Source organism: Celeribacter sp. (genome assembly GCF_048261515.1).
Classification (GTDB): Bacteria; Pseudomonadota; Alphaproteobacteria; order Rhodobacterales; family Rhodobacteraceae; genus Celeribacter.
Window position 1 is genome coordinate 286706 of sequence record NZ_JBLXFZ010000002.1, and the last position, 57187, is coordinate 343892.

At 59.6% G+C, this 57187-nt stretch carries 53 protein-coding genes and 1 tRNA gene (2 of these 54 cut by a window edge); 25 read left to right on the forward strand and 29 right to left on the reverse strand.

Going from position 1 to position 57187, the window contains the following annotated elements; genetic code table 11:
- The 3 genes in view from ACN0SC_RS06245 to ACN0SC_RS06255 are tightly spaced (at most 2 nt apart) and all read left to right on the forward strand, a layout consistent with a single transcriptional unit that may run on beyond the window.
- Window positions 1-458 carry the 3' portion of an alpha-glucosidase/alpha-galactosidase gene (locus ACN0SC_RS06245; protein ID WP_417248799.1) on the forward strand. 910 nt of this gene lie to the left of the window's left edge, so the window shows 458 of its 1368 coding nt (coding positions 911-1368); the start codon falls outside the window, past its left edge; the stop codon is at window positions 456-458.
- A gap of 2 nt (window positions 459-460) precedes the next feature.
- Complete coding sequence (locus ACN0SC_RS06250; protein WP_417248800.1) at window positions 461-1960, forward strand: tryptophan halogenase family protein; 1500 nt, start codon at window positions 461-463, stop codon at window positions 1958-1960.
- Window positions 1957-3450, forward strand: a complete 1494-nt coding sequence (locus tag ACN0SC_RS06255) for an alpha-glucosidase/alpha-galactosidase (protein WP_417248801.1) — start codon at window positions 1957-1959, stop codon at window positions 3448-3450. Before ACN0SC_RS06250 ends, ACN0SC_RS06255 begins: the two co-directional genes overlap by 4 nt.
- Before the next feature lie 58 nt (window positions 3451-3508).
- On the opposite strand, the gene phoB is transcribed toward ACN0SC_RS06255, so the two are convergent.
- The 9 genes from phoB to gmk form a co-directional block, all read right to left on the reverse strand.
- Window positions 3509-4198, reverse strand: coding sequence for a phosphate regulon transcriptional regulator PhoB (gene phoB / locus ACN0SC_RS06260; RefSeq protein WP_417248802.1), 690 nt, complete (start codon window positions 4196-4198; stop codon window positions 3509-3511).
- The gene (phoU, locus tag ACN0SC_RS06265) at window positions 4195-4920 is read right to left on the reverse strand and encodes a phosphate signaling complex protein PhoU (RefSeq protein ID WP_417248956.1); all 726 of its coding nucleotides are present in this window, start codon (window positions 4918-4920) and stop codon (window positions 4195-4197) included. Before phoU ends, phoB begins: the two co-directional genes overlap by 4 nt.
- Before the next feature lie 17 nt (window positions 4921-4937).
- On the reverse strand, window positions 4938-5735 hold the full coding sequence (gene pstB, locus ACN0SC_RS06270; protein WP_417248803.1) for a phosphate ABC transporter ATP-binding protein PstB: 798 nt from the start codon (window positions 5733-5735) through the stop codon (window positions 4938-4940).
- Window positions 5736-5746: 11 nt separating this feature from the next.
- Window positions 5747-7099: a phosphate ABC transporter permease PstA gene (gene pstA / locus ACN0SC_RS06275; protein WP_417248804.1), complete on the reverse strand. Its 1353-nt coding sequence runs from the start codon at window positions 7097-7099 to the stop codon at window positions 5747-5749.
- Window positions 7099-8568: a phosphate ABC transporter permease subunit PstC gene (pstC, locus tag ACN0SC_RS06280; RefSeq protein WP_417248805.1), complete on the reverse strand. Its 1470-nt coding sequence runs from the start codon at window positions 8566-8568 to the stop codon at window positions 7099-7101. Before pstC ends, pstA begins: the two co-directional genes overlap by 1 nt.
- A gap of 138 nt (window positions 8569-8706) precedes the next feature.
- Window positions 8707-9738 carry a substrate-binding domain-containing protein gene (locus ACN0SC_RS06285; RefSeq protein ID WP_417248806.1) on the reverse strand — a complete coding sequence of 344 codons (1032 nt, stop codon included), beginning with the start codon at window positions 9736-9738 and terminating at the stop codon, window positions 8707-8709.
- Window positions 9739-9974: 236 nt separating this feature from the next.
- The gene (locus ACN0SC_RS06290) at window positions 9975-11042 is read right to left on the reverse strand and encodes an ATP-binding protein (protein ID WP_417248957.1); all 1068 of its coding nucleotides are present in this window, start codon (window positions 11040-11042) and stop codon (window positions 9975-9977) included.
- A gap of 74 nt (window positions 11043-11116) precedes the next feature.
- A complete protein-coding gene (locus ACN0SC_RS06295; protein WP_417248807.1) occupies window positions 11117-11650 on the reverse strand; it encodes a gamma carbonic anhydrase family protein in 534 nt (177 codons plus the stop codon).
- The gene (gene gmk / locus ACN0SC_RS06300; protein WP_417248808.1) at window positions 11647-12330 is read right to left on the reverse strand and encodes a guanylate kinase; all 684 of its coding nucleotides are present in this window, start codon (window positions 12328-12330) and stop codon (window positions 11647-11649) included. Before gmk ends, ACN0SC_RS06295 begins: the two co-directional genes overlap by 4 nt.
- Before the next feature lie 577 nt (window positions 12331-12907).
- Between gmk and ACN0SC_RS06305 the strand changes: the two genes are divergently transcribed.
- Window positions 12908-13618: a PAS domain-containing protein gene (locus tag ACN0SC_RS06305; protein ID WP_417248809.1), complete on the forward strand. Its 711-nt coding sequence runs from the start codon at window positions 12908-12910 to the stop codon at window positions 13616-13618.
- An 88-nt stretch (window positions 13619-13706) separates the two neighbouring features.
- On the opposite strand, the gene ACN0SC_RS06310 is transcribed toward ACN0SC_RS06305, so the two are convergent.
- Window positions 13707-15077: a class II 3-deoxy-7-phosphoheptulonate synthase gene (locus ACN0SC_RS06310; RefSeq protein ID WP_417248810.1), complete on the reverse strand. Its 1371-nt coding sequence runs from the start codon at window positions 15075-15077 to the stop codon at window positions 13707-13709.
- A gap of 463 nt (window positions 15078-15540) precedes the next feature.
- Here ACN0SC_RS06310 and ACN0SC_RS06315 point away from each other — a divergent pair, with 463 nt between their 5' ends.
- The 6 genes from ACN0SC_RS06315 (at window position 15541) to ACN0SC_RS06340 (ending at window position 21249) form a co-directional block, all read left to right on the forward strand.
- A complete protein-coding gene (locus ACN0SC_RS06315) occupies window positions 15541-16725 on the forward strand; it encodes an ABC transporter substrate-binding protein (protein WP_417248811.1) in 1185 nt (394 codons plus the stop codon).
- Window positions 16726-16852: 127 nt separating this feature from the next.
- Window positions 16853-17641 (forward strand): ABC transporter ATP-binding protein, encoded by a 789-nt coding sequence (locus tag ACN0SC_RS06320; RefSeq protein ID WP_417248812.1) that lies wholly within the window; start codon window positions 16853-16855, stop codon window positions 17639-17641.
- The gene (locus tag ACN0SC_RS06325; RefSeq protein ID WP_417248813.1) at window positions 17638-18342 is read left to right on the forward strand and encodes an ABC transporter ATP-binding protein; all 705 of its coding nucleotides are present in this window, start codon (window positions 17638-17640) and stop codon (window positions 18340-18342) included. Before ACN0SC_RS06320 ends, ACN0SC_RS06325 begins: the two co-directional genes overlap by 4 nt.
- A 13-nt stretch (window positions 18343-18355) precedes the next feature.
- Complete coding sequence (locus ACN0SC_RS06330; RefSeq protein WP_417248958.1) at window positions 18356-19366, forward strand: branched-chain amino acid ABC transporter permease; 1011 nt, start codon at window positions 18356-18358, stop codon at window positions 19364-19366.
- Window positions 19363-20664, forward strand: coding sequence for a branched-chain amino acid ABC transporter permease (locus ACN0SC_RS06335; protein WP_417248814.1), 1302 nt, complete (start codon window positions 19363-19365; stop codon window positions 20662-20664). The genes ACN0SC_RS06330 and ACN0SC_RS06335 overlap by 4 nt, the downstream gene beginning before the upstream one ends.
- Window positions 20665-20667: 3 nt before the next feature.
- Window positions 20668-21249, forward strand: a complete 582-nt coding sequence (locus ACN0SC_RS06340; protein WP_417248815.1) for a nucleotidyltransferase family protein — start codon at window positions 20668-20670, stop codon at window positions 21247-21249.
- Between the two features lie 125 nt (window positions 21250-21374).
- On the opposite strand, the gene ACN0SC_RS06345 is transcribed toward ACN0SC_RS06340, so the two are convergent.
- Together ACN0SC_RS06345 and ACN0SC_RS06350 are read right to left on the reverse strand one after the other, a co-directional pair.
- Entirely contained in the window at window positions 21375-24074 is a 2700-nt protein-coding gene (locus ACN0SC_RS06345; RefSeq protein WP_417248816.1) for a Hint domain-containing protein, read from the reverse strand.
- 894 nt (window positions 24075-24968) lie between these two features.
- A tRNA-Leu gene (locus ACN0SC_RS06350) sits at window positions 24969-25055 on the reverse strand.
- A gap of 255 nt (window positions 25056-25310) precedes the next feature.
- Between ACN0SC_RS06350 and ACN0SC_RS06355 the strand changes: the two genes are divergently transcribed.
- The 10 genes from ACN0SC_RS06355 to gluQRS all read left to right on the forward strand — a co-directional run bounded on the left by ACN0SC_RS06355 (window position 25311) and on the right by gluQRS (window position 36140).
- The gene (locus ACN0SC_RS06355) at window positions 25311-25889 is read left to right on the forward strand and encodes a YqaA family protein (protein WP_417248817.1); all 579 of its coding nucleotides are present in this window, start codon (window positions 25311-25313) and stop codon (window positions 25887-25889) included.
- Window positions 25886-26374 carry a disulfide bond formation protein B gene (locus ACN0SC_RS06360; protein WP_417248818.1) on the forward strand — a complete coding sequence of 163 codons (489 nt, stop codon included), beginning with the start codon at window positions 25886-25888 and terminating at the stop codon, window positions 26372-26374. The genes ACN0SC_RS06355 and ACN0SC_RS06360 overlap by 4 nt, the downstream gene beginning before the upstream one ends.
- A gap of 122 nt (window positions 26375-26496) precedes the next feature.
- Window positions 26497-29259, forward strand: a complete 2763-nt coding sequence (gene gyrA, locus ACN0SC_RS06365; protein ID WP_417248819.1) for a DNA gyrase subunit A — start codon at window positions 26497-26499, stop codon at window positions 29257-29259.
- Between the two features lie 210 nt (window positions 29260-29469).
- Window positions 29470-30348, forward strand: coding sequence for a hypothetical protein (locus ACN0SC_RS06370; RefSeq protein ID WP_417248820.1), 879 nt, complete (start codon window positions 29470-29472; stop codon window positions 30346-30348).
- A gap of 299 nt (window positions 30349-30647) precedes the next feature.
- Complete coding sequence (locus ACN0SC_RS06375) at window positions 30648-31553, forward strand: hypothetical protein (RefSeq protein ID WP_417248821.1); 906 nt, start codon at window positions 30648-30650, stop codon at window positions 31551-31553.
- Window positions 31554-31817: 264 nt separating this feature from the next.
- Window positions 31818-32618, forward strand: coding sequence for a hypothetical protein (locus ACN0SC_RS06380; RefSeq protein WP_417248822.1), 801 nt, complete (start codon window positions 31818-31820; stop codon window positions 32616-32618).
- Between the two features lie 136 nt (window positions 32619-32754).
- The gene (locus tag ACN0SC_RS06385) at window positions 32755-33636 is read left to right on the forward strand and encodes a hypothetical protein (protein ID WP_417248823.1); all 882 of its coding nucleotides are present in this window, start codon (window positions 32755-32757) and stop codon (window positions 33634-33636) included.
- 91 nt (window positions 33637-33727) lie between these two features.
- Window positions 33728-35077, forward strand: coding sequence for a methylenetetrahydrofolate--tRNA-(uracil(54)-C(5))-methyltransferase (FADH(2)-oxidizing) TrmFO (gene trmFO, locus ACN0SC_RS06390; RefSeq protein WP_417248824.1), 1350 nt, complete (start codon window positions 33728-33730; stop codon window positions 35075-35077).
- Between the two features lie 12 nt (window positions 35078-35089).
- A complete protein-coding gene (locus ACN0SC_RS06395; RefSeq protein ID WP_417248825.1) occupies window positions 35090-35293 on the forward strand; it encodes a hypothetical protein in 204 nt (67 codons plus the stop codon).
- A 1-nt stretch (window position 35294) separates the two neighbouring features.
- Window positions 35295-36140 carry a tRNA glutamyl-Q(34) synthetase GluQRS gene (gene gluQRS / locus ACN0SC_RS06400; protein WP_417248826.1) on the forward strand — a complete coding sequence of 282 codons (846 nt, stop codon included), beginning with the start codon at window positions 35295-35297 and terminating at the stop codon, window positions 36138-36140.
- Between the two features lie 41 nt (window positions 36141-36181).
- On the opposite strand, the gene hisI is transcribed toward gluQRS, so the two are convergent.
- Window positions 36182-36568, reverse strand: coding sequence for a phosphoribosyl-AMP cyclohydrolase (gene hisI, locus ACN0SC_RS06405; RefSeq protein WP_417248827.1), 387 nt, complete (start codon window positions 36566-36568; stop codon window positions 36182-36184).
- Between the two features lie 64 nt (window positions 36569-36632).
- Here hisI and ACN0SC_RS06410 point away from each other — a divergent pair, with 64 nt between their 5' ends.
- Entirely contained in the window at window positions 36633-37091 is a 459-nt protein-coding gene (locus ACN0SC_RS06410) for an iron-sulfur cluster assembly scaffold protein (protein ID WP_417248828.1), read from the forward strand.
- 42 nt (window positions 37092-37133) lie between these two features.
- Entirely contained in the window at window positions 37134-38540 is a 1407-nt protein-coding gene (locus ACN0SC_RS06415; protein ID WP_417248829.1) for a methyl-accepting chemotaxis protein, read from the forward strand.
- Window positions 38541-38772: 232 nt separating this feature from the next.
- Here ACN0SC_RS06415 and ACN0SC_RS06420 read toward each other — a convergent pair whose 3' ends face one another.
- From ACN0SC_RS06420 to ACN0SC_RS06440, 5 genes are all read right to left on the reverse strand, one after another.
- Window positions 38773-38895 carry a hypothetical protein gene (locus tag ACN0SC_RS06420; protein ID WP_417248830.1) on the reverse strand — a complete coding sequence of 41 codons (123 nt, stop codon included), beginning with the start codon at window positions 38893-38895 and terminating at the stop codon, window positions 38773-38775.
- Between the two features lie 118 nt (window positions 38896-39013).
- On the reverse strand, window positions 39014-41107 hold the full coding sequence (gene recG, locus ACN0SC_RS06425) for an ATP-dependent DNA helicase RecG (RefSeq protein WP_417248831.1): 2094 nt from the start codon (window positions 41105-41107) through the stop codon (window positions 39014-39016).
- A complete protein-coding gene (ligA, locus tag ACN0SC_RS06430; RefSeq protein ID WP_417248832.1) occupies window positions 41104-43254 on the reverse strand; it encodes an NAD-dependent DNA ligase LigA in 2151 nt (716 codons plus the stop codon). Before ligA ends, recG begins: the two co-directional genes overlap by 4 nt.
- A 209-nt stretch (window positions 43255-43463) precedes the next feature.
- Window positions 43464-44177, reverse strand: a complete 714-nt coding sequence (gene ctrA / locus ACN0SC_RS06435; protein WP_417248833.1) for a response regulator transcription factor CtrA — start codon at window positions 44175-44177, stop codon at window positions 43464-43466.
- Window positions 44178-44291: 114 nt separating this feature from the next.
- On the reverse strand, window positions 44292-44570 hold the full coding sequence (locus tag ACN0SC_RS06440) for a DUF1153 domain-containing protein (protein WP_417248834.1): 279 nt from the start codon (window positions 44568-44570) through the stop codon (window positions 44292-44294).
- 159 nt (window positions 44571-44729) lie between these two features.
- Between ACN0SC_RS06440 and mnmA the strand changes: the two genes are divergently transcribed.
- The 3 genes from mnmA (at window position 44730) to ACN0SC_RS06455 (ending at window position 46888) form a co-directional block, all read left to right on the forward strand.
- The gene (gene mnmA, locus ACN0SC_RS06445; RefSeq protein ID WP_417248835.1) at window positions 44730-45914 is read left to right on the forward strand and encodes a tRNA 2-thiouridine(34) synthase MnmA; all 1185 of its coding nucleotides are present in this window, start codon (window positions 44730-44732) and stop codon (window positions 45912-45914) included.
- Between the two features lie 137 nt (window positions 45915-46051).
- The gene (locus tag ACN0SC_RS06450) at window positions 46052-46318 is read left to right on the forward strand and encodes a zinc ribbon domain-containing protein (protein ID WP_417248836.1); all 267 of its coding nucleotides are present in this window, start codon (window positions 46052-46054) and stop codon (window positions 46316-46318) included.
- A 75-nt stretch (window positions 46319-46393) separates the two neighbouring features.
- Complete coding sequence (locus ACN0SC_RS06455) at window positions 46394-46888, forward strand: DUF2059 domain-containing protein (RefSeq protein WP_417248837.1); 495 nt, start codon at window positions 46394-46396, stop codon at window positions 46886-46888.
- Window positions 46889-46912: 24 nt separating this feature from the next.
- Here the strand turns inward: ACN0SC_RS06455 and lpxB are convergent, their stop codons facing one another.
- Window positions 46913-48073, reverse strand: coding sequence for a lipid-A-disaccharide synthase (gene lpxB, locus ACN0SC_RS06460; protein ID WP_417248838.1), 1161 nt, complete (start codon window positions 48071-48073; stop codon window positions 46913-46915).
- Window positions 48070-48864 carry an LpxI family protein gene (locus ACN0SC_RS06465; RefSeq protein WP_417248839.1) on the reverse strand — a complete coding sequence of 265 codons (795 nt, stop codon included), beginning with the start codon at window positions 48862-48864 and terminating at the stop codon, window positions 48070-48072. Before ACN0SC_RS06465 ends, lpxB begins: the two co-directional genes overlap by 4 nt.
- A gap of 10 nt (window positions 48865-48874) precedes the next feature.
- Window positions 48875-49672: an acyl-ACP--UDP-N-acetylglucosamine O-acyltransferase gene (gene lpxA / locus ACN0SC_RS06470; protein ID WP_417248840.1), complete on the reverse strand. Its 798-nt coding sequence runs from the start codon at window positions 49670-49672 to the stop codon at window positions 48875-48877.
- 7 nt (window positions 49673-49679) lie between these two features.
- The gene (fabZ, locus tag ACN0SC_RS06475) at window positions 49680-50138 is read right to left on the reverse strand and encodes a 3-hydroxyacyl-ACP dehydratase FabZ (protein WP_417248841.1); all 459 of its coding nucleotides are present in this window, start codon (window positions 50136-50138) and stop codon (window positions 49680-49682) included.
- A 178-nt stretch (window positions 50139-50316) separates the two neighbouring features.
- Window positions 50317-51048: an OmpH family outer membrane protein gene (locus ACN0SC_RS06480; RefSeq protein WP_417248842.1), complete on the reverse strand. Its 732-nt coding sequence runs from the start codon at window positions 51046-51048 to the stop codon at window positions 50317-50319.
- Between the two features lie 38 nt (window positions 51049-51086).
- Complete coding sequence (gene bamA, locus ACN0SC_RS06485) at window positions 51087-53354, reverse strand: outer membrane protein assembly factor BamA (RefSeq protein ID WP_417248843.1); 2268 nt, start codon at window positions 53352-53354, stop codon at window positions 51087-51089.
- A gap of 319 nt (window positions 53355-53673) precedes the next feature.
- Window positions 53674-53805, reverse strand: a complete 132-nt coding sequence (locus ACN0SC_RS06490; protein WP_417248844.1) for a hypothetical protein — start codon at window positions 53803-53805, stop codon at window positions 53674-53676.
- A 138-nt stretch (window positions 53806-53943) separates the two neighbouring features.
- A complete protein-coding gene (gene rseP / locus ACN0SC_RS06495; protein ID WP_417248845.1) occupies window positions 53944-55278 on the reverse strand; it encodes an RIP metalloprotease RseP in 1335 nt (444 codons plus the stop codon).
- Window positions 55279-55329: 51 nt separating this feature from the next.
- On the reverse strand, window positions 55330-56505 hold the full coding sequence (dxr, locus tag ACN0SC_RS06500) for a 1-deoxy-D-xylulose-5-phosphate reductoisomerase (RefSeq protein ID WP_417248846.1): 1176 nt from the start codon (window positions 56503-56505) through the stop codon (window positions 55330-55332).
- Window positions 56506-56518: 13 nt separating this feature from the next.
- Window positions 56519-57187, reverse strand: a complete 669-nt coding sequence (locus tag ACN0SC_RS06505) for a phosphatidate cytidylyltransferase (protein WP_417248847.1) — start codon at window positions 57185-57187, stop codon at window positions 56519-56521.
- Window positions 57184-57187: the final stretch of a polyprenyl diphosphate synthase gene (gene uppS, locus ACN0SC_RS06510; RefSeq protein WP_417248848.1), read on the reverse strand. Its footprint extends 713 nt past the window's final position; 4 of the gene's 717 nt are visible here — the last part of the coding sequence; its start codon lies off the right edge, out of view; the stop codon is at window positions 57184-57186. The genes ACN0SC_RS06505 and uppS overlap by 4 nt, the downstream gene beginning before the upstream one ends.

The following is a 57187-nucleotide window of genomic DNA, read 5'->3' on the forward strand; positions in this document are numbered from 1 at the left end:
GGGAAAAGGAGGCAGAGAAGCTCAAGACCGAAGACGCGCCGAAACTCAAGGACAGCCACGAATACGCTTCGCAGATCATCAACTCCATCGTCACGGGCGAGCCGAGCGTGATCTACGGCAATATCGGCAACAAGGGATATATCCCCCAACTGCCCGAAGGTTGCGCCGTGGAAGTGCCTGTTCTGGTCGATCACAACGGTTTGCAGCCCACGGTGGTCACGGACATCCCGCCGCAACTGGTCGCGTTGATGCGCACCAATATCAACGTGCAGGATCTCACGGTTCAGGCGCTTCTGACCGAGGATGTGCGCCACATCTACCACGCCGCCATGCTCGACCCGCACACAGCGGCCGAGCTGGATCTCGACCAGATTTGGGAGCTTGTCTCCGATCTGCTTGAGGCACATGGCAAATGGAACCCCGAATGGGCCCGTTCGGGTCTGAAAAAGGCGTCGTAACAATGGCTTGGCCCGCACATATCTGCATCGTCGGCGGCGGCACGGCGGGATGGCTCGCCGCGCTGATGCTGCGCGATGCGGCAGAGCGGGCCAAAGCCCCCATCCGATTCACCGTCGTGGAAAGCTCCAAAATCGGCACCATCGGAGTGGGCGAAGGCACCACGGCGGTCTTTCGCATGATGCTGCGGCATCTCGGGATCGACGAGATGGACTTCCTGCGCGAGACGGGCGCGACGATCAAATTCGGCATCCGCCACCGCGACTGGCGAAGGCTCGGCCACAGCTATGACGGTCCGATCGATGACCCGACGCAGGTCACGGGACGCACGGGCAACTGGCTGGACGCCTATCAGGTGGGCGCAGGCAAGCCCGTGGCCGATCCCCACCTCTTCGCCCATCTCATGGCAAAGGGAAAGTCGCCCTACGGGCGGAGGGGTGACAAGCTCCTGCCGCTTGGCCCCTTCCACCACGCCTTCCACTTCGATCAAGCGCTGGCGGGTAAGTTTCTCAAGAAACAGGCGCAGGGCATTGATATTATTGACGATCAGGTTATCGGCATCGAGACCGGAACGGCGGGGATCGAACGGCTTCGCTTCGAGAGTGGTGCGGAATTGTCAGCCGATTTCTTTATCGATTGCACAGGGTTCAAGCGGGCGCTCATTGGTCCGCTTGGCGCGAAATGGCAAAGCTACGGCGATGTGCTGCCCGTCAATCGTGCCATGCCCTTTTGGCTCGATATTCCTGACGGAGAAGAAATCGACCCCGTTACACTGGCATGGGCGCAAAAGAGCGGCTGGATGTGGCGTATCCCGACGCAGGAACGCTATGGCTGCGGCTATGTCTATTCGGACGCACATACCACACCCGAAGAGGCACAGCGCGAGATCGAGGCCGCGCTCGGCCATCCCATTACCCCGCGCGCGGATATCGAAATTGACGCGGGCCGCCTTGACCGACAATGGATCGGCAATACCGTTGCCCTCGGTCTGTCCTCCTCCTTCCTTGAGCCACTGGAGGCCACCTCAATCCACGGCACCATCGTGCAACTGATGATGCTGGCCGCGCTCATGGGCACCAGTGAGGCGGAGACGCGTTTCAATGCCGCCTGCGCGCGTCAGGTGGACGATTTCCGCGACTTCATCCGCCTGCACTATGCCTCCGAACGGCGAGACAGCGCCTTCTGGTGTGACGTGGCGGAGAGCCACCCGCAATCGGTTCGTGATCTCGCGGCCCGTGCAGCGCAAAAGATTCCAGGACCAGAGGACTTCACGCCCTTGCCCATGTCCCTGCCCCATGTGGGGCACCAATTGGTTAACCCTGTTCTCGACGGTCTTGGACTGCTGTCCAAAGCGGCAGGCAAGGCCACCCTGCCCGCCACCGAGCGCCCCAAGGCGCGCAAGACGGCGCAGGAGTTGATTTCCGAATACAAACGCGCGGCTTCCAAGGCCATCGGCCACCGCGCGTTTCTCACCCATCTTCGTCAAAAGGATCCTGTGACATGACTTTCAAGATATGTATCATCGGTGCTGGTTCTGTAGGTTTCACCAAGAAACTCGTCTCCGACATTCTCTGTGTCGCTGAGTTCGAGGAGGTGGAATTTGCCCTCCATGACATCAACGCCAAGAATCTCGACATGGTGCGCCAGATCGTCGAGAAGATCGTCGCGGTCAACGGTCTGAAGACCCGCATCACCGCCACCACCGACCGCCGTGAGGCACTCAAGGATGCGCGCTATATCATGAACTTCGTGCGCATCGGTGGTCTGGAAGCCTTCGCCGACGACATCCGCATTCCGCTCAAATACGGCGTGGATCAATGCGTGGGAGATACCATCTGTGCTGGCGGCATCCTCTATGGCCAGCGCGGCATCGCTTTCATGCTGGAGCTGTGCGCCGATATCAAGGAGTTGGCGGAGAAGGACGCGCTCCTGCTCAACTATTCCAACCCGATGGTCATGATGACTTGGGCCGCGATCGAATACGGCGGCGTCAATGCCGTAGGCCTTTGCCACGGCGTCCAGAACGGCCACCGCCAGATCGCCCGCGCGCTGAAAGTGCCGTTTGAAGAAGTCGACATCATCTGCTCGGGGATCAATCACCAAACATGGTATCTCGATATCCGCCACAACGGGCGTCAGATCGGCTCGCAGGAATTGATCGACGCGCTTGAGGCGCATCCTGCCTATTCGCAACAGGAAAAGGTGCGCATCGATGTGCTCAAGCGGTTTGGCTATTACTCCACCGAGAGCAACGGACATCTCAGCGAATACCTGCCGTGGTATCGCAAGCGGCCAGAGGCAATTAACGACTGGATCTCGCTCGATGGCTGGATACACGGGGAAACGGGCGGCTACCTGCGTTATAGCACCGAGAACCGCAATTGGTTTGAAACGGATTTCCCCAAATTCCTCGAAGAAGCGGGAACCGATCTTTCGACCTATGAACGCACCGACGAACACGCCTCGTGGATTCTGGAAGCGCTGGAGACGGGACGCACCTATCGCGGGCATTTCAACGTCAAAAACGGCGGCACAATCACCAACCTGCCCGAAGACTGCATCATCGAAAGCACGGGCTTTATCGACCGTTTCGGGATCAACATGGTGGAGGGGATTACCCTGCCCGATGCCTGTCAGGCCACCTGCAACGTCTCCGTCAATGTCCAGCGCATGAGCGTGAAAGCGGCGGTGACGGGCGATCTGATGCTTTTGAAACAGGCGGTCCTGCACGATCCGCTTGTCGGCGCGATTTGCACCCCTGACGAGGTGTGGCAGATGGTTGACGAAATGGTGGTGGCGCAGGCCGAATGGCTCCCGCAATACGCGGGCGAGATCGAGGGTGCGAAGAAGCGTTTGGAAAATCCGACCGTTGCGACCCGCGACTGGGAAGGCGCCGCACGTAAACACGTACGCACGGTCGAGGAGTTGCGCGATGAGCAAGCGAAGGCCACCGCTTCCGAAGGCCACGACCTCGGCACGAAAGTGATGGGATAGCGACACAGCAAACAGGGCGTCAGAGGCGCCCTGTTTTCGTCATTTACGGGGTGTTTACCTAGCCCAGAGCGTAGCCCGCGCCGCGCACCGTGCGCACGGGATCGCCTCCACCGTGCTGGCACAGGGCCTTGCGCAATCGCCCGATGTGAACGTCGACGGTGCGAGTGTCCACGTAGATATCGCGGCCCCAGACACGATCAAGCAATTGCTCACGTGACCACACACGACCCGGTTTCTCCATGAAGGTCGACAGCAGGCGGAATTCCGTCGGCCCGAGCTTTAGGGAGTGTTCGCCGCGGGTGACGCGGTGCGTTTCAGCGTCCAGTTTGATGTCGTCAAATTCGAGCACCTGACCGCTTGCGGCGGGTCTTACGCGGCGCAACTGGGTGCGCACACGGGCCATGAGTTCAAGGACCGAATAGGGTTTGACGATATAATCATCCGCCCCAGTCTCCAGCCCGCGCACACGGTCGACCTCTTCGGATCGGGCCGACAGCATGATGATCGGAATGTTGCGGGTCTCTGCTCGCATTTTCAGGCGGCGGCAAATCTCGATCCCCGACACGCCAGGCAGCATCCAATCCAGCACGATGATGTCAGGCTGGTCCTCATCCACGCACAGCAATGCCTCGTCACCATCCTCGGCACGCGAAACGGCAAAGCCTTCGGCTTCGAGGTTGTAGGAGAGAACCTCGCGTTGTGCGGGTTCGTCCTCGACGACCAGAACCCGTGGAGCGGCCACGTTCATTGCTCAAGCTCCGGTCCAAGATCCTGACGCGATGTCAGGTCGCCTTTCGGGCGCGGTTCTTCGGGCAGTTCACCCGTGACGAGGTAGATCACCTGCTCGGCAATGGAGGTGGCGTGGTCGCCCATGCGCTCGATGTTCTTGGCGATAAAATGCAGGTGCATACAGGCGGTGATGTGGCGCGGGTCTTCCATCATGAAGGTGAGAAATTCGCGGAACAGCCCGTTATACATCTGGTCAACGTCAAGATCGCGATGACGCACGGTCTCGGCCAATTCGGCATCGCGGCGCAGGTAGGCATCAAGGGCCAGACGCAGCATTTCCTCGACCTCGCGGGCCATGCGGCGCAGGGACGCCCCTGCCCCTTCGATCGGGTTCATCTCGGCCAGAACGCCCGTCCGCTTGGCGAGGTTCTTGGCATAATCGCCGCAGCGCTCCAGATTGGTCGCGATTTTCATCACCGTCAGCACGGTGCGCAGATCTCCCGCCGTGGGCGAACGCAACGCGATGAGGCGCGCGGCCTCCTCGTTGACCTCTTCTTCGAGCTTGTCGATCACCTTATCGGCGGCCCGGACTTTTTCGGCCAGTTCGGTGTCGCGGTCCTCAAGGGCACGTGCGGCATTGGTGAGGTTCTCCTCAACCAGCCCACCCATCTTCATGATGAGCGCCTGAATGGCTTCGAGGTCGCGATCGAAGGCGGAGGCGATATGCTTTTCTTCATTCATCATCTGTCTCGTCTCCCTTAGCCGATACGGCCAGTGATATAGGATTCGGTGCGGCTGTCTTGCGGGTTGGTGAAGATCGCCGTTGTGTCGTCGTATTCCACAAGATTGCCGAGGTGGAAGAAGGCGGTTTTCTGGCTCACGCGGGCGGCCTGTTGCATCGAGTGGGTCACGATGACCACCGAGTAGTTCTCGCGCAATTCGTCGATCAGCTCCTCGACCTGCGCGGTAGCAATCGGGTCAAGCGCGGAACACGGCTCATCCATGAGCAGCACTTCGGGTTCGGTCGCAATAGCACGCGCGATACACAGGCGTTGCTGCTGGCCACCCGACAGTCCCGTTCCAGGTGCGTGAAGGCGGTCCTTCACCTCGTCCCAGATCGCCCCGCGACGCAGGGATTTCTCGACGATCTCGTCTAGATCGGCCTTGTTGCGCGCCAGTCCGTGAATGCGCGGGCCATAGGCGATGTTGTCGTAGATCGACTTGGGAAACGGGTTGGGCTTTTGAAAGACCATCCCCACCTTGGCGCGCAGTTGCACGGGATCAACGCGCTTGTCGTAGATGTCCTCGTTATCGAGCAGGATCTCCCCATCGACGCGGCAGATGTCGATGGTGTCGTTCATACGGTTGAGACAGCGCAGGAAGGTGGACTTGCCACAGCCCGACGGGCCGATAAAGGCCGTGACCGTCTTGTCCTTGATCTCGACGTTGACATCCTTGATCGCATGGGTGTCGCCGTAGTGGACCTGAACGCCCTTAGCGGAGATTTTCGTGTCGTTCATGTCAACGTCTCTCTTGATGTGTCGCATATCGTTCATGGGGAACCTCGTTACCAGCGCCGTTCAAAGCGTCGGCGCAGGATGACGGCGATGATGTTCATCGTCATCAGGAAGACCAGCAGGATGATGATCCCGCCCCACGCGCGTTCATAGTACGCGGGATCGGCGCGTTTTGCCCATTCGTAGATTTGGGCGGGCATGGCGGAGTTGGGATCAATGAAACCCGAGGCGATACCGTCGGGCATGTTGGAGGCGATGTAGCCGACCATACCGATCAGGAGGAGCGGTGCGGTTTCACCCAATGCCTGCGCCAGACCAATGATAGTCCCTGTCAGGATACCTGGCATGGCGAGCGGCAGGACGTGATGGAAGACCGACTGCATCTTCGACGCACCGATACCGAGAGCCGCATCACGGATCGAGGGCGGCACGGCTTTGAGCGAGGCGCGGGTCGAAATAATGATCGTAGGCAGCGTCATGAGTGTCAGCACCAGACCACCCACCAGCGGCGCTGATTGCGGCAGGTGTGCGTATTGGATGAACACCGCAAGCCCAAGAATACCGAAGACGATGGAGGGCACGGCGGCGAGGTTGGAGATATTCACCTCGATCAGATCGGTCCAGCGGTTCTGCGGCGCAAATTCCTCAAGGTAGATCGAGGCGGCCACACCGATGGGCAGCGCAAGGCCCAACACCACCAGCATCATGAAGAAGGAGCCAACCATCGACACACCGATCCCCGCCTGTTCGGGACGGCTTTCCGAGGCGTCCGCACCGAGGATGAAATCGGCGTTAAACGTGGTTTCCATCAGCCCCGCCTCGACCAGTTGATCGGCAATGACAAGGTGCTCGGCATCGAGGTTCTTGTCGCGGGCGAGGTCTTCGGGAAATACGCGCCCCTTGAAGTAGCCATCGACGCGCGAGGAGGCGAGCAGGCGGAAGGTGACGGTTTGCCCGACCAGATCGGGATTGTCCAACACGGCATCGCGCAGTTGGGCGGGGGCGGAGGCGGACATGATCTTTGCGAGGTCTTTTGCCTTGGCATAGGGATTGCCGATCCCATGCGTTTCAAGTGCAGCCACCAGAGCGTCCTGAACCAGAGGCTTGTACCCGAAGGTCGAGACCTTGGACATAACCTCAAGATCTCGCGTCCCCGACTTGTCGAGCTTGTCTTCGGGCAATTCCACGGGAAGCGTCACGAAGGTCTGTTTGAAGGCAGGAAGACCGTTGTTGACGATGGAAGTCAGCAGGACCGCGAGAAAGACAAGGCCGATGGCGATTGCGGCAATCCCGTAGGCTTTGAACCGCGCTTCGGAAGCGTTGCGGCGCTTGGTCCGCTTGCTCTTGTCAAACAGTGAAGAGGCCGCGGGCGCGCCGTCGTTATATGCAGTTGCGTCGGACATTAGTCATACTGCTCCCGATATTTGCGCACGATGGCGAGCGCGAGGACGTTGAGACCCAAGGTGATGACAAAGAGCGTCATGCCAAGGGCAAAGGCGACGAGGGCTTCGGGCGAGGAGAAATCCGCGTCCCCCGTAAGCTGCGAGACAATTCGCGTGGTCACGGTGGTCATCGCTTCGAAAGGATTAAGGTCAAGCTGGGCTGCGGCCCCTGCCCCCAGAACCACGATCATGGTCTCGCCAATGGCACGCGATGCGGCCAGAAGGACCGCCCCCACGATCCCTGGAAGAGCGGCAGGAAGGACGACCTGTTTGATGGTCTCGGAGGGCGTGGCACCAAGGCCGAGGGAGCCATCGCGCATTGCTTGGGGCACCGAATTGATGATGTCGTCGGAAAGCGAGGAGACGAAAGGAATGAGCATAACCCCCATTACAAGACCCGCCGTGATCACCGCACGCCCACCCGACATCCAATCCACACCGAGCGCACCGCCGTTGCCGAAGATACCAACCAGCATCGGGCCGACGGTCAGAAGAGCAAAGAGACCGTAGACGATGGTAGGGATACCCGCGAGCACTTCGAGTAGTGGCTTGGCGATGGCGCGGGTTTTCGGCCCTGCGTATTCGGAGAGGTAGATGGCGGCGAAGAGCCCGATGGGCACAGCGACCAACAGCGCGATGAGCGAAATGTAGAAGGTGCCCCAGAAGAGCGGCAGAACACCCAGTTCCGAGCCGCCGCCAAAGGACGGTGCCCATGTGGTGCCGAAGAAGAAATCAGCCGCAGGGTAGAGCTTGAAGAACTCGATGGTGTTGAAGATCAGCGAGAAGACGATACCGAGCGTGGTCAGGACCGCGACGAGCGCCGCCGAGAAAAGCAACGCGCGGAAGACCTTCTCGACGCTGTTACGCGCGCGGGCCTCCTTGTGCGTGTTGCGCAGGGCAACAGCAAAGCCGCTTGCGGCGGCGATCAGCGTGAGCGCGGTGACAAGCCAGTCGCCCGTGTGCGACATGGCGCGGAAACTCTGGGCCGCAGCGAGGACATAGGGCTGAACATCGGCGCCAATGGCCACACCAACGGTGCCAAGCAGCCCGCGAATATCGTCATCGGCGCTCAGTGCGCTTGCAGCCTCCTGCGTCAATGCTCCCTGCGCGACAGCCGTATCGAGACCATCGGCCACGCGGCGGACATCGGACATGATCAGGTTGAGCGCACCTGCGTCATCGAATTGCGCAACGGGGATCTGGTCGGTGATCTGCATCTGGATCACGAAGGGCTGCAAAATAAGCCCTGCGGCGAGAACAAAGAGCCCCGGGATCAGCGTCGAAAGCGCAACGTTGGCGCCGTAATAATTGGGGAGCGAATGCAGAAGGCGCGCATCGCCATCTGCGTCCCGCATCGCGCGGGCACGACCAAGGACATAGCCCGCAGTGGCCAGCGCAAGGACGAGGATCAATAGCCAGAAGGCAGACATGGGCGCTCCATTTATCCTGTGCGGGGGAGAGGTCGGCCCTTGGGACACCGTCCCCGCGTATGGTGTCTTTTGGGGAGATAAGCGGCGCGATCCATGACCGCGCCGCCCTTGTTCATGGTCAGGCCATCTGGCCCGATCTTAGTTCATCGTCACTTCGTCGGCCACGGTAGCTTGCGTGTCGGCAAGTTCGGGGTCGGAGACGAGGCCGTATTCAGCGAGCGGGCCATCGGGGCCTGCGATCTCGTCCGAAACGAAGAACTCAGCGAATTCTTTCACACCAGGGATGACGCCGATGTGCGCCTTCTTGATGTAGAAGAAGAGCGGACGAGACACGGGGTATTCACCCGATGCGATGGTCTCGGTGGTGGCTTCAACGCCCGACACGGTCGCGGTTTTCAGCTTGTCGGTGTTGTTCTCGTAAAACGACAGGCCGAAGACGCCGATGGCGTTTGTGTTGGCTTCGATGGAGGCCAGCGTTTCGGTGTAGTCGCCATCGATGTCGATGGACTTGCCGTCGGTGCGCACAGCGATACATGCGTCCTCGGCGTCATCCTCGGACATGCCGCCAGCGATCATGGCGTCCATTGCGCCCGTGGCTTCACAGCCAGCAGCGATCACTTTTTCCTCGAACACTTCGCGGGTGCCGTGCTTCGTGCCGGGGATGAAGGCAAGGATGTCTTCAGCGGGAAGGTCGGCGTTGAAGTCGGACCATTGCTGGAACGGGTTGTCGACAAGAGCGCCGTCAACCACAACCTTCGGCGCAAGCGCGTTGAAGATGTCGGAGGGCGTGAAGGCATTGTAGGCAGGGCCGTCGAGTTGCGAGGCAAAGACGATGCCATCATAGCCGATGCGCACTTCGATGATATCGTTCACGCCAGCTTCGGCACAGGCCACGATTTCTCTTTCACGGATAGCGCGCGAGGCGTTGGCGATGTCGATGGTGTTTTCGCCCACACCTTCGCAGAAGCGTTTGAGACCAGCCGAGGAGCCGCCCGATTCAACGACGGGTGTCGGGAAGTCGAAGTTCTCGCCGAAGGCTTCAGCCACGATGGAGGCATAGGGAAGAACGGTGGAAGAACCAGCGATCTGCACCTGATCGCGTGCGGAAGCAGCGGATGCGGATACGGCGGCGATTGCGATCGCGGAAGCGGTCAGTTTCACAAAAGACATCAATGAGCTCCTAATTGTCTCGGTTCGGGGAGCAGGTCTGCGCCCCCTCGCCGTGACACCTAAGGGTGTTGAGCAATGCTTTTGTGTAAGTTCTGTAACAGTTTCATGACGCGGGCGCTCTGAGGCGAAGAAATATGACAAAAGCCGCACCGCGGGTGTGACGGCTTTTCTCGTCTGCGCGAATAGGTTTGTGGGAGCGATGACGCTGGAAACCCCAATAAAACGGGCATAAGCCCTTAATCGTAGGGCAAAATCACCGAAAAACAGCTTCCCTGTCCAAGATGGCTTTCCACTCTCAGACGTCCACGGTGCCGATTGATAATGTGTTTTACAATCGCCAGCCCGAGCCCCGTGCCACCCATTTCGCGGCTTCTGTGGGAATCAACGCGGTAAAACCGTTCGGTGAGTCGCGGGATATGTTCGGGAGGTATTCCGTCCCCCTGATCGGCCACGTCGATCCGCAGCGCCGCACCGCGCAGGGTCGGCTCCTGTGCGTGAGCTGTAACGCAAACGGAAACCTCGTGATCCGCACCGCCATATTTGATCGCGTTCTCTATGAGGTTGGTGAATACCTGTGTGAGTTGATCGCGGTCGCCGCGCAATTCGGCCGCCTCTTCAACCCCGTCGAGCGTGATGGTAACACCGCGCGCCTTGGCCACGGGTTTGAGCGCCACCGCCACGGAGCGGACAAGGGCACAGACGTCGATGGTCTCCTTGGGTCGCACGCGGCGTTCGGCCTCAACGCGGCTCAGGGACAACAGATCGCCCACGATGCGGTTCATCCGTTTCGCCTCACGATCCATGATGCCAAGGAACCGCTTGCGCGCCTCGGCATCATCGGATGCAGGGCCCATCAAGGTCTCGATGAAACCCAACACCGCCGTAAGCGGCGTGCGCAACTCGTGGGAGACATTGGCCACGAAGTCGCGCCGCATCTGTCCTGCTTCCTCGACCTCTGTGCGATCCTCGAAGGCAACGGTGACACAAGCGAAATCATCGACCACCACGGGACGCGCGTGGACATTATACTGAAGGTCGCGCCCCGCCTCGGTCAGACGATAAAGCGCGCGGGCCGGCTCGGAGAGGCGCAAGACGGTCTCGATGGCGTCAAGCAGCATCGGTTGCCGCAAGACGGTGACATAGTGGCGCCCAACCACGTTCTCACCAAACATCCGCGCGGCCTGACCGTTGCAGGCCAAAACACGTTCGTCACTTCCGACCACGATGACGGGAAAAGGAAGAGACGCGGCAAATTCGGTGACAAGACGGGTCTGGGTCATGTCAAAGGGCAGCATGGGGTGCATGGTATGCATGGAACGAACCTCGCGGGATTGCCGAGGACCATGCGCTCTTTGCGTAACACCATCATGACGTGCGCTCAGTCTTTCACGGGAACGAGCGTATCACGGAACAGGCGGGCGCGCTCCTGATAATGACGCGCGGAGCCGCGCAGGCCCGCGATCTGGTCTTCGGTGAGGTCCCGCACCACCTTACCTGGCATCCCCATAACAAGCGATCCGTCGGGGATCTCCTTACCTTCGGTGATCAAGGCCCCTGCCCCGATCAAGCAGTTCTTCCCGATCTTCGCGCCGTTGAGCACCGTCGCACCCATGCCGATGAGGCTGTTGTCTCCAATGGTGCAGCCGTGGAGCATCGCCTTGTGCCCAATGGTGCAGCCCGCGCCGATGGTGAGCGGATAGCCCATATCGGTGTGCATCACGCAGTTCTCCTGCACATTTGATCCCTCGCCGATATCAATCGCCTCGTTGTCACCGCGCAGCGTGGCGCCGAACCAGATGCTTGACCCTGCGCGCAGGATCACCGTGCCGATCACATTGGCATCGGGGGCAACCCAGTAGTCACCGTTTTCGGGTAGCACGGGTGTGTGGCCGTTGAGCGTGTAAAGTGTCATGTTTCTGCCTCCTCGAATTCCGCCTGTAGCCCGCGCACGAAGTCGAGCAGTCCTGGTTGCTGTTTGCGGCGCAGGCGTTCGGCGGAGATGATGGTCTTGAGCCGCTCAAAAGAGTGGTCGAGATTGTCGTTGACCAACACGTAGTCGTAACCTGCCCAATGGCTGATCTCGTCCCAGCTTTGCCGCATCCTCTTCTCGATCACCTCGTCGCTGTCCTGCCCGCGCGTTTCAAGGCGGCGGCGCAACTCCTTGATCGAGGGTGGCAGGACGAAGATGGACAACACATGGTCACTGAGCGTCGAATTGGCGATTTGCTGTGCGCCCTGCCAGTCCACATCAAACAACACGTCACAACCGCTTTCGATGGCCTTGCGCACGGGCGCGGCGGGCGAGCCGTAGTAATTGCCGAAGACCTGCGCATGTTCGAGCATTTCGCCCTGCCCGACCATATGTTTGAAATCGTGTTCGGCCACGAAATGATAATGCGTGCCGTCGACTTCACCCTCGCGCGGCGCGCGGGTGGTGGCCGAGACCGAGAAGGACAGCGTTTCGTCCCATTCCATCAACCGCCGCGCCAGCGTTGATTTCCCCGCCCCTGACGGGGAAGACAGGATCACGAGCAACCCGCGTCGACGGTCGTTTGGAGATGGGGTTGTGGGTGAAGAGGACGATGGGGCCATGGCGGCGCGCTCCCTTTGGAAAGTCTTGCTTCCCCCTATAACGGGCCGCACCGCGCTTGGCCATATCGCGGCGCGCGCGTTGTGTTGCCCTGCTCCCGCAACCCAAGACGCGCCAAATGTGATCGAATTGTGGCCAAAGCGCTTTCCATCCCAAATCCGTTGGCGCTGACGCAGGTCACAATTGAGGCGCATTTGGCACGATTGGTTCGACTTAAACGTGCGCGAAACCTGTGATTGGGGCACAATTGTGACGTGTATCGATGCCTAATGCGTAAGATCGCACGGGCGTCGGAACAAATTATCTAAACTTGATAAAGCGCGACAACGACACCCCAAATCCGCGCGTCTGACGTTCCGTGCCTTCAACAATCAGAAGTCTGGCAACTCACTTGCACGGCCCTATGTTAACCAATTGTTAGGTTTTTCCTCCAAATTGGGCAAAGTCGTGGCAAATTCCCGCTCAAGCCAACACGGCAGGTTCGCGCGCAAAAGCACCCGCAAAGGCCGCGCGCCACACTATTGAGACAACCACGCGAGACAACGGGCCACGCCCCAAGGACACGAAACGGACTACGCCATGACCATCGACTACCTTAACGGAAGCAATGTCGTTTCACTCATGCCCCGCCGCGCAGAGCAGCAGTTTTCCGCGATCAAAGAGGTGGAAGCCTATTGGGAAAGGCTGCGCAATGGTCGCCCTGTTCCCTCGCGCGCCGAAATCGACCCGCGTGGAATGCAAAATGCGTTGGAATATGCCTTCATCCTCGAACGTATCGCCCCTGGCGTGGCGCGCTTCCGTCTTGCGGGGATGCATCTCACCGATCTGATGGGCATGGAGGTGCGGGGTATGCCCCTTACGGCGATGCTTCTGCCCGAGGCGCGCAAGCAGATGTCGGAAGTTCTCGAAGCCGTATGCCAGACACCGCAGGTCACGACGCTCACGCTCAAATCGGCGCGCGGCATCGGGCGTGCGCCATTGGAGGCGAAACTCCTACTCTGCCCGCTGAAATCCGACTTTGGCGATGTGAACCGCGTTCTTGGCTGCCTCCAGGCAAAAGGAGAGATTGGACGCCAGCCGCGCCGCTTCGATATCCTTGAGGTCGGCACCCGCCCGCTTCTGACCGACGAGCTGTTCCCCGCCGATCTGCCGCCCGTGCGCGTGGATCTGCCGAAGATGCCCGTCGAGACAGCACCGGCCAAAACCGAGGGCGCATCGGCAAACAAAGGGGACACGCAGGACAAACCCCGCGTGCCTTTCCTGCGTCTGGTTGCCGATAACGACGCCTGACGGACCACCCTCAGACATACGTCCAGATAAACCAACGAAAAAGGCCGCCCCAAAGGAGCGGCCTTTCGCATAGTCAGTTGTCGCCAGTTTACGCTGTGGCGGCCATAGCTTTGCCCGTGTCGCCCTTTTGCAGCTCTTCGGCCACAAGGAAGGCAAGCTCCAGCGATTGCGAGGCGTTGAGGCGCGGGTCGCAGGCAGTGTGGTAGCGATCGGCGAGGTTCTCGTCGGTCACAGCCCGCACGCCGCCCGTGCATTCGGTCACATCCTGACCCGTCATCTCGAAATGCACACCGCCGGGGATGGTGCTCTCGGAGCGGTGGATCGCGAAGAATTCCTGCACTTCTTTGAGCACATTGTCGAAGGGACGGGTTTTGTAGCCCGAAGCCGATTTGACCGTGTTGCCGTGCATCGGATCACAGGACCACACAACGTTAGCCCCCTCTTCCTTAACGGTCTTCACAAGACGTGGCAGGTGTTCTTCCACGTTGCCCGCCCCGAAGCGCGCGATCAGGGTCAGACGCCCCTCTTCGTTCTCGGGGTTCAGTTTCGCCATCAGCACCTTGAGGTCTTCGGCGGTCGTGGTCGGGCCGCACTTCAGACCGATGGGGTTGGCCACGCCACGGCAGTATTCGACATGCGCGCCGTCGGGCTGACGGGTACGGTCGCCGATCCAGATCATGTGACCCGACCCTGCAATCGTTGCACCTGTTGTGCTGTCCAAACGGGTCAGCGCCTCTTCGTATTCAAGCAGCAGCGCCTCATGCGACGTATAAAAGTCCACGGTGTGAAGATCGTGGTTGTTCTCCGACGTCATCCCCGCTGCTTTCATGAAGTCGAGCGCATCCTGAATGCGGTTCGCCATGTCGCGGTATTTCTCGGCCTCGTCGCTCTCGGTAAACCCGAGGGTCCACTGGTGGACGCGATGAATGTCGGCAAAACCGCCCTTGGAGAAGGCACGAAGCAGGTTGAGCGAGGCTGCGGCCTGCGTATAGGCCTGCAACATCCGCTTGGGGTCGGGTACACGGGAAGCCTCGTCAAACTCGAAACCGTTGATGATGTCACCACGGTAGCTGGGCAGTTCGACGCCGTTCACGGTCTCGGTCGGCGCCGAGCGTGGTTTGGCGAATTGCCCCGCCATGCGGCCCACCTTGATCACGGGCACCTTCGCACCAAAGGTCAGAACCATGGCCATTTGCAGCATCACCTTAAAGGTGTCGCGAATGGTGTCGGCCCCGAATTCGGCAAAGCTCTCGGCACAATCGCCGCCCTGCAACAGGAACGCTTCGCCACGCGAAGCAGCGGCCAGATCATTCTTGAGCGTGCGAACCTCGCCAGCAAAGACCAGCGGCGGATACTTGGCCAACTGCGCCTCAACAGCGTTCAGCGCGCGCGCGTCCGTATAGTCGGGCATCTGCACACGCGGTTTGTTGCGCCATGCGGTTTTCACCCAATCCGTCATTGTCTGTACTCCGAAAGTTCAAAGGGCCCTCCATCACACCCCCAGTGGGCGCGATGGTTTCACGAGCTTATAGGGTGCGCAGACCCTCATGAAAACCCGAAACAGTGTGAAAATGTCGCGCAAAAGGGGTGCAACGGGTGCATTGTTGCGCAGTTGCGAAAAAGGACGCAGGAAAACGGTAGGCACCTAACGCCACGTAAACTGACTCTCTTGGCGCGCCTCCTTCCGAGGCATGGGCCCCACGCGCTCTTCAGCCTGTGCAGATTTGCGGAAAGCAGCCCTGCTTCGGTTCGCAGATTTTGATGAACTTGATCGGCCAAGCGCCTTCCCAACACGCTCGTACGGTGTAATTGCTCGAAAAATGGACAAATTTACGGGGAAATGAATGGCAATATCTTTCCAATCGGTAAAAGCACGTCTAGGCTCCGACCCGATCAAACGATCCAACTGGGAGTGATACCAAATGAAAAAATTCTTGATGGCCACTGCGGCCTCAACCCTTATCGCTGGTGCCGTGAGCGCCGAAGAGATCAAAATCGGCATCTTGCTGGGCTTCACCGGACCTGCTGAATCTCTGGCCGAAGATATGGCATCTGGCGCCGAGGCTGCGCTGAAGGAAGTTTCCGAAAGCGGTAAATTCCTCGACGGCACGACCATCTCCACCATCCGCGGTGACTCGACCTGTACCGACGCGGCTGTCGCAACCTCCGTTGCCGAGCGCATGATTACCGCAGACGGCGTGTCGGGCATCATCGGCGCACTGTGCTCCGGCGCAACCGGCGCGATCCTGCAGAACGTTGCCGTGCCCAACGGCATGGTTCAGTTCTCGCCCTCCGCGACCTCGCCCTCTTTGACCACGGTTGAAGACAACGGCCTGTTCTTCCGCGCATCCCCCTCTGACGCACGTCAGGGTCAGATCATGGCTGAAATCCTGATGGAAGAAGGCGTGGAAACCGTTGCTGTGACCTACACGAACAACGACTACGGTAAAGGTCTCGCCGACGCGTTCGAAGGTTCCTTCACCGAAATGGGTGGCACGGTCACGATCAACGCAGCGCACGAAGACGGCAAAGCCGACTACTCCGCTGAAGTTGGTGCGCTTGCATCCGCGGGTGGCGACCTCCTCGTTGTTGTCGGTTATCTCGACCAAGGTGGCCAAGGGATCATCCGCGCCGCTCTCGACACGGGCGCATTCGACCGCTTCCACCTCCCCGACGCTATGATCGGTGAAACGATCGAAGAGGCATTCGGCGACGAGATCGATGGCACAATGGGTCAGGTTCCTGGTGCAGACAATCCCCAAGGCGAAGCTCTTATCGCGATTGGCGAAGCCAACGGCTACCAAGGTCTCGCACCCTACGCGGCTGAATCCTATGACACGGGCGCTGTAATGGCACTCGCTATGCAGGCCGCAGGTTCCACCGATCCGCAGGTCTACAAAGATCACATCATGGATGTTGCCAACGCTCCGGGTGAAAAGATCTACCCTGGCGAGCTTGAAAAAGCGCTCGAAATCATCGCGTCTGGTGGCGAGGTTGACTACGTCGGCGGCTCCGCTCTGGAGTTGATCGAACCCGGTGAGGCCGCTGGCTCCTACCGCGTGATCAAGACCGAAGGTGGCAAGCAGGTCACTGTGGGTTATCGCTAAGACTTAGCGCTTAGAACTTTGTCCGGCCCGAGGGAAACCTTCGGGCCGGTCTCAATAAAAGGGTCGTAAAATCGCGACCACAGGCACCCGCCTAAGCGGGGCCAGATGACAAATCGGGGGTGAGACAATGATCGAAGTGCGTGATTTGCACATGCATTTCGGCGGTTTCCGCGCGGTGGACGGGGCAAGCCTCACCATCGAGCAAGGGTCGATCACAGGATTGATCGGTCCCAACGGGGCGGGGAAAACGTCGCTATTCAACTGTATTGCGGGTGTGCTGACACCAACCAGTGGTCAGGTGTTGTTCGAAGGTCAGGACATCACGGGCCTCAAACCACACCAGCTTTTCGACAAGGGTATTCTGCGCACTTTCCAGATCGCGCATGAGTTCTCCACCATGACGGTGCGCGAAAACCTGATGATGGTCCCTGACGGACAGACGGGCGAGACGCTCTGGAACGCATGGTTCAAACGCGGCCAGATCGCGCAGGAAGAGGCGCAACTTCGCAAGAAAGCCGACGAAGTTCTTGAATTCCTGACCATTTCCCACATTGCCGACGAAAAGGCGGGCAATATTTCGGGTGGTCAGAAGAAGCTTCTGGAACTGGGGCGCACCATGATGGTCGATGCCAAGGTCGTCTTTCTCGACGAGGTCGGCGCGGGCGTGAACCGCACGCTGCTCTATACCATCGGTGACGCGATCAAACGGCTCAATGAGGAGCGCGGATATACCTTCTGCATGATCGAGCACGATATGGAATTTATCAAACGGCTCTGCGATCCCGTGATCGTTATGGCCGAAGGCAAAGAGCTGGCCACGGGGTCGGCGGCGGAAATCATGTCCAACGAACGTGTGATCGAAGCCTATCTCGGCACAGGCCTGAAGAACAAAGTCGTAGCGGGAGAAGCCTCATGACGTTTCTGCACGCACATGACATGACAGGCGGCTACGGCGGTGCGGATATTCTGCACGAGTGCTCGCTGACGGTTCAAAAGGGCGAGATCGCAGTGATCGTGGGCCCCAATGGCGCGGGCAAATCCACCGCGATGAAGGCGGTTTTCGGGATGCTCGATCTGCGCCAGGGCACGATCAACCTCGACGGTGAGGACATCACAGGCCTGTCACCACAGGAGCGGGTGCATAAAGGCATGGGCTTCGTCCCGCAAACCCACAACATCTTCCCCACCATGACGGTGCGCGAGAACCTTGAGATGGGCGCGTTTATCCGTAACGACGATATCGAGGAAACAATTGAGCAGGTCTACGAGTTGTTTCCCGCCGTGAAGGAGAAGCGCAACCAGAACGCGGGAGAACTGTCGGGCGGTCAACGCCAGCAGGTCGCCGTGGGCCGCGCATTGATGACACAGCCGAAGCTCTTGATGCTCGACGAGCCGACGGCGGGGGTCTCCCCCATCGTTATGGACGAATTGTTCGACCGCATCATCGAGGTGGCCCGCACAGGGATTTCGATCCTGATGGTCGAACAGAACGCCCGTCAGGCGCTTGAGATTGCCGACAAGGGTTATGTGCTTGTGCAGGGCCGCAACGCCTACACCGACACGGGCGCGAACCTTCTGGCCGACGACGAGGTGCGCCGCACCTTCCTTGGCGGATAAGGGGACAGATATGATCGACCTACTCAATGCCCTTGTGGCGTTTACCAACTTCGTGATCGTGCCCGCCACCGCCTATGGTGCGCAGCTTGCGCTTGGCGCGCTCGGGGTCACGCTGATCTACGGCATCCTGCGGTTCTCCAACTTCGCCCACGGCGAATTGATGGCCTTCGGCACGATGATCGCGGTTTTGTTGACCTACCTGTTTAAGGGCTGGGGCCTCTCGCTGGGGCCACTGCCAACAGCACTTCTCGCCCTGCCCTTCGCGATCGTGGCAACCGCGCTGCTGGCGCTCTTTACCGACCGCGTGATTTACCAGTTCTACCGACGGGTCAAAGCGGCCCCCGTGATGCTGGTGATTGTCTCTATGGGTGTGATGTTCGTGATGAACGGCATGGTGCGCATGGTGGTTGGCACCGATGACCGCCGCTTCGCCGATGGCGAACGGTTCATCATCACCGCGCGGAACTTCAAGGAATGGTCGGGGCTTTCCGAAGGTCTGGCGATCCGCACCACGCAGGTCATCACGTTGGTCACAGCCGTGATCGTCGTAGCGGCGCTCTTCTACTTCCTCAATCGCACGCGGACGGGGAAATCCATGCGGGCCTATTCCGATAACGAGGATTTGGCGCTGCTTTCGGGGATCAACCCTGAACGGGTGGTGATGATAACATGGATCATCGTGGGCGCACTGGCTGCAATCGCAGGCACGCTCTACGGCCTCGACAAGAGCTTCAAACCGTTCACATTCATGCAGCTTCTTCTGCCGATCTTCGCCTCGGCCATCGTGGGCGGGCTTGGAAATCCACTGGGTGCGATTGCAGGCGGGTTCGTGATTGCCTTCTCCGAGGTGACACTGACCTATGCCTTTAAGAAGGTCGTCACTTACCTCGGCCCCGAAGGCTGGGCTCCTGACGGGCTCGTGCAACTGCTCTCGACGGATTACAAATTCGCCGTGTCCTTCGCGATCCTGATCATCGTGTTGCTGTTCAAACCTACGGGTCTCTTTAAGGGGAAATCGGTATGACCATGTCGCGCACACCTCTCTATTTCGCCGCAATGGCCGCACTGATCCTCGCTGTGGGCTTCCTGCAATCGTGGAACTCGGCGCTGTTCATTCTCAACTTCGGCCTGATCTCCGCGATCATGTCGCTCGGCGTGAACCTCCAATGGGGGTACGCGGGCCTGTTCAACGTCGGTATCATGGGCTTTGTCGCACTTGGCGGCGCAGCCGTTGTTCTCACCTCCATGCCACCTGTCAAGGAAGCATGGTCGGCAGGCGGCGGGCAGGTTCTCTTTGCCCTGCTTGCGGGTCTGGGCGTGATTGTCGGTGCGGTTGTCCTGTGGAAGAAACTCGCAGGCGTGAAGGCGCGCGGGATCATTCTCGCCGCGTGGCTCATCATCGGCTTCTTTGTCTTCCGCGCTCTCTTTGATCCTGCCGTAGAAGCCATCGAAGCGATCAACCCGTCGCAAACGGGGTATCTGGGCGGCGCCAACCTGCCCGTATTGCTTGCATGGCCTGTGGGCGGACTTCTGGCTGCGGGGGCCGCGTGGATCGTGGCCAAGACCGCACTTGGTCTGCGCTCGGACTACCTCGCGATTGCAACCCTCGGCATTGCCGAGATCATCATCGCAGTGATGAAAAACGAGGACTGGCTGACCCGTGGCGTGAAAAACGTCAACGGTCTGCCACGCCCCGTGCCATACGAGATCGATCTGCAACAGGCGGAGTGGTTTACCTCGCTTGCCGCACGTTTCGGCGCCGATCCTGTCACGGCGTCCTCTATCTTCGTCAAGCTAAGCTACGCGGGGCTATTCCTCGCAGTGATCATCCTGATCGTTCTGGCTATGGAACTGGCGCTGAAATCGCCATGGGGCCGCATGATGCGCGCCATTCGCGACAACGAGACCGCCGCCGAAGCCATGGGCAAGGATGTCACGGGCCGTCACCTGCAAATCTTCGTTCTAGGGGCCGCGATCTGTGGTCTTGCGGGCGCGATGATGACCACGCTCGACGGGCAGCTCACACCGACAACCTACCAGCCGCTGCGCTATACCTTCCTCATCTGGGTGATGGTGATCGTTGGCGGATCGGGGAACAACTGGGGCGCCGTTCTTGGCGGGATGCTCATCTGGTTCCTTTGGGTAGAGGTTGAGCCGATTGGCACATGGCTCATCAACCTGCTCACCTCGGGCCTGGCCGATGACAGCCCGATTAAGGCAGGTATGCTAGAACGTGTCGCGTATATGCGCCATTTGATGATGGGCGTGATCCTGCTCTCGGTTCTGCGGTTCAGCCCGCGCGGTCTTCTGCCAGAGAAGTAAGTGATGCGTGTGCTCGCAGGAATTGCTGCGGCGGGTGCTGCGCATCGCGCGGGGTTTGACAAACTGGCAACGCCAATTGCGCGGGATGGGAGCGACACGCTTCTGTCCCGCGTGCTTTTTGCGGCAGCGGGTTTGGATATTTTGGTGGCCTTACCGCCACGAAATACGCCCTATCATGCAGGGCGGCGGGCAATTATAGAGCCCCTACCCCATGTCGAGGTTCCTGAAAGAAACGGCATGTCTGGCAGCCTGAAAGCGCTTGCGCGCGCGGCACTCGACGGAGGCTATGATGGCTTGCTCGTGATGCTTGCCGACATGCCCGACATAGGTGCAGGCGACATAGCCAAACTCCTGCGGGTCTTTTCCGATTTTGGCGGCGCGCGGATCGTGCGCGGTGCTACAGAAGACGGACACGCGGGACATCCGATCCTGTTTCCCGCGCCGCTCCTTGTCGAGTTCGCTGCCCTTTCAGGGGATCAGGGCGCGCGCGCTATTGTCGAAGCGCACAAAGCAAAACTCGTGGTGTTGGACGGAAATGCGGCATTGCGTGACGTGGATACACGGGCGGATTTCGACGCCTTGTAGGCGCACGCGCGGCTTGCTGCGGATCACCTCACAAAACGCGAAAAGCCAGACGCCCCAATCCCCACGGGGTGTCTGGCCTGTTTTTCGGACCAATGCCGACGGAGCGTGATGCAGGTTTGCGGGCCTTATTCGGCCAGCAACGCCGCCTCGTGTTTGCGCAGGATCCGCCGCGCGGTGACAAAGCCCTCACGAGCCTCTTCGTCGCGCAATTCGGGGAAGAGAGCGAAGATCTCTTCGCGGCTTTCTTCGCCAATACCAGACAGGGTGTAGTCACCAGGCTGGAAGCTTTCCGACCATGTACCATCGGAGAGAACAACTTCGTGACGGTCGAACATGATGTGGACATAGGTCACATCCGTCGCCCCGACCCGCTCAATGCCTTCACGGCCCACAAGGTGCTTCGCAGCAACAAGAACCTCGTGTTCCTCGAAAAGCAGCGCGGCTTTCTCGGAGACCATCAGCATACGGTGGTTCGGCGACACGATCATATCACGTTCCGGCAGACCCAAGCCAAGAGCGCCCTTGCGGATGCGCACGGGTGCAAGCTCCATGCGCGAGGTCATTTCCTCGGCCGTCATGGACTTTTGGCCGACCCAGCGGATCACCTGCATACCGTTGTCGCGGGTAATTACCTTGTCACCCACCTTCAGCGTCTCAACCGCGCGTTCCCCTTGGGGTGTTGCGATCAACGTGCCTGGGGTGAAGCAGGGAATGATTTCCTCGATGTTGGTGTAGTTGATGTTGGCATAGGTATCAGTCGACGCGTTGTAGAGCGTTACCTGACCGTCGAAGCCGTTGCCATCGCTGTCATCGTTCTGGACCGTATGGGTGATGGTCCAGCCGTTTGCGAGCATATACGACAGGTCGAGCGTGTCCCAGTCGAGACCGCCAGAGCCGCCGTGAACAGTGGTGTTATAGCCGCCCGATGGGGTGCCGATTTCATCAATGATGATGAAGTCGTTGTCGTCACCGCCAGAGAGAACATCGTTCTCGCCGCCGCCGTGCAGGGTATCCGATCCTGCGCCACCTTCGAGATGGTCGGTGCCCGCGCCAGCATAGAGGGTGTCGTCGTCAATGCCGCCGTCGATAAAGTCATTGCCGTCACCACCATAGATCAGGTCGTCATCGTCCTGACCATAGATGGTGTCGTTGCCGGCACCGCCATAGATGACATCCTGACCATTCTCCGGCTCAAGATCACCTTCGTCGTCCGGAATATTCAGGCTATCGGGATAGGCTGGGTGAAGACCGCCATAGATGGTGTCGTCCCCGTCTCCGCCATGAATTGTATCGGAGCCTTCGCCGCCAATGATCGTATCATCGCCAGAGCCACCGAGGATCGTGTCGTCGTCGAGACCACCGTCGAGATAGTCATCGTCAGCGCCACCGTCGATGTAATCCGCATCATCCCCACCATAAATGGTGTCGTTGCCAGCCCCGCCGTAGAGCGTATCCTTGTCATTGTCGGGATCACCATCCTCACCAGTCGAGCCGTAGCCACGATCCGGCAGACCGGTTGGACCGCCAATGATCACATCATCGCCGTCGCCGCCGTTAATCGTGTCATTGCCATCACCACCGTCGAGGTAGTCATCGCCACCCGCGCCAGAGATCGTGTCATCGCCACCCATGCCAAAGAACTCATTGGTGTAGGTGTCGGAGGGGCTCGTGCCTTCGTGATCGAAACCTGTGAGCGTATCGTCATATTCGGAGCCGATCACCCCGTCGATACCGCCTGCGATGGTGTCGTTCTCTGCGTCACCGCCAGAGAGGATCGATGTGGACAGGTCAACATTCACCGCTGCATCAGACGCGGAATAGTCGATGTTGTCCTGACCTGCGCCGCCATTAAACGTGTCAGCCCCCGCGCCTCCGATGAACGTGTCGTCCCCGTCACCACCGTAAAGCGTGTTGGTGCCGCCGCTGCCTTGCAACGTGTCGTCGCCTGCGCCGCCATAGATCGTATCGTCGCCACCTGCCCCGTCGATCGTGTCGTCACCGTCATTGCCGTAAATCACATCAGCCCCATCGGTGATCTGATCACCATCGGCATCCGTGTAACCCAGCACCATGTCTTCGCCGTCGTTGGTTCCGTCAACAACGCCATCTGGCACAGGACCGGTGAGAATATTCTCATCAAAGACAGCGACATAGCCGATTTCGCCGTTGAAATAGTGATTGTAGGCCCCGTCGTTGTATTCCTCCGCACCGATGGTCCAGCTTTCATCATCGTTGTCGGTGATGTCCATCGTCAGGCCAGTGCTGTCGAAGTCCTCGGAGTAGGTCTCGCCCGTGGTGAGGTTCTCAACCACGAAGGTGCCCATCCCGTCGTCGTCCCAGCTGTAGGCCACGCGCACATCGTCACCCACCGACGAAAACCCGTCCGCCGTCGAGAGCGACACTTCGGTGCCATGATCGTTGTGATAGGCGGTCACCGCACCCGATTTGGTGACCTGAATTTGAAATGCACCCTCCCATTTCGCATCACAGGTTTCGCCGCGCGACACGATCGTGTCGGGCGAAGAGCCAACGTGCGAATACTGGGTGAACTGTGCCTGAACCGTCCCCTGCGACAGGTCGAAAGGCGAATCCTTGCCCTTGACGTCGAAACGGTCGTTTCTGCCGTCAAGAACGAGCGAACCGTCTTCCGCATCAGCGCCGCAGTAGAAGGTACCATACTGTGCAATCCCGTCAGCCAGGCCCGTGTCCGCGTTTTCGTCGGACGGTGCGAACTCCCACAGGCCGATCAGATGCTCGGCGTAGTCCGTATCCAGAGTGGTTTCGTCGACTTGGTTGTTCGTGCCGGGTTTACACCAATATGTCATCGTATCTCTCCAGTACAGCGCGGCGCGCTCGGGTTTATGCGGCCGCACAAAGGCGGGTGTCAGCCAATGCCACGCTTGGAGAGTTCGGATATGTCACGAAGGACGATATGAGACCGCGCATGGCGCAGGCAGAAACCCGCACCAACGGTCAAAACACCGCATATGGCGGTGCATCAAGTCGCTAGCAGCACGCAAAACCGTTACCCGATTTTGCGACAACCACACGGACACGCATATCGTCGAACTGACAAAGCTCGACTTCAAACGTGGCCGCCCCCGTGGCCTATGAATGCCCCCCAGTTGGGCAGCTTCGGATAGACCATTGCCCTAGCGTAATCGCAACTGAAATTTTGGCAAAAACGTGACGTCATTTAGAACAAGGGCACAATTGCGCCCCAATTCGGGGGGCGGATTTAGTAGGGGTATACTTAAGTATGATAGGGGTTAAGATATTGTTATTATAGCGTTCTTAACCAATCCAAATCTCGGTCCGCCTTGATGCCTAATTGCCGTATTTCATACTTTCGGACTATTGCCCTTAGTCGGGAGTGCCTCAAGGCCGCCACAATTAGAGGTAGAGTCACCCTCGCGAAGCGCCTCTGTAAACGAATCGTTTCCTCTAGCGAAACGCACGATCGCCCCCGTGATTCCCGATCGGTAAACCCTTGGCGTGTGCACGTTTCTCGTTGGGCAACAATTTGCGAAAATCAGTGATTGCGGTGGCGAACGGACGCCGATCCTCACCACGCTCTCCCTCAATGTGCGAGCTGAACGGCACGAAATAACACAACACAACCGCACGCCACGTCTGGCCCCTGCCCTGACGCCTCACGACACACACGACAAAACACCCGCATGAGGCGGGCGATCTATCGGCGGGACAAATTGTCGGAATGGTACCCGTGGCCGGACTCGAACCGGCAAGCCTGTTACAGCGGGGGATTTTGAATCCCCTGTGTCTACCAATTCCACCACACGGGCGAAGTAGCGCGGGTTTAGCCCGAAGCTCCACAGTCGTCCAGAGGAGAAATGCACGTGGGGAAAATTCCTTTGCGCAACCCCCTTTCCTAGATCCCTCGCGTCGCGACACATTTCCGTGCGCCACTTCCATACAGCGCGCGTGTGTGGGGATTTGCGTCCTCGCCTGACTTGACCCCGCGTGCTTTTCGGGGCCTAAAGTGTCGCAAGGATGAAAAAGCCCGACGAGATCGGGCCGCAGAACAGGCAATAGGACAGATGATGAGGCGGCTCTACGATTGGACCCTGTCGCTGGCACAGAGCCCGCAGGCCCTATGGGCGCTGGCCCTTATCGCGTTTATCGAAAGCTCTGTCTTTCCGATCCCGCCAGACATTCTCATGATCCCCCTGATTATCGCGCGCCCGCGTGAGGCGTTCAAAATTGCAGGGATTGCCACAGTGGCCTCGGTCGCGGGCGGGATGCTTGGCTACTGGATCGGTTACGGCGCCTTCGAGAGCATCGGCCGGCCCGTTCTGGAGTTCTACGGCAAGGACGCCTATTTCGACGAATTCGCGGCCAAGTATAACGAATGGGGCGCGTGGGCGGTGCTGATCGCGGGGGTGACACCCTTCCCTTACAAGGTGATCACCATTCTATCGGGTGCCACTTCTCTCTCCCTGCCCGTCTTTATGGTGGCCTCAGTCGCAGCGCGGGCCTTGCGGTTCTTCGTCGTCGCGGCCCTGTTGTGGAAATTCGGCGCTCCGATCCGTGACTTTATCGAGCGCCGTCTCGGGCTGGTCTTTGCCATTCTCGTTATTCTCTTGCTGGGCGGCTTTTATGCCGTGAAATACCTATGACCAATCTTCTCGACCGACTGAACCGTCTGACCTACGCCGCCCTTGCAGGGCTGGGCTCGTTCTCCATCCTCATGGGCGCTTTCATGTTTCAGGCCATAGGCTATGCGCCCTGTGCGATGTGCCTATGGCAGCGCTGGCCCCATGCGATTGCCATCCTGCTTGCTCTGACCTTCGTCGCGACGCGACGGGCGTGGCTCTTACCTCTGGGAGCGTTGAGCATGGCGGTCTCGGCGGGGATCGGCTTCTACCACACAGGCGTGGAGCGCGGCTGGTGGCTGGGTCCGAGCTCTTGCACAGGCGGCGGCAACAATCTCGGCGCACTGTCGCCGGATGCGCTCCTTCCGGGGGCCTCGCCTACGGAAAGCATCGTGATGTGCGATGAGGTTGTCTGGGATCTCTTCGGCCTGTCGATGGCCTCTTATAATGTGCTGTTTTCCATTGCCTTCGCGCTGATCTGGCTCTTGGCATGGGACAAGCGCGACTGAGGGAGGCTTGCGCGGGGCCCTGTTTGCGATCCGCCATTGCACCCCATATCCCGTATGCGCTAGACTGCACAGCAACATCATATTGATCTGACAGAAGATCGCATAAACGACAGGCGGACAACGTGAGCGACACTCCCCAAACCCCTGAAAACGAAGACGAAAAACCGCGCACGCCAATGGCGTGGGACGGCCCCGATATCTCGATCACGCAGGAGATGAAGTCGAGCTACCTCGACTATGCCATGTCGGTGATCGTCAGCCGTGCCATTCCCGACCTGCGCGACGGTCTCAAACCCGTCCATCGCCGCATTCTCTACGCGATGTATGAGGGGGGCTATACGCCCGACAAATCCTACCGCAAATCAGCGAAATCCGTGGGTGAGGTCATGGGGAACTACCACCCCCACGGCGACAGCGCGATCTATGACGCGCTGGTGCGCATGGCGCAGCCCTTTTCGATGTCCCTCCCCCTGATCGACGGTCAGGGTAACTTTGGCTCGATGGATGGCGATAGCCCTGCGGCGATGCGTTATACCGAGGCGCGGCTCGAAAAGGCGGCGCTCTCGCTTCTGTCCGACATCGACAAGGACACTGTCGATTTCATGCCCAACTACGACGACAAGGAAACCGAACCAACGGTTCTCCCTGCGCGTTATCCCAACATGTTGGTCAACGGCGCGGGCGGGATTGCGGTTGGTATGGCGACGAATATCCCGCCGCACAACCTTGGCGAAGTCATCGACGGGACACTGGCGCTGATCGAGAACCCCGATCTGTCGACCGAGCGGCTGATGGAAATCATCCCTGCCCCCGACTTCCCGACGGGCGGGATCATCCTTGGCCGCTCTGGCGCACGCAAAGCCTATCTTGAGGGCCGTGGCTCCGTGGTGATCCGCGCCAAGACGCGCGTGGAGGAAATCCGCAAGGACCGCTACGCCATTGTCGTGGACGAGATCCCCTATCAGGTGAACAAGGCCACGATGATCGAAAAGATCGCCGAGCTTGTCCGTGAGAAGCGGGTCGAGGGCATCGCCCACGTTCAGGATGAATCCGACCGTGTCGGCGTCCGCGTGGTGGTCGAGTTGAAACGCGACGCAACGCCCGAAGTGGTGCTCAACCAGCTCTACCGCTTTACGCCGCTGCAAACCTCCTTCGGCTGTAACATGCTGGCGCTCAACGGCGGGCGGCCCGAGCAGTTGACGCTCCGTCTCTTCCTTGAGCATTTCATCACCTTCCGCGAAGAAGTTGTTGCGCGCCGCACGGCGTTTGAATTGCGCAAAGCACGGGATCGGGCGCATGTGCTGTGTGGTCTGGCCGTGGCGGTTTCCAACGTCGACGAGGTCGTGGCCACGATCCGCTCCTCCGCCGATGCCGCCGAGGCGCGAGTCAAATTGATGGAGCGCCGCTGGCCCGCGCAGGAGATCCTGCCCTATATCGCGTTGATCGACGATCCGACGCATAAGGCCAACGACGATGGCACCTATAACCTGTCCGAGACACAGGCCCGCGCGATCCTTGATCTGCGTCTGCAACGCCTGACCCAGATCGGGGTCAAGGAAGTCACTGACGAGTTGCAAGAGCTCGCGGCCAAGATCAAAGACTACCTCGATATCCTCGCCTCACGCGAACGGATCATGGAGATCATCTCTAACGAGTTGCGCGACGTGCGTAATCAATTCGCCGTTCCTCGCCGCACCGAGATCACCGACTGGTCGGGCGATATGGACGACGAGGATCTGATCGAAAAAGAGGACATGGTTGTGACCGTGACCCAATCCGGTTGGGCCAAACGCACCCCGCTGGCCGACTACCGTGCGCAGAAACGCGGCGGCAAGGGGCTGTCGGGCATGGCGACGAAGGACGAAGACGTGATCACGACCCTCTTCGTTGCCAACACGCACACACAGCTTCTGGTCTTCACCGATGACGGTATGGCCTACAAGCTCAAGACCTGGCGCCTGCCCCTTGGCGGTCGCACGGCGAAGGGCAAGCCACTCCTGCAAATCCTGCCCATTCCGCAAGGTGTGTCGATTGCCGCTATCTTGCCGATTGATCGCGACGAGAAGGAATGGGACGACCTACAAATCGTCTTCGCCACCTCCAAAGGCTCGGTGCGCCGCAACCGCCTGTCGGATTTCACCAATGTGAAGTCCAACGGCAAGATCGCGATGAAGTTCGAGGGCGACGATGAAGGCACCCGCCTAATCAACGCACGGATTTGCGACGAGGGCGACGACGTCATGCTCGTGACCTCGTCGGGCCGCGCGATCCGCTTCCCTGTCACGGACGTGCGTGTCTTCAACTCGCGCAGCTCCACAGGTGTGCGCGGGATCAAACTCGTGAACGATGGTGACGAGGTGGTTTCAGCCTCCGTCATCCGTCACTTCACGGCCGAGAGCTACGAGCGTCAGGCCTATCTCAAAATGCGCCGCCAACTGGCGGGCGCGGACGAGATCGAAGGCACGGACGACGACGAGGAGGTTTCCGAAGGTTCCATCAGTATGGAGCGTTTCGAGGAGATGAAAGAGGCCGAAGAACTTCTGGTGACGATCACCACGGGCGGCATCGGCAAACTCACCTCCAGCCATGACTACCCCGTGCGCGGGCGTGGGGGTCAGGGCGTGACCGCGATGGAGAAAACCATGCGCGGCGGTCCCATCGTGGCCTCCTTCCCTGTAGGCCTTGAGGACCAGATCATGCTGGCAACCTCCAAGGGCCAATCCATCCGCTGCCCCGTTGAAGGCATCTCCTTCCGCTCGCGTGGCGCGGGTGGTGTGAAGGTGTTCAATACGGGCAAAGGCGAGGAAGTCGTCTCGGTCGCATGGATTGCGGAGACCGACGAAGACACCGATTCTGACGACACCGCCCCTTCGACCGAGGCGTGAAACACAAGGGGCGCACGTATAACGTGTGCCCCCTCCTCCTTCCGCAATTCTAAAGCATACATCCTATCGGTTTCCGTTGCGGAGATGAGACACTCCGCGCACTCCCGTGGTTTACGTATGGGAAGCTACTGAGATCGTGTCTAAGATTTATGCGGTAATATTAGTTTTAACGGTAACTATTTTTCACCCACATATTTTAAGGATTGGGCAATGAAACATACCCTACTTCTCACATCTGGTCTGATCGCACTTGCAGGTGCGGCAACGGCAGAAAACACCTACCTTCACGGCGAACTTGGATACTCCGAACTGAGTTTCGACGGCGGTCCAACTGTTAAGCTAACCAAGGGTGTTCTTGGCGCTGGAGGACGCGTGAACGCGTTTACCTACGACGTTGCACTTGCCGTGCGCGGCTACGACAGTGTTGGGTTCACCGACGAAATCACAAATTTCTCGGCGATGCTCGGCTACGACATCACGCCCAATTTCACAGTTGTGGCAGGTGCTGAACGGATAGATGTAATCTCCGATACGATCGATCAATACAGCATCGGTGCAGAGTATCATTTGAACGATTACACCTTCGGCTTGGTCTACAATGACTTTGACGATGAGGAAATGTTGGTTGGTTTTGCGACCTATGATGCGTCGAATTACGACGCCTATATCAGCTATATCAACGTTAACGGCAGCAACGACATCATCATGGCTGGCGTCGAATATCAGGCAGGGGCATACGAGCTTACTGCAGATGCCCTGACCATCTTGGACGGTGGCGACACCTCCATCGCCGCGCTCACTGGTGCCTACTATTTTGGCAACAATTTTCGCGCAACAGGCGAACTCGACTTCGGTGATATCTATGGCAGTAGCTACAGCCGCGTCCAAATCGGTGGTGGCTACCAGATCATGGAGAATACCTGGCTGGACGTGAATGCGGCCCGTTGGGATCTCGATGGCGACAAGATCAGCTCCTTCGAGCTGAAAGTTAGCTACGAATTTGGTGATCGCGAGATTGATAGCGCAGTTGGCAATTTCAGCTACACCGATCTTTATAACACCTTCCCGATCTTCGAAATAAGCATATAAGCGTCCTCGTCGCATCGTTCAGAATTGAAAGGGCCGCCCCTGAGGCGGCCCTTTTTTTGCGCGAAGCGTGTTGCACCAACATCAGATAGCGTTGCGAGATGAATTAAGGTGCGAATCCAAGGATTTCCCGCATGACGTGTGTCCCTTCATCCGCCACTCTACTTGCGGTTTTCATATTTGCACAATTGCGTTGCGCCTATGAAACACTGGTGTTTTTGTTGCCAATTTTAACTATGCAGACACGGGAGCGGACCGTATCTCATCGGTAGTTTGTTTTTGCTTGCACAAAGGAAGCTAGTATGACCCGCAACCTCCTTCTTACCTCCGCACTCGTCACTTCGAGCCTCGTCGCCTTTTCAGGCGCTGCGTCAGCACAGGGCCTCACCTATGGCTCCGTGGGCGTAAGCTATTTCGACACCGACATCGTCGGAATGGATATCAATGCTCACGTTTTGTATGGTGACTTCGATTACGTGTCCGGCCCGCTGTCCTTCACAGGCGGCGCATCGATGGGCGGCATTGCAATGGGATTGGCGAGCATCGACGTCTCAACCCTTTCGCTGACAGCTGGCTATGCGATTCAACCTGGCATCACGGTTTACGCAAGCCTCGGCATGATAGATCCTGAATTCGTCAGCACCATGGAGACATATGGTCTGGGTATTGAGTACCAAACGAACACATTTGGTGTTGCTCTGGACTATTCCCGTATGGATGACGCCGACGTCGACATCTACACACTCGCCGGTTATTATAAATTCGGTGACTCGACCGTGTATGGTAGCTACTCCGACATGGAAGGCACTTCCATGAACTCGTTGGGCTATACCTACGATGCAGGTGTCTGGGATGTCGACGTAGCGACTATGTGGACCGAAGATTTCGACACGGGCCTGACCGCATTTGGTGGCAGCTATGACGTAACCGATGCGATCAGTGTCGGCGGCGGCATCATCACCTTGAATGACGAGATGTTCGATTACGGCGTCATGACCATTGGTGCTACATACCACATCGACGAAACACTGTCCCTTGAAGCAAACTACGGCAAGGGTTTCGGCAGCGGCTTTGACGCAAACAGCTTCAACGTCGCGTTCACATGGGAAACAGGCGATCGCCGCCTGCGTGTGCTCGACGAAGTCAGCAACATTGCCAGCGATGTCTCCCCGCTCTACGACCTGACCGAGATTATCGGCGGGCTGTAAGAACGGGCTTTAAGCCAAACAGTTTTGAAAGGGCCGCCTCTAAGGTGGCCCTTTTCTTTTGATCTGGTTGCACGCATGGCCGATTTTCCTGCGAATTGTGCTCGCGCATTGGTCGCCGCCACCAAATCTCTACTCTAATTCTCGCCATTAACCATCTGGTAACATTCTTCTTAGTTAACGATGGGTAAATGGGGCATGTCTTGGCCAGACAATGCGACGAGGTGCAACGCACGTCGGTCGTTTGAAACGAGAAGGTTGCCTGTCATGACATATCGCCCACCGATCCGCGCCACCATTGCCGCTGTGGTTCTTGGCGCATTCACCTTCATCCCCATTGCATCCTCCGCGCAAAGCGGGATCGGGTTTCAGGACGCACAGGTGGCCGTCACCTACGGGCAAGGCAAGACCACGATCGTTCAACAGGCCGACGCCTCGGTCGATGTCGCCATCACACGCAGCCATGGGCTTCAGCTTGATCTCGGGGTTGCAGATTACCCCGATGCCTACTTCGGCCAGATAGGTGCCCATCTCCACCTCGCACCGGGTAACAGCGCAAAATACGGACTCTTTGCGCGCTATGCCGACCCCAAGCGCCGCGCATCGTGGGACGTCTCGGTTGGTGTCGAGGGCATGTGGAATTTCGGACGGGCCTTGAGCGTGGAAGCGCGTGCGGGTGTGGGTGTCATGGCCCCCCAGAGCAAGGACTACATCTTCGCCGATTTCCGCGGGCGACAGACCTTTACCGACACCTTCGGGATCTACGGCGGCTACAGCATCATGGACATGCAGGAGAAAAGCCTCACCGCCCGTGCGGGCACCCTGTCACTTGGCGTGACCTATGCCATGCCCAATGCGCCCGTCGAACTATCCTTGGGCCTTGAGCATGTGACGGTAAACGGGGACGTCTCCGTGGACAGCGAGGTCCGCCTGACAGGTATGATCACCATGCACCTCGGCGCACCCCGTGCCGCCACGGCGGGCGTGCGGGAGCGCCGTTTCACCCCGACCCGCCCCCTGAATGCACTGCTGACCCACGACCTTCTGGACCTCTCCACAACGCGATAGGCGCCTGCGCACAAAAAACAATCAATCAAAGCGCGACAAAATGCGCATACAAGACCTCTATACGCGAAAAGTGGTGGCCCAAGGTTTTTTCAAGGACTAAAATATTCATACTTAACTCATGAAATAGAGGTCTTTAATGAGCCGTACTACCCTATTTGTCGCTAGTCTCTTGGTCTCAGCACCAGCCGCCGCATTCGCCGAGACCACGTATCTTTCCTTCGGCGCAAGCTACAACACCTTCTCAGCGGGAAGTTTCTCCGCAAATGTCACACGCCTTGACGCCGCCTACGAAGGGCAAATAGACAAGCTGACCTATGATGTCGTCGTGTCGAGCAACCGTTACAAAGAAGGCTCCTCCGACCATACGTTTAGTTCACTCGACCTTCTGCTCGGATACGACGTTTCCGACGCCCTGACCATTCTTGGTGGCGTGAGCGTGTCAAATCCCTACGATGACGACACTGTCACATTGTCCATCGGAGCCGAATATGCAACGGGTCCATGGACTTATGGGGGCATAGTTAGCTCTACTCGCGTCGACGGTGACAGCAGTGAGCTGGGAGAGCTTTATGTTGATTACAACAGCGGCCCCTTCGAAGCATACGCGTCGGTGTTGGTCAACTTTGATGAAGAAAGAGACACGTTCTACCGCGCAGGGGTCGCCTATGAGAATGATGCTTTCGATACGAGTCTCGATGCCGTCATGGGGGACGATTACTCAATAATCGAAGCCGCTGGAAAATATAACATCAACACGAATTTCCGTTTGTTTGGGTCCGTCGGCGCCTTCCTTCTTGAGGACGAAAATATCTATGAAACGCGGATTGGCGCTGGCTACATGGTTTCTGACAATCTTTGGATCGACGGGTTTTACAACCGTATGTCGGGAGACCTCGAGACCGGAGATGGCTTCGGCATCATGGTCAGCTATGAGTTCGGTAGTCGCCGTTTGCGCGCTGCGGATCGGCTGACAACCTATTCGGAAATCGCCAATAAATTTCCATTCCTCGGCACATAGGTTCGGGAGCACTCGGGCTGGATTGGAAAAGGGCTGCCACGTGCAGCCCTTTTTGCTTTTCTAACTGTGCCTGTCGGGCTACATCCGCCCTATGACAGAACAGATTTTACACATCGTCGGCGGCGGCATGGCCGGTTCCGAGGCTGCATGGCAGGCCGCCAATCTTGGCGTTCAGGTCGTGCTTCATGAAATGCGCCCCGAAGTCGGGACATTCGCGCATCAGACGGGCAATTTCGGGGAGATGGTCTGCTCCAACTCCTTCCGCTCCGATGATGACGAGCAAAACGCCGTGGGGCTGCTGCATTGGGAAATGCGGGCGGCGAACGGGTTGGTGATGGGAGCGGCGGATGCCAACAAACTGCCTGCGGGCGGGGCTTTGGCCGTGGACCGTGACGCCTTTGCCGAGCACATCACTGCGCAGATCAAGGCGCATCCGAATATCTCCGTCGAATATGGCGAGGTCTCCGACCTGCCCTCCGAGGGGCTTTGGCTCTTCACCACCGGCCCACTGACCTCCCCCGCGCTTGGCGAGGCGATTGCCAAAGAGACTGGCACAGACCGTCTGGCTTTTTTCGACGCCATTGCACCGATTGTCTATGCCGACAGCGTCAACATGGACGTGGCATGGATGCAATCGCGCTATGACAAGGGCGAGACCGAGGAGGAGCAGAAAGCCTACCTCAACTGCCCGATGACCAAGGACCAGTATGAAGCCTTCATCGACGCGCTTCTGGCCGCAGACAAAACCGAGTTCCACGAGGGTGAAACGGCGGGCTATTTTGACGGATGCCTGCCCATCGAGGTCATGGCCGAACGCGGGCGCGAAACCCTGCGCCACGGTCCGATGAAACCTATTGGATTAACCAATGCCCATGATCCCGAGAACAAGCCCTATGCCGTAGTGCAACTGCGCCGCGACAATGCGCTTGGCACGCTTTACAATATCGTGGGCTTCCAGACCAAAATGAAATACGGCGCGCAGACCGAGGTGTTCAAGATGATCCCAGGTCTGGAGAACGCCTCTTTCGCGCGTCTGGGCGGCATCCATCGCAACACTTTCCTCAACTCGCCGACGCTTCTCGACGAGCAGATGCGCCTGAAGTCGCGGCCCAACATCCGTTTCGCAGGTCAGGTCACGGGAGTAGAGGGCTACGTGGAAAGCGCCGCAATGGGGCTTCTGGCGGGCCGTATGGCTGCCGCCGAGTTGCGCGGCGAGACCCTGCCCCCGCCGCCCTTCACCACCGCCATGGGCGCACTTGTGAACCACATCACGGGCGGCGCGGAGGCCAAGACCTTCCAGCCGATGAACGTCAACTTCGGCCTCTTCCCGCCGCTCGACGGGATGCGGGGTGGCCGCAAGGGACGCAAGGAGCGTTACAAGGGCTACACCGATCGTGCCAAAGAGGATTACACCGCGTGGCTCGACGGCCAGCCAAGCTAGGAGTGGCGCGCGATGAACTACCTCCTTGCGATCTTCCTGCCGCCCCTGTCGATCTTTCTGACAGGGCGGCCCTTCGTGGCGATCCTGACTTTCCTGATCTGGGTGCCCGCGATTATCTTCTCGGGCGGGTTGACCCATCCGATGTTCATCGTCCTCGCGTGGATTTTGATTTTTCAGGCGCGTGAAGATCGCAGAGACCGCCAACGGGAGCGCTGAGATGGGGCGCTTCGTTACCCGCTTTGCCCCCTCGCCCACGGGGCCGCTGCACCTCGGTCACGCCTATTCTGCGATGATCGGGCATGACATGGCGCGCGCTGCGGGCGGACGGTTTCTCTTGCGGATGGAAGATACCGACCTTGAGCGGTCAAAGCCCGAATGGGCAGCGCTGATCGAGGAGGATTTGACGTGGCTCGGGATTACGTGGGACGGGCCAGTGCTGTCGCAGGCCGCGCAACTGGACAGCTACAATCCCGCGCTTGAACGCCTTACAGAGATGGACCTGCTCTATCCCTGCTCCTGCACCCGCGCCGACATCCGCGCCGCCCTCGCAGCCCCACAGGAGGGCGTGGCTTATGATGTCTACCCTGGCATATGCAAGGCCCGCTCGATGGAAAGCCGCCAGTCGGGGGATGCGCTGCGCCTGCATCTCGACCGCGCCTTGGAACGGCTCGGCGGGCAGGAGATCACTTTTGACGAAACAGGCCCCACGCACAAAGGCCGCCACGTGATCGACCACGCCCATGCGATTGCCACGATTGGCGATGTGGTGCTGTCGCGCAAGGGCGAGAACATCGTCGCCTATTTCCTCGCCTCCGCGCTTGATGACGTGGCGCAGGGGATCACCCATGTGGTGCGCGGCGAGGATCTTTTCGACTTCACGGCTATTCAGGTAATCCTGCTCACCCTACTCGGCCACCCCATTCCGACCTACCACCACCATACACTCATCCGCGACGAAAACGGCAAACGGCTGGCCAAACGGGACGACGCCCGCGCGATCTCGAAATATCGCGAAGACGGGCTAACCTCTCAGGACATCCGCGAAATGGTGGGGCTGGCGTGAGTGTTTTGGCAGCAAAGTAGCGCCGTTGGTGGTCTCTGGCCTTAGTGATCCGCCATCGGCTTCATCAACTCGACCACCTCACCCTCGCGCACCGCGCGGTAGAAGCAGGAGCGACGGTTGGTGTGGCAGGCAGCGCCGGTCTGATTGACCAGAACGAGCAGGCAATCACTGTCGCAATCATAGCGGAAATCGACCAACTCCTGCACGTGACCCGAGGTCTCGCCCTTGATCCAGAAGGACTGACGCGAGCGCGACCAATAGGTGACTTTCCCCGTCTCCAGAGTCTTGCGAACGGCGGCCTCGTTCATCCAGGCCATCATGAGGACCTCACCACTTGTATGGTCTTGTGCGATGGCGGGGATAAGCCCCTTGTCGTCATACTTCAGTTGAGCGGCATCAAATTTGCCGAAATACTCTTCGGAGCACATGACCTGTCCTTTCCAAGCGGGAGAGTTGGCCCTATCTATGAGGTTCGATCATGAAAGGCAAACCATGTCCGTCGACCTCGCCCAACTCTACTCCGCGAAGCTCCTCGCCTTGACGACGCAGATCCCCCATCAAGGGCGGCTCGACGCACCTCAAGCCAGCGTGCGGGAACGTGCGCCGCTTTGTGGCTCGACGGTGACGGTGGACCTCGACATGGAAGACGGGCGCGTGGCGCGCTTTGCGCAAGACGTGAAGGCCTGCGCTCTGGGTCAGGCCTCGGCTGCGGTGCTCGGTAGCGTTGTCATCGGCCGCACACTTGAAGAGCTCGAAACCGCACGCGACCAACTCGCCGCCTTTCTCAAGGAAGATGGCCCCGTGCCCGACGCGCCGTTCGAGGGATACGAGGTGCTTTTGCCCGCACGCGACTATAAAAACAGGCACGCTTCCATCCTACTGTCAGTGACAGCCGCCGCCGCTGCGGCACGGATCGCGCAGGAAAATGACGGTGCCTTAACGGTCAAGTAACCGATCCTGCGCTATGCCTTCACACAATGTTGGAGGCTTTACATGATTCCAAATCCGGACTTTGACGCGCATAGCGCCGCAGATTCCCGTCTGTCTGACCTCGCCCGCCTCGCAGGACGGCTCGGCTACGAGATTGTCGATATCGCCGGATTCTTGGACACGGTGGACGAGCAATCGCGGGCACAAATCGCGATCCTGCGTCAGGTTGAGGGATCGGCAAAGGGCGTGCTGGAGGCCAATTCGGCGGTGCGCGCGGCCCTTGAAGAGGTCACATCCGTGACCGAGCAGACGCAGACCACCGTCGAGGGGTCGATAGACTTCGTGCGCACAAGCGGTCAGAAGTCCAACTCTGTTGCCGCATGGGTCACGGCGGTTTCCGATAGGATGCAGAAGGTGGCAGCCTCATTGGAAGCAGTCGAAGCCAACAACGCGATCATCGCCGACATCGCACGGCAGGTGAATATCCTCGCCATCAACGCAAAGATAGAGGCCGCGCGTGCAGGCGAGAGCGGACGGGGATTTGGCGTGGTCGCCGAGGCCATCAACGAATTGTCGCGTAAAACCGCACAGGCCGCCGAGGGCATCGAGGAAAATGTCACCACGCTTTCGACATGGGTCGGCAAGCTCAGCGACGAAGCCAAAAGTGTGTCCCACGACGCGACGGCCGTGCTTGATGGTGCCGAAGAAACCGACCGCGTACTTGGCGAAATCGCCCAAGGGGTCGAACGCACATCGCAGGCCACGCGCACGATGGGCAGCGAAGCCGAGAAAGTGCGCACCGCTGTTGAGGAATTCGAACCCGCCTTTGAGAAAATCGGACGTTCGGCCGAGAAAACCGCGCAGGGTATCCACGAGGCACATGACCGCGTGAACAAGTTGATCGACACATCCGAGGACATCTATCGCACTACCGTCGATCTGGGCGGGGCCAGCGAGGACGCCGAAATGATCGACGTCACCATGACGGCTGCGCGACAGATAGGTCAGGTCTTCGAAGAGGCGGTCGCAACGGGTCGCATATCCATGGAGGCCTTGTTTGACCGCACCTATACCGAGGTGCCCGACACAAATCCCGTGCAATATCTCGCGCGTTTCACGGAGTTTACCGACAGCGTCCTGCCCGCCATTCAGGAGCCAATCGTCGCGAGGTCGGACAAGATGGTGTTCTGTGCCGCAGTGGACCAGAACGGCTACCTCCCCACCCACAACAAGAAATTCTCCCAACCTCAAGGCAGCGACCCCAAATGGAACGCAGCCAACGCACGCAACCGCCGTATCTTCAATGATCGTGTGGGGTTGAAGGCGGGCACCAATGAGGAACCGTTCCTTTTGCAAGTCTACAGGCGCGACATGGGGGGCGGCAGCTACATGATGATGAAAGACCTCTCGGCTCCGATTGTTGTTAAGGGCCGCCACTGGGGCGGTTTGCGCGTGGCCTACAAGTTCTGAAAACCAACCTCGGAACCTGCGTGATGATGGCCCTACCCATTCTCGAAATGCATCGCACCATCATTCAAAAAAACCGCCGCACTTCGGGGACGAAGGCGGCGGTAAGGTGTTGATCTGCGACCGGATGGGAGTGGGATGAGGCACCACTCTCTGACGGGAACAGGAAAAGGTCAGCGTCCGGGGAACGAACGGATTGGTCGTGGGGTCAGATCAAGGGCAGAAAGCAATTCGGTCAGACAAAGGCAGGCAGAGACAGGCTCGCCATCAGGATCACCAGAAGCGACAAAGCGCCGAGGGCATCTTCGACAAGTGTGCCGCGTGAGCGGGCGACGATGTCTTTGAGTTCGTTCAGCATGGTGTCTCTCCTATGCGTGTTCCTTTGTTGCCTATTTGTTCTCATGGGTGAGGGCAAAAGTAAAGAACTTTTTAAGAACATTTGCGAACACCGAAGACCGTCGCTGCGTGAATTTGAGTTAACCCACGGAAATCAAACGGAAAGCTTCATCCTTGCCCATCAGCCACAAAAACGTCCGGACGGCAGCCCCACGTTCTGATGTCAGATCGGGGTCACTGGCAAGGAGTGCCCGCGCATCACTTTGGGCCAAAGCCATGAGCGCCGATTGCCGTTCCAGATCCGCCACCCGAAACCGCGGGAGCCCCGATTGTGCCGTGCCTAGAACATCCCCCGCCCCGCGCATCATCAGGTCTTCTTCCGCAATACGGAACCCGTCTTCGCTATCCCGCAAGATTTCGAGCCTGCGGCGACCACTCTCGGTGAGCGGCGGTTGATAGAGCAGAAGGCAGGTCGAGGCGACATCCCCGCGCCCCACCCGTCCGCGCAATTGGTGAAGCTGCGCAAGGCCGAAATGCTCCGCGCGCTCGATCACCATGATCGAGGCATTGGGCACGTTGACGCCGACTTCGATGACGGTTGTCGCAACCAGCACCGCAATTTCACCAGAGGCAAAGCGCGCCATGGTGCGGTCCTTCTCTTCGGCGGCCATCTGTCCATGAACCAGCCCGACCACACCTTCACCAAGCGCCGCGCGCAACGCCTTGAACCGTGTCTCGGCGGAGACCAGATCCATGACCTCGCTCTCCTCGACCAGCGGACAAACCCAATAGGCCTGTCGCCCATCCTGCGTAGCGCGCCGAAGATGGGCGACCACCTCGTCGAGCCGCTCCACGGAGGAAAGCGCGGTCTTGATGGGCTGTCGTCCGGGTGGCTTTTCGTCAAGGATGGACACATCCATGTCACCGTAATGCGCCAACGACAGGGAACGCGGGATCGGGGTCGCGGTCATGACGAGCACATCCACCCCCTCGCCTTTTTGCGCCAGAGACATGCGCTGCGCGACCCCGAAACGGTGCTGTTCGTCGATAATGGCGAGGCGCAGATCGGCGAAGGTCACATCCTCCTGAAACACCGCATGGGTGCCCACAAGGATCTGGATATCGCCACGGGCAAGAGCGGCCAGTTTTGCCTTTCGGTCACGTCCTGTGTCGCGGCCCGTGAGGAGTTCGAGCACGACGCCCGCCTCCTCGGCAAAGGGGCGCAGCCCCTCAAGGTGTTGGCGTGCCAGAATTTCCGTAGGCGCCATCATCACGCCCTGCCCGCCTGCTTCGACCGCGATGAGCAGCGCCATCAGCGCCACGAGCGTCTTGCCCGATCCGACGTCCCCCATGAGCAGACGGTTCATGCGGTGCGTATCGGCCATATCCGCCTCAATCGCCTCGACCGCCCGCGTCTGGGCCTTGGTCGGCGCGTAAGGCAGAGCCCCCAACACCGTGCGCCTGAGCGCACCGTCGCCTACATTCACCGTGCCCTTCGCACGCCGCACCTTGGCGCGGGCGAGCGCAAGCGTGACCTGATGGGCGAATAATTCGTCGTAAGCCAGCCGTTGCCGCGCGGGTGCGGTAAGCGCGACCTCACTTTCGGAAATCGGCTCATGCGCCTGTTCAAGCGCCTTGGCAAAGCTGGGCCACCCTTCGCGTGCGCTCAGGTTGTGATCAATCCACTCAGGCAAATCTGGCACCTGTGATCGCGCGGCTTTGACAGCCTTGGCCATAAGTTTCTGCGTCACGCCCGCGGTGAGCGGATAGACGGGTTCGAATTTTGGCAACGTCCCCGCCTCGTCTGGCGGAAGGATGTGGTCGGGGTGCGGCATCTGCACCTGACCGTCGTAGAATTCGATCTTGCCCGAGACCAACCTCCGCGCCCCCTCGGGAAGCTGTTTGGCGATCCAGTCGGGTGCGCCGCGAAAGAACACGATCTGGAAGGCAAGCGCGCTGTCCTCCACCGTCACGCGATGTGGCAACCCTTTGCGCGAGGGTTTGCTGTGGTGCAGGACCGTCACCTCGACGGTCGCCACCTCGCCCGCCGCAACCCCCTGCACCGTATCGCGGCGGCGGCGGTCGATCACCGAATTGGGCAGCGTAAACAACAGGTCGCGCGGGCGCGTGACATTGAGCCCGCCAAGCGCCTTCGCCGTTTTCGGCCCGACGCCCGCCAAGGTCTCCAGCTGCGCGAAAAGCGGATTGAGGCTATCGGGACGACGCGCGCTCATTGGCCACCGATCAGATCAAGCCATGCGTCCTCGTCGATCACCTTGACGCCGAGGTCGGCCGCCTTCGTGGCCTTGGACCCCGCGCCAGGGCCTGCGACGAGAATATCGGTTTTGGCCGACACGGATCCCGACACTTTCGCGCCAAGCGCCTCGGCCCGCGCCTTGGCCTCCGCGCGGGTCATGCGTTCGAGCGTGCCCGTGAAAACAACGGTCTTGCCGCTCACAGGGCTGTCGGCGGCGGGACGGTCGGCGGGGCGTGGGGTGAGATGGGCGACGAGACGGTCAATGGAGGCGCGTTCGGCCTCTTGATGGAATGTGGTGACGAGCGAGGCCGCCATCACCGCGCCCACGCCATCAATCGACAAAAGCTCTTCCCAATCAGCGCCTTGGCCGATTTCCGCGCGGGTCATGGCCGCTTCAAATGCCTCCCATGTGCCGTAGTGCATTGCCAGCAGACCCGCCGAACTGTCGCCCACGTGACGGATGCCGAGGCCGAAGATCAGCTTGGCCAGCGGGATGTCGCGGCGCTCGTCGATGGCGTCGAAAAGGTTGGTGGCGGATTTCTCGCCCCAGCCTTCGCGGTTCTTGAGTTGCTGGAGGTTTCCGGGGCCGAAACTCTCTTTCAATTCAAAGATATCGGCAGGTTCCTTGATCCATCCGTCCTTGTAGAATTGCTCCGCCTGTTTCGCGCCCAGACCTTCGATATCGAAAGCCCCGCGCGACACCAAATGTTTCAGCTTTTCAACAGCTTGCGCGGGACAAATCATCCCGCCCGTGCAGCGGCGCACCGCATCGCCCTCTTCGCGCACCGCGTCCGATCCGCACTCGGGACAGGTTGTCGGAAATGCGTATGGCAAAGCGTCGGACTTGCGTCGGGCAAGATCGACATCCGCCACCTTCGGGATCACATCGCCCGCGCGGTAGACCTGCACCCAGTCGCCCACGCGAACGTCCTTGGCATTGCCCTGCGCATCAGGTCGGATCACCTCGCCTTTCGAGCCATAGCCCGCGATGTAATCCTCGTTGTGAAGTGTCGCGTTAGAGACAACGACGCCTCCGACGGTGACGGGTTCAAGTCGCGCGACGGGTGAAAGCGCACCCGTGCGCCCCACCTGAATGTCGATGCCCTCCAGCCGCGTCCATGCAAGCTCGGCGGGGAATTTATGCGCGATGGCCCAGCGAGGTGTGGTCGAGCGGAAGCCGAGCCGCGATTGCAGCGCGAGATCGTCCACCTTGTAGACCACCCCGTCGATGTCATAGCCAAGGCTCGCTCGCCCCTGTTCGATCTCGCGGTAATGGGCCACCATTTCCATAACCGTGGTCAGGCGTTTGGTCAGCGGGTTGGTGGAAAAGCCGAAAGCGGCAAGCCGTTCAATCGCGCCCATCTGCGTCTCGGCCAGAGGCGTGGACAGTTCACCCCAAGCATAGGCGAAGAATTTCAGCGGCCGCGCACGGGTGATCTCCGCATCAAGCTGGCGCAGCGATCCTGCGGCGGCGTTGCGCGGGTTGGCGAAAGTCTTGCCACCGCGCGCCTCGTGGCGCTCGTTGAGGGCAGCAAAATCGGCGTGGGACATATAGACCTCGCCGCGCACTTCGAGCACTTCGGGCGCACCCTCGATTTCGTGGGGAATGTCCTCAATGGTGCGGGCGTTGGCGGTTACATTCTCCCCAACCGCGCCATCCCCGCGCGTGGCGGCATGGACGAGTTTGCCGCTCTCGTAGCGCAGCGATAGGGAGAGCCCGTCGATCTTCGGTTCGGCGGTATAGGCCAGCGGGGCATCAGATGAGAGGCCTAGATATTTGCGGATACTGCGGTCAAATTCCACCACATCTTCGTCGTTAAAGGCATTGGCCAAAGACATCATCCGCACGGCATGGGTGATCTTGCCGAACCCCTCGGCGGGAGCTGCGCCCACTTGCTCGGAGGGGCTATCCGCGCGTTTGAGATGCGGAAAGCGCGCCTCGATTGCAGCGTTGCGGCGCTTGAGCGCGTCATAGGTCGCGTCGTCAATAACGGGGGCGTCGTCGGTATGATAGGCGGCATTGGCGCGTGCCAGTTCGCGCGCCAGCCGTTCCAGTTCGACGCGTGCCTCGGCCTCGTCGAGCGCGTCCACCGCGCGGGTTTGCGATGCTATGGCATCCGACATGTGACGTGTCCCCTCTGTGCGTCTTGCCCATAGGTTTAGGCAAGCGCGGGGGGAACGTCTAGCGCGAGATGCATCCCTCCAGAAACAGGAAGTGCCACCAACACCTTTGAGCGTTGATGGCGTGCGGCCGTGGCGTGATGTCGGAGGGGCATCACCGCGCCACGGCGGGAACACGCGGACGGGAACGGAGCACCCTGCCCGCGAGGGAATTACGCGCTGACAGCGATCTGTTGATCTATCTCGCTCGGCTCGGGATCGCGTAGGACATAGCCGCGCCCCCAAACGGTTTCGATGTAATTGTCGCCGTCAGTGGCATTGGCCAGCTTCTTGCGCAATTTACAGATAAACACGTCGATGATTTTCAACTCTGGCTCGTCCATGCCGCCGTAGAGGTGGTTGAGGAACATCTCTTTGGTCAGCGTCGTGCCTTTGCGCAGGGAGAGCAGTTCGAGCATTTGATACTCTTTACCCGTCAGATGCACCGCGCGGTCGTTAACGGAAACGGTCTTGGCATCGAGGTTCACCTCGATCTTGCCCGTCTTGATAATTGACTGCGAATGGCCTTTGGAGCGGCGGATAATGGCGTGGATACGCGCCACCAACTCCTCACGGTGGAAGGGTTTGGTGAGATAGTCGTCGGCACCGAAGCCGAAGCCCTTGATCTTGTTCTCCGTGTCATCGGCACCAGACAGAATCAGGATCGGCGTTTCAACCCGCGCGAGGCGCAACTGGCGCAGCACTTCGTGGCCATTCATATCGGGCAGCCCCAGATCGAGAAGGATCAGGTCGTAGTCATAGAGTTTGGCAAGGTCGATTCCCTCTTCGCCAAGATCGGTGGTGTAAACGTTGAGATTGGCGTGCGAGAGCATCATCTCGATGCTCTTGGATGTCGTGGGATCATCTTCAACCAACAGGATTCTCATAACAGCGGCTCTCCGAATTGTTTGTCCATCGTGCGTTGCAACACAGAATGGTCAAAAATGGTTAACTACACGTTACCAGATACGGAAATATCGCTTCAGTCAACCTGTGGTTGTTTAGGCCTGCCGAAATTTTTGAACTGATGTGGCCTTGAGCGCCGCTTCCCCATGATCGCGGATGGCGTTTTTCCACGACTGAAATTCCTCCTCCGAAAGACCATACATCCGAAGTGCTTCAGGCTCGGAAATCAGTCCGAAAACAACACCTTTGACCACAGCAGCCTTTCGCGATGCGACCCAGCGTCGGGTGTCCTTCGGGGGAAGGTCGGCGCGTGTCATAACGCTCCCGTCAGGCAGGGTTACAGCGCGCGGACCGTCAACTTTTTTCAGATACATGACCCTTCTCTCTACCGTTCTTGTTCAACCTCGTTCACAAGTGTTTTGATCGAAACCTCTTAATGGGCAGTGAAACCAGCCCTTGAGAGTGTGTAGGATTTTCCTATATTCCGCGGACATTCCTGAAAGTTTTCGTTCACCTCCGATAAGGAACGGTTCATGGCCCATGACGGCACGCCCATTGAAGGCACTCCAAACGACGGCACGGGCGGCACCGATCCGCTCAACTCCCTCGGCTTTGCCAAGCCGCCTAGCGAGACGCGCGTAGTTGTGGCCATGTCGGGCGGCGTGGACAGTTCCGTGGTCGCGGCCCAGCTGGCCGAAGAGGGCTATGACGTGGTGGGCGTGACGCTCCAGCTGTATGACCACGGCGCAGCGCTTTCCAAGAAGGGCGCATGTTGTGCAGGGCGTGACATTCACGATGCGCGGCGCGTGGCCGAAGAAATGGGGTTCCCGCATTATGTTCTCGACTACGAGAACGTGTTCAAGGATGCGGTGATTGACGAGTTTGCCGACAGCTATCTGGCGGGCGCCACACCCGTGCCCTGCATCCGCTGTAACGAGCGGGTGAAGTTCAAGGATCTGTTGGAAACCGCCAAGGATCTGGACGCCGATTGCATGGCGACGGGGCATTATATTCAACGCAAGATGGGCGCAAACGGGCCGGAGCTTCATTCGGCGGCGGATGCGAACCGTGACCAGAGCTATTTCCTGTTCTCGACCACGCCGGAGCAGCTTGACTACCTGCGCTTCCCGCTGGGGCATTTGCCGTCCAAGGACGCGACCCGTGCGCTGGCGGCGAAATACGGGCTGTCTGTGGCGGACAAGCCGGACAGTCAGGACATCTGTTTCGTGCCCAACGGCAATTATGCCTCCGTGATCGAGAAGCTGCGCCCCGGCGCGGCTGAACCGGGCGAGATCGTGGATCATAACGGTGTGGTGCGTGGCACGCATGAGGGCGTGATCCATTACACGATCGGACAGCGGCGCGGGCTTGGCATCGGGGGGCTCACGGAGCCGCTTTATGTGGTGAAGCTCGACGTGGACAATCGCCGCGTGATCGTCGGACCGAAAGAGATGCTGGCGACGCGGAGAATCCCCGTGCGGGAGATCAACTGGCTGGGTGACGAGCCGTTTACCTCACGCGAGGAATGGGGGCTGGACGTCAAGGTGCGCTCGACACGTCCGCCGCGTGAGGCGATCATCCGTCCGATTTCGGACACCGAGGCCGAAGTGGAACTGGTCGTGGCCGAGGAAGGCGTCTCACCAGGACAGGCTTGCGTCTTCTACGACCCCAACGGGTCGCGCATCTTTGGTGGCGGCTGGATCTGGCGCGGGTATTGAGTGCGCAAGGAACGGACAATGAAACGGCGCCTTTGGGCGTCGTTTTCTTTTGTGCAACTGAAAGGTTTGATCGGGCGCAAGGCAGGCGGGCAGCAGACGCGGCAGACTGAGGTCAGGTTAGACCACAGGAGGCTGCGATGATTCCCTGCCAGAGTTGCGGTATGCCGCTGACGCGCGATCCCAAGGGAGGTGGCACGGAGGCCAATGGGCTACGCTCCCTTAAATACTGTTCCTTTTGCTACGAGGACGGGGCCTTTACTCAGGACTTCGCATCGCCGCGCGAAATGCAGGCGTTTTGTATGCGGATGTTACGCGAGCAAGGCACATGGGCCCCTGTTGCGTGGCTTATGACCCGTGGCATCCCGCGCCTTGAACGGTGGAAGAAATCCGCCGCCTCCCGATAGGTCACGGGATCGGTTTGACAGCCCGTCCTGCCTCGGTCACGCTGTAAGCAGGTACGTGATTAAAAGGACAATTTGATGCAAAAATTTGCACATCGCTTTGCGGCAACCGCCCTCGCCCTGACCCTCTCCACGACATGCGCCCTGCCCGCATTTGCCGAGACCCGCGAAGAGCGTCTGTCGCTTGCGCAGGAGTATACGGCGATGGCGGTTGCGGATATGGATATCGAGGGAATCATCGCGCAGATGTATATCCCCATCCTGCCACAGATCGAGGCCTCTACAGGCACTGCGATCACCGATGAGCAACGCGCGAAAGTCCACACGCTTTACATGGACGAGATGTATGAGCCGATGCGCGAGATCATGTTGGCGCAGGCGGATGTGATGGTGGACATTTATACCTACGACGAGATCGAGGCGCTCTATAACTTCTACAAATCCGACCTTGGTCGCTCGGCCATGCTCAAGATGCCTGAACTCCTTGGCGCGCAGCAGCCGATGATTATGGAACTCGTACAGACAAGGATGCCAGGCATTATAGGCCAGCTTCAGGCGATCATCGAAGAATAACCGCGACCAAGAGTGCCATGCCGCTCACGCCAGACCGTCGAGGATCGCGCGGGCGGCCCGCACGCCCGGGTTCTCGCCACCGCGCCCCAATCGCGCCATTGTCAGATCGAGCGCCTCCGCCTGTGCGGCGGGGGTCTCCAATACGCGGGTGAGCGCGGGGGCGATATGGTCCGCCGTGCAGCGTGATCCGAGGAATTCGGGCACCGCGCGCATCTCGCTCACCAGATTGACCAGCGTCACCGTATCAATCAGCAATTTCCGCGAGACGATATACTGCGTGAGAAGGTTCATGCGGTAAGCAATGACCATGGGCGTGTCATTGGCGGCAAGCTCCAGAGAGACTGTGCCAGAGGCCGCAAGTGCGAGATCGGCCGCCTTAAACGCCGCGCGTTTGTCTTGCGCATTGCCTGCGGAGATCAGCACTGGCGGCGTGGACCAGCCCGCAGTCTGCGCTTCGACAAGGCTCTCCACCCCCTGCGCCATAGGAAGGACCACACGCATATCGGGATGGGCCGCTGCCGTATGAGCCACCGCCTGACCGAAGATCGGAGCAAGACGCTTGATCTCCCCCTGACGGCTTCCAGGCAGGACGAGCAGGATCGGAGCCTCGCCAATGTCGTGGCGGTCGCGGAAGGCGCGCACCTCCTCTGCGGAGGCAACAGGCTCCCCCGCGACGGGATGGCCCACGAAATCGCAGCGCAGCCCGTGCGCCTCGAAATAGGGCGGCTCGAACGGAAAGAGCGCCAAGACCTGATCGACACGCGCCGCCATCTTCTCCGCCCTCTCAGGCCGCCACGCCCAGACGGTCGGCGCGACATAGTGGCAGATTCGAATGTCGGAAGCGGCCTTCACAATATCGGCCACGCGCAGGCAGAAATCGGGGCTGTCGATGGTCAGCACCACATCAGGGCGCCAGTCGAGAATGGCGGCGGCCACTTCGCGAATACGGCGCTTGAGGTGGAAATATTTCGGCAGGATTTCGAGCAGGCCCATAAGGGACAATTCACCCATCGGGAACTGGCTCTCCAGCCCCTGCTCCGTCATGGCCGTACCGCCGACGCCGCGAAATTCGATGGAGGTATAGCCGCGCGCGGAAGCCTCTTGTTTCAAGCCGCGCATTGCCGCCGCACCAAGGCGGTCGCCCGACGCCTCGCCCGCGATGACAAAGACCTTGAGCGCGCTCATTGCGCAATCAGGAACAGACCCGCCTCCTCGATCCGCGCCTTGACCTTGGCACGGTCCAGCACGATCACCGTATCGGCAGCGATGGCGATACCACCCAAACCTGCGGCGATGACTTCCTCCACCGTGTCGGGGCCAATGGTCGGCATATCGATGCGCAACTCCTGTCCCGACTTGGGGGCTTTCACGAAAACACCCGCCGCACGGCGCAGGTGTTTAGGGGTCTGCGCGACGAAAGCGAGCATCGCCCTTGTGCCTTGCAGGGTCTCGATGCCGAGCATCTGACCACCTACAGCAACCGCGCCCTGCCCGACATCGAGCGGCGAGAGCGCGTTAAGCACCTCGCTGGCGCGGGCAATGTCGGCGCGAGCGTCCTTGTTTGGTGCGCGACCCCAGATGGTGCCCGCAGCCAGCACCAGATCCGGCACGATCTCGGCGGCACCACGCACGGTAAAGCCCTGACGCTCGAAAAGCGCGATGACCTCGCGCAGCACGCCATCATCGCCACGGCCCAGAGCCTTGACCAGTTTGAGAGCATGGGTGTCGAGCATAACGGGATTGACCTTGGGACGCGCCATCGCACCCGCGAAACAGACCTCGGTGACGCCCAAACCTTTGAGAGCTTTGAACAAACGGCCAAGTTTCTCGATCCGCGCGGGGCATGGTTCGGCCCCGTCAGGCAGGCTTTGATCGCCGCTCATGTCGGAAAAGGTCACGAATACCGGCGCATCAAGCTGCGCGGCCAGAACATTTGGCAACTGTCCCGATCCAGCAATGATCGCGGTGCGTGTCATGGCGCGCGCCCTATTTCGGCGTCAGAAAACCACGGTCGCTTTCGCCCATGACGAAGGCCACCATGGCGCGCACGTAGTCGCTGTCGAAATCATCAACAAGACGGGAGGCACGATCCTTGAACGAGCCTTCGCCCTGTTTGAGCATCTGGAAAGCGGCGCGTAACTGGTTGATCTCGTTGCGGTCAACGCCGCGCCGTTTGAGCCCGACGAGGTTGAGCCCGTCCAATTCGGCCCGCGGCCCCTGCACCAGCGCGTGCGGCAGCACGTCCGCCGTAACCATCGACAACGCGCCGATGATCGCACCCTTGCCGATGCGCACGAATTGGTGGATACCCGAAAGCCCGCCCACGATCACATCATCCTCAAGGATACAGTGCCCCGCCACGGCAACGGAGTTGACGAGGATGACACGATCCCCGATCTGCACGTCATGGGCGACGTGGCATGAGGACATGAACAGCCCGTCATCGCCGATGCGCGTTACACCGCCACCGCCCTCGGTGCCCGTGTTCATCGTCACATACTCGCGGATGCGGTTGCGTTTGCCGATGATGAGGCGGGTTTCCTCGCCCTTGAACTTCAAGTCCTGCGGGATTTCCCCGATGGAGGCGAATTGATAGATCGTCGACCCCTCGCCGACCTCGGTCAGACCTTTGACGACGACATGGCTTTTGAGCACCACATCCTTGCACAGACGCACGCCCGCGCCGACCAGACAGAAAGGCCCGACCGTCACGCCCGCGTCGATGGTCGCGCCGTCTTCGATCACCGCAGAGGGGTGAATATCGGCGCTTGGATGAATGCTCATGGGTGGATCACTCCTTGGGTAGGTCCATCATCGCCGTAAACTCGGCGGAGCAGGCCAGTTCGCCATCAACCTCGGCGCGGCCCTCGAATTTCCACACCTTGCCGCCGCCGCGTTTGGTGGTGATGTGAAGTTCCAGCACATCACCCGGCACGACCTTGCGGCGGAATTTACAGACGTCGATCCCCATGAAATAGACCAGAAAATTCTTGTCGGCCAGTTCTTGCTCGACACCGACCATCACGGCGGCGGTCTGAGCCATGGCCTCGACAATCGTCACACCGGGCATGATCGGCGTGCCAGGGAAATGGCCCGTGAAATGCGGCTCGTTAAAGGTCACATTCTTGATCCCCTTGCAGCTCTCCGCGCCGTTGATGTCCACCACCTTGTCGACAAGCAGAAACGGGTAGCGGTGCGGAATGATGCGTTGGATCAGGCCGATATCGGCGGATTTAAGGTTTTCGCTCATGGTCGACGTCCCTTTATCTTTCACTGGCGGTCCGCGCCGCCTTTGGTTTTGCTCCGACGTCCCCATGTACCCGCCTGAAATCGCGGGCACATCGCCGTGGCGTTTTACCTATCAGTCAGCGCGGGGGGCTGACAAGAAGCACCGCACGCCCTGCCCTACGTGGGCGGCACATTAATTTTCAATCTTGCGATTGTGTGGTGGTGTCAGGTGCCTCTGTGTCGGATTGCGACGTAGGCTCGACCTCATCATCCGTGCCCTCACCATCCGCGTCTTGGATGCTCGCAAGGCGATCAAGGCGGCGAATGACTTCGGCGGAAATGTCGATGGAGCCCGAGAGCAGATAGACCTGTTGGCGCTCCAGCACGATCACCGCGCGCAATTCGCGGGCAACGGAGGCCAGCGCGGCGTTCATCAGCGTCTCAAGCTCGGCAATGCCCTCGTCATAGGCGGCCTGCACCTGCGCGGCTTTGCGGTCCTGCTCGGCGCGCACATCGGTCACTTTCTGGTCGAAGGCATCGGCCTTGGCGCGAAACGCCCCTTCGCTCAGCGTCAGACGTTCCTCGGCAAGCGCGCGCTCCTCGGCTTCCAAAGCATCGGAAATCGCGTTGTTCTCGGCAAGGATATCATTGCGCAGCGCCTCGATCTCGGCCTCAAGCGCCTGACCTGCCGCGCTGTCGGACAGCACCCGTGCACGATCAAAGACAACGACAGGTAGTTGCTGCACGGGGTTTCTGGTCTCACCAGTCGCGACCTCGGATAGCCCCTGTTCGTCGCTTGAAATGGATTGTTCGGCAGCCGCCTCTTCCGCACCATCCTGCGCCACGGCCCCGACGCTCCCAAGCGCCACGACCGCGATCAGGGACACAACCGCGACCCCGCGCGCAAGCAAGAGAGCACGGGTGCCGCTCATGCGGCCTCCCGTCCCGTTCTTACGCAGTCGCGCAGACATCAGAATTCCGTCGAAATGGTCAGGTCGAAGGTCTGCTCAATGTCGTAGGTTTCCTTGTTCAACGCCTTGGAGAAGTTGAAGCGGAGCGGCCCGATGGGTGTGGTCCAGAAGATCGACGCGCCCGCGACGGTGCGCCAGTAAAGGTCGTCGTCGATCCCTACGGCGTTATCGAGGCCCCAGACGGCACCGTGGTCAAGGAATAGGCCGCCCTTGATGCCGTATTCTTCAGGCAGGCCAAGCGGGAACTGCGCTTCGACACGGGCAACGGCGTATTTGTTGCCGCCCAGTGCAGTCGTGCCTTCGCGAGGCCCGATCCCACCAGGTTCAAAGCCGCGAATGATATCCGAAGAGTTGAAGAAGCGGTCGGTGACCCGCGTGCCACTGTCAGAGCTGATCAGCCCCCCCTCAATCGTCGCGAGAAGGGTCACATCGTCGTTGAAAATTTTCTTGGAAGCCGTGATCTCGGCGGAGGTGCGCACGAAATCAACGTCGCCACCCACGGTGTAATCCTGTCCAAAGCGCAGGGCATAGTGGTAGTCGGCGTCGATGTTATTGCGGCGCGAGTCAAAGCTGAGCGAGTAACCTAGGGTCTGCGTGCGCTGCCAACCCGCAGCAATATCAGAGGAGATAAAGGAAGGCGCGCCGCCCTCATCACGAATTTCCGACCATTCGGCACGCGCGTCGAGACGCAGTCTCGTCCGTTGCGACAGCGGGAAGGTCAGGCTCGGTTCGATATAGGCAGCACGTTCGGAATGAAGCGCATAGGACGGTTGGCTCGTGGCAATCCCCATCCCGAAGCCAAAGGCCACATCACGGCCAAGGAAAGCAGGCTCGATGAAGTTGAAGCGCAGAGTGCCATCGTCAAGCTGGGTCGTCAGATCAAAGGCCAGCGTTTGCCCTCGACCAAGGAAGTTGCGCTCGGAGAAGGAGGCCAAAAGGTTCGCACCCTCGGACACCGAGTAGTTGGCACCGAAGGAGAACGAGCCTGTTGGAGCCTCTTCCACATCCACGTCGATCACAACGCGGTCAGACGACGAACCTTCGCGGGCATCGACATTGGCGTTGGAGAAATAGCCGAGCGCACGGATGCGGCTGGCGGCTTCGCGGATTTCACGCGGGTTGAAGGGGTCGCCTTCCACAACGCGGAACTGGTTGCGCACAACGCGGTCGAGCGTTGTCTTGTTGCCCTCGATGTCGATGCGCTCGACAAAGACGCGCGGCCCGCGGACAAGCACGAATTCGAGATCAAGCTCAAGGTCGCGGTTGTTGCGCGTGATGCGCGGCTCGACCCGCAGGAAATCAATCCCCTTGCGCGTGGCGAGCGCCTCCATCCGTGAGATGACGTTCTCGATCGCAACGGGGTTGTAGGTCTGACCCTTGCGGATGTTCACGAGTTTACCGAATTCGGCCTGATCGGCCTCGGAAATCTCCGAGGTGACGCGCACGTTACCGAAGTCGTAGCTCTGACCTTCCTGCACCGAGAAGGTCACGAAATGCGCGTTGCGCTCACGCGAGAACTCGGCGGAGACGTTAAGCACGGAGAAATCGATATAACCGCGCGAATTATAGAAGTCGGTCAGAACCTGACGGTCAAAATCAATGCGGTCGGGGTTATAGGTGTCCGCGCCCACGATGAAGCGCAAAAGCCCCGCCTGTTTGGTTTCCAGAACACGGCGCAGACGCGCATCAGAGAAGGACCGGTTGCCGACGAAGGAGACACGTTCGATCTCCACGCCCTTGCCCTCGGTCACTTGGTAGACCACGTCAACGCGGTTGCCCGAGCGGCGGATGATCTGCGGCGTGACGGTCGCGACCAGTTGCCCCTTGGCGGCATAGGCTTCGGCTATGGCGGCGGCGTCCTGTTCGGCCACGGAGGGCGAGAAGACGCGGCGCGGCGCGGTGCGCACGAGCGCGGCGAGTTGGTCATCCTTGAGGACGCGGTTGCCCTCGAAATTCACACGGCTGACGAAGGGGAATTCGCTGACCTTGATGACAAGGCGGCTGCCCTGCGGAATCATTTCCACGCTCTCGAAAAGGCCAGAGGCGACAACCGCCTGATACCCGTCGTTGAGCTGCGCAGCCGAGATCCGTTCGCCGCGTTTGATTCCCGCGTAAGACAGGATCGTATCCGCCGAAACGCGCTCGTTACCTTCCACGCTGACAGAGGAGAAAGCGTAGGATTGTGCGTAGGCAGCCTGTGGATAGGCTACATAAGCTGTTGAGATCGTTGCGAATGCTGCAAACGACAGCGCAAAAACGCGGGCCATCCCCCCACTTTTGCGTCGTTGAAAACCGCCGGTCGGATATACCATAAGTGCTCTTTCAAATTCCCCAAGTTCAATAATGGAAGTAACGACTGTGCCATGTCTTGTCAAAGGGATGCGTTGCGAACCTGCGGGATGGGCATATGTAGTAGTCCCACATGGGTTGGATGGGCCACAGGTGGACGGGGTGATTGGGCGCTATGTGCGGCTGCGCCCTCATTGGCACGCCAAGACTTTGCACGGCACCAAATACGAAAAGGCCCCCGTGCGGGGGCCATTGGATTTGGTGTGATATGGACGGCCTCTTTGACCGCCGTGATCTTTAGAGGAAGATCTGGCCGAAGAACGACCCAGCCACCAGAGCGACCGCAATCGTCGCGCCGTAGAGGATACGGTCCCAGTTGAGGTCGGCCAGTTCAGCCAGACCCTGATAGCTTGCACGAATTACGGCCATGTCCCACCTCGTTCCGCTTAACATTCACATCCACGATCGACACCCCATTAGGGGCGCACAACCGCCTCACAAGATGAACACTAAACAGTGAATGTGGCGACATTTTGGCGTGGTAGGCGCGCCAACGCGCGCCTTGGCCTATTTACACAGGAAATCTGCCGCCAGACCGAAGAGCATGAAGCTCATGATCACGGCCAGACCGATGGTCATCATCACACCCACAGCACGATCCGGCAACGGTTTGCCGCGCACAGCCTCGTAGGCGTAGAACACGAGGTGGCCGCCGTCGAGCACGGGGATCGGGAAAAGGTTGATCAACCCGATGGCCGTAGAGATCACCGCGATGATCTCGATGTAGCGGTCGATACCCTGCGAGGCCATGGTGGTCACAGCGCCCGCCATGCCGACCGCGCCCGAAAGGTTACAGGTCGAGATCGTACCGACGATCATGTTGTAAAGCCCCGCGAGCGATTGCGTGATGACGCTCCAGACACCCTGCACCCCGATGCTGAGCGCCTCACCGATCCCAACCGGCTCGGTCGCCACGTTGAAGAGCAGACCGCCGACAATACCGATCAGCCAACGGGTCTCATATCCTCCGTCCACCAAGGGAATATCGCGGCGGCGCGGGGTCAATTCGGTCTCGAAACTCTCGCCATCGCGCCAGACGGTCAGCGTGATCGCCGCGCCATCGCTCTGCTCCACCACCTCTTGCAGATCGTAGAAGGTCGGCAGCGCCTCACCATCGGCATGGGTAATCACGTCACCACCCTGAAGGCGCGCGTCACGGGCGGCAGATTTGGGAGAGACCGTATCGACAATCACAGGCATCGGATGAGGCGCGGTCACGGTGATTTCCTGACCGTCGCGCTCGACGAGGTAGTCCACCATTCCCGTGCGCGGAAGGGTCTCGACAAAGCCCATCCGTTCGCCCTCCTCGGTCAGCGGCACGCCGCCGATGGCAAGGATCGTGTCGCCCTCTTGCAAGGCAACCTCATAAGGAACGGATTTCACACTGGCGATCTCAAGATCGGCCTTGGCCTGACCGAACCACAGGACCATGCCTGCAAAGACCAGCGCGGAGAAGATGAAGTTGAACATCGGACCCGCCGCCACCGTCAGCGTGCGCGCCCAAAGCGGGGCGCCTGGCATGGTGTGGCGCGCCTCTTCGGGCGCCAGCCCTTCGACAGCATGGGCATCGGGTGCGGAGGCAGCATTGGCATCGCCTGCGAATTTCACGTAACCGCCCAAAGGGATCGCCGCGACCTGCCACAATGTGCCGTGCTTGTCAGTCCGCTGGTAGAGCGGCTTGCCAAACCCCAAAGAGAAGACATCCGCCTTGATCCCGCACCAGCGTCCGACGATGTAATGGCCGTATTCGTGGACGGTAACGATCACCGAGAGCGCCAAAATGACCACAACAGTGCCAAAAAGCCCGGAGCCAAAGCTCGAAGTTAGGGCGGAAAAATCCATTGGTGCGTGTCTCCTTGGGTGGACGGTTTAGGCCCGCCAGTTTGGTTCGGTTCAGGCGCGGCTCAGGCGGGCGGCGTGGGCGCGGGCGCGGGCGCGAGCCTCCGTGTCCGCAAGACCTACCGTATCTATGGTTAATGCGGCATTTCCAAGACCCTGATCCGATGACATTTCAGTCATCACCGCTTCAACGATCCGCGCCATGTCGAGAAAACCGATCTCCTCGGCCATGAAGGCATCGAGTGCAGCCTCTTTCGCGGCGTTGAACACAGCTCCCGCCAAACCGCCGATCTCCATCACCTCACGTGCAAGGCGCAGAGCGGGGAAACGGTCGGGATCTGGAGCCTCGAAATGCAGCGTGCCGAGTTTGGCGAGGTCGAGGCGGTCCACGGGCAGATCGCGCCGCTCGGGCCAGTGCAGCGCGTAGCCGATTGCGTGGCGCATGTCGGGCACACCCAGATGCGCCATCAGCGCCCCGTCACGAAAACCGACCAGCGCATGAACGGTTGATCCGGGATGGACGAGGACTTCAATCTGATCTGGCGAAAACCCGAAATACTCATGGGTTTCAATAAGTTCGAGCGCCTTATTAAACATTGACGCGCTGTCGATGGTGATCCGCGCGCCCATGTCCCATGAAGGGTGTTTGAGCGCCTGTGCCAGCGTTGCGCCTTCGAGTTGCTCATGCGTCCATGTGCGGAACGGCCCGCCCGATGCGGTGATGATGACCCGCTCGACCTCCGCACGTTCCTCACCTACCAGCGCCTGAAACACCGCCGAATGTTCGCTGTCCACGGGCAGGATGCGCGCACCATGCGACTGCGCCTCGCTCATCAGAAGCGGCCCCGCGGTGACAAGACTTTCCTTATTGGCCAGCGCCAGCGTGGTGCCCTGTTTGAGCGCCTGTAGACCAGGGGCGAGCCCTGCGGCGCCGACGATGGCGGACATGATCCAGTCGGCGGGCATCTGCGCCGCTTCCAGAAGCGCGTGCGCCCCCGCAGCAGCCTTAACACCCGAACCACCAAGCGCGTCACGCAGCGCGCCGAGCTTCTCCTCATGGGCGGTTACGGCGATATCCGCGCCCAACTCGATGGCATCGCGGGCCAGCAGAGCGACATTTGCTCCGCCCGTAAGCGCAACAACGTCATAGGCTTCCCTGTCGCGACGGATCAGGTCGATGGTGGACTGACCGATGGACCCCGTTGCGCCGAATATAGAAATCTTGCGCATATCCCCTCCCCGCCTAGCCAAACAACACGAAGGGCATCAGTACCGCCGAAACCGCCAAAAGCGCGTCGAAACGGTCCAGCACGCCGCCATGTCCGGGGATCAGGTTGGAGCTGTCTTTCACACCCATGCGCCGCTTGAGCGCGCTTTCGATGATGTCGCCCATCTGCGACAGGAAGGACAGGGACGCGGCACCGAGAACGGCCAGAACGAGCGGGCCTGTAAAGGCTTCCGTGGTAAAGACAATCGCACCGAGGATCGCGGCGCCAAGCCAGCCACCGAGAATGCCCGACCATGTTTTCTTGGGGCTGATCGAGGGCCAGAATTTCGGCCCGCCCACCAAGCGCCCGACGAAATAGCCCATGGTGTCGGTAACAACGACAAGCGCCACAACGGCCAAAACACCGCCCTCGCCATAGCGAAACCGCAATGCGACAAGGCCAAGTGCGCCAAGGCAGATCATAAAGGCATAGAGCGACAGGCCAAAGAAATCCGCGAAGGAAAACACGCCCGTGGCCGATTTCTTCCGCCCCATTGAAATGAGTTCAAACACACCAACGGCCAGCACGATCCCGATCAGGAGAAGGAAGGGATCGGGGCCCGCGTAAAGCGCCCCGAGCCCCACGCCGATCATAGCGATGGCCGAAAGCACACGGACCCGCAGATCACTCCACGCCGCGCTCAT

Excerpts from the sequence above, each read along its gene's own strand:
- ACN0SC_RS06395 (WP_417248825.1), top strand. The coding sequence starts at position 35,090 with ATGAACTACCTCCTTGCGATCTTCCTGCCGCCCCTGTCGATCTTTCTG.
- ACN0SC_RS06305 (WP_417248809.1), top strand. The coding sequence starts at position 12,908 with ATGACCATCGACTACCTTAACGGAAGCAATGTCGTTTCACTCATGCCC.
- recG (WP_417248831.1), bottom strand. The coding sequence starts at position 41,107 with ATGAGCGCGCGTCGTCCCGATAGCCTCAATCCGCTTTTCGCGCAGCTG.
- hisI (WP_417248827.1), bottom strand. The coding sequence starts at position 36,568 with ATGTGCTCCGAAGAGTATTTCGGCAAATTTGATGCCGCTCAACTGAAG.
- gmk (WP_417248808.1), bottom strand. The coding sequence starts at position 12,330 with ATGGCCCCATCGTCCTCTTCACCCACAACCCCATCTCCAAACGACCGT.
- trmFO (WP_417248824.1), top strand. The coding sequence starts at position 33,728 with ATGACAGAACAGATTTTACACATCGTCGGCGGCGGCATGGCCGGTTCC.
- ACN0SC_RS06450 (WP_417248836.1), top strand. The coding sequence starts at position 46,052 with ATGATTCCCTGCCAGAGTTGCGGTATGCCGCTGACGCGCGATCCCAAG.
- rseP (WP_417248845.1), bottom strand. The coding sequence starts at position 55,278 with ATGGATTTTTCCGCCCTAACTTCGAGCTTTGGCTCCGGGCTTTTTGGC.
- ACN0SC_RS06345 (WP_417248816.1), bottom strand. The coding sequence starts at position 24,074 with ATGACATATTGGTGTAAACCCGGCACGAACAACCAAGTCGACGAAACC.
- ACN0SC_RS06370 (WP_417248820.1), top strand. The coding sequence starts at position 29,470 with ATGAAACATACCCTACTTCTCACATCTGGTCTGATCGCACTTGCAGGT.
- ACN0SC_RS06440 (WP_417248834.1), bottom strand. The coding sequence starts at position 44,570 with ATGTATCTGAAAAAAGTTGACGGTCCGCGCGCTGTAACCCTGCCTGAC.
- ACN0SC_RS06360 (WP_417248818.1), top strand. The coding sequence starts at position 25,886 with ATGACCAATCTTCTCGACCGACTGAACCGTCTGACCTACGCCGCCCTT.
- pstA (WP_417248804.1), bottom strand. The coding sequence starts at position 7,099 with ATGTCCGACGCAACTGCATATAACGACGGCGCGCCCGCGGCCTCTTCA.
- ACN0SC_RS06295 (WP_417248807.1), bottom strand. The coding sequence starts at position 11,650 with ATGACACTTTACACGCTCAACGGCCACACACCCGTGCTACCCGAAAAC.
- ACN0SC_RS06290 (WP_417248957.1), bottom strand. The coding sequence starts at position 11,042 with ATGCACCCCATGCTGCCCTTTGACATGACCCAGACCCGTCTTGTCACC.
- ACN0SC_RS06285 (WP_417248806.1), bottom strand. The coding sequence starts at position 9,738 with ATGTCTTTTGTGAAACTGACCGCTTCCGCGATCGCAATCGCCGCCGTA.
- ACN0SC_RS06250 (WP_417248800.1), top strand. The coding sequence starts at position 461 with ATGGCTTGGCCCGCACATATCTGCATCGTCGGCGGCGGCACGGCGGGA.
- ACN0SC_RS06325 (WP_417248813.1), top strand. The coding sequence starts at position 17,638 with ATGACGTTTCTGCACGCACATGACATGACAGGCGGCTACGGCGGTGCG.
- ctrA (WP_417248833.1), bottom strand. The coding sequence starts at position 44,177 with ATGAGAATCCTGTTGGTTGAAGATGATCCCACGACATCCAAGAGCATC.
- ACN0SC_RS06340 (WP_417248815.1), top strand. The coding sequence starts at position 20,668 with ATGCGTGTGCTCGCAGGAATTGCTGCGGCGGGTGCTGCGCATCGCGCG.
- lpxB (WP_417248838.1), bottom strand. The coding sequence starts at position 48,073 with ATGAGCGCGCTCAAGGTCTTTGTCATCGCGGGCGAGGCGTCGGGCGAC.
- ACN0SC_RS06310 (WP_417248810.1), bottom strand. The coding sequence starts at position 15,077 with ATGACGGATTGGGTGAAAACCGCATGGCGCAACAAACCGCGTGTGCAG.
- ACN0SC_RS06420 (WP_417248830.1), bottom strand. The coding sequence starts at position 38,895 with ATGCTGAACGAACTCAAAGACATCGTCGCCCGCTCACGCGGCACACTT.
- ACN0SC_RS06465 (WP_417248839.1), bottom strand. The coding sequence starts at position 48,864 with ATGACACGCACCGCGATCATTGCTGGATCGGGACAGTTGCCAAATGTT.
- ACN0SC_RS06375 (WP_417248821.1), top strand. The coding sequence starts at position 30,648 with ATGACCCGCAACCTCCTTCTTACCTCCGCACTCGTCACTTCGAGCCTC.
- ACN0SC_RS06415 (WP_417248829.1), top strand. The coding sequence starts at position 37,134 with ATGATTCCAAATCCGGACTTTGACGCGCATAGCGCCGCAGATTCCCGT.
- ACN0SC_RS06505 (WP_417248847.1), bottom strand. The coding sequence starts at position 57,187 with ATGAGCGCGGCGTGGAGTGATCTGCGGGTCCGTGTGCTTTCGGCCATC.
- pstC (WP_417248805.1), bottom strand. The coding sequence starts at position 8,568 with ATGTCTGCCTTCTGGCTATTGATCCTCGTCCTTGCGCTGGCCACTGCG.
- bamA (WP_417248843.1), bottom strand. The coding sequence starts at position 53,354 with ATGGCCCGCGTTTTTGCGCTGTCGTTTGCAGCATTCGCAACGATCTCA.
- ACN0SC_RS06315 (WP_417248811.1), top strand. The coding sequence starts at position 15,541 with ATGAAAAAATTCTTGATGGCCACTGCGGCCTCAACCCTTATCGCTGGT.
- fabZ (WP_417248841.1), bottom strand. The coding sequence starts at position 50,138 with ATGAGCGAAAACCTTAAATCCGCCGATATCGGCCTGATCCAACGCATC.
- ACN0SC_RS06490 (WP_417248844.1), bottom strand. The coding sequence starts at position 53,805 with ATGGCCGTAATTCGTGCAAGCTATCAGGGTCTGGCTGAACTGGCCGAC.
- lpxA (WP_417248840.1), bottom strand. The coding sequence starts at position 49,672 with ATGAGCATTCATCCAAGCGCCGATATTCACCCCTCTGCGGTGATCGAA.
- phoU (WP_417248956.1), bottom strand. The coding sequence starts at position 4,920 with ATGAATGAAGAAAAGCATATCGCCTCCGCCTTCGATCGCGACCTCGAA.
- ACN0SC_RS06355 (WP_417248817.1), top strand. The coding sequence starts at position 25,311 with ATGATGAGGCGGCTCTACGATTGGACCCTGTCGCTGGCACAGAGCCCG.
- ACN0SC_RS06455 (WP_417248837.1), top strand. The coding sequence starts at position 46,394 with ATGCAAAAATTTGCACATCGCTTTGCGGCAACCGCCCTCGCCCTGACC.
- ACN0SC_RS06335 (WP_417248814.1), top strand. The coding sequence starts at position 19,363 with ATGACCATGTCGCGCACACCTCTCTATTTCGCCGCAATGGCCGCACTG.
- ACN0SC_RS06380 (WP_417248822.1), top strand. The coding sequence starts at position 31,818 with ATGACATATCGCCCACCGATCCGCGCCACCATTGCCGCTGTGGTTCTT.
- ACN0SC_RS06410 (WP_417248828.1), top strand. The coding sequence starts at position 36,633 with ATGTCCGTCGACCTCGCCCAACTCTACTCCGCGAAGCTCCTCGCCTTG.
- mnmA (WP_417248835.1), top strand. The coding sequence starts at position 44,730 with ATGGCCCATGACGGCACGCCCATTGAAGGCACTCCAAACGACGGCACG.
- ACN0SC_RS06255 (WP_417248801.1), top strand. The coding sequence starts at position 1,957 with ATGACTTTCAAGATATGTATCATCGGTGCTGGTTCTGTAGGTTTCACC.
- pstB (WP_417248803.1), bottom strand. The coding sequence starts at position 5,735 with ATGAACGATATGCGACACATCAAGAGAGACGTTGACATGAACGACACG.
- ligA (WP_417248832.1), bottom strand. The coding sequence starts at position 43,254 with ATGTCGGATGCCATAGCATCGCAAACCCGCGCGGTGGACGCGCTCGAC.
- ACN0SC_RS06320 (WP_417248812.1), top strand. The coding sequence starts at position 16,853 with ATGATCGAAGTGCGTGATTTGCACATGCATTTCGGCGGTTTCCGCGCG.
- ACN0SC_RS06385 (WP_417248823.1), top strand. The coding sequence starts at position 32,755 with ATGAGCCGTACTACCCTATTTGTCGCTAGTCTCTTGGTCTCAGCACCA.
- gluQRS (WP_417248826.1), top strand. The coding sequence starts at position 35,295 with ATGGGGCGCTTCGTTACCCGCTTTGCCCCCTCGCCCACGGGGCCGCTG.
- dxr (WP_417248846.1), bottom strand. The coding sequence starts at position 56,505 with ATGCGCAAGATTTCTATATTCGGCGCAACGGGGTCCATCGGTCAGTCC.
- ACN0SC_RS06480 (WP_417248842.1), bottom strand. The coding sequence starts at position 51,048 with ATGAGCGGCACCCGTGCTCTCTTGCTTGCGCGCGGGGTCGCGGTTGTG.
- phoB (WP_417248802.1), bottom strand. The coding sequence starts at position 4,198 with ATGAACGTGGCCGCTCCACGGGTTCTGGTCGTCGAGGACGAACCCGCA.